The 48,785-nt window shown below is 60.6% G+C and carries 39 protein-coding genes and 6 pseudogenes; 30 read left to right on the plus strand and 15 right to left on the minus strand.

Annotated elements, in window-relative coordinates:
* Positions 1-175: 175 nt before the first annotated feature.
* Complete coding sequence (locus tag AC2YI2_RS32905) at positions 176-1,123, minus strand: DMT family transporter (protein WP_487390752.1); 948 nt, start codon at positions 1,121-1,123, stop codon at positions 176-178.
* An 81-nt stretch (positions 1,124-1,204) separates the two neighbouring features.
* On the opposite strand from AC2YI2_RS32905, the gene AC2YI2_RS32910 reads away from it, so the two are divergent.
* On the plus strand, positions 1,205-1,828 hold the full coding sequence (locus AC2YI2_RS32910; RefSeq protein WP_487390753.1) for a CGNR zinc finger domain-containing protein: 624 nt from the start codon (positions 1,205-1,207) through the stop codon (positions 1,826-1,828).
* Here AC2YI2_RS32910 and AC2YI2_RS32915 read toward each other — a convergent pair.
* Together AC2YI2_RS32915 and AC2YI2_RS32920 are read right to left on the minus strand one after the other, a co-directional pair.
* Positions 1,724-2,278, minus strand: coding sequence for an EAL domain-containing protein (locus AC2YI2_RS32915; RefSeq protein ID WP_487390754.1), 555 nt, complete (start codon positions 2,276-2,278; stop codon positions 1,724-1,726). The two genes, AC2YI2_RS32910 and AC2YI2_RS32915, sit on opposite strands and share 105 nt — an antisense overlap.
* An 824-nt stretch (positions 2,279-3,102) precedes the next feature.
* Positions 3,103-3,381, minus strand: a pseudogene (locus AC2YI2_RS32920) (IS6 family transposase); the annotation flags it as partial.
* A gap of 62 nt (positions 3,382-3,443) precedes the next feature.
* Here AC2YI2_RS32920 and AC2YI2_RS32925 point away from each other — a divergent pair.
* The gene (locus tag AC2YI2_RS32925) at positions 3,444-3,728 is read left to right on the plus strand and encodes an ABC transporter permease (RefSeq protein WP_487390755.1); all 285 of its coding nucleotides are present in this window, start codon (positions 3,444-3,446) and stop codon (positions 3,726-3,728) included.
* A 290-nt stretch (positions 3,729-4,018) separates the two neighbouring features.
* On the opposite strand, the gene AC2YI2_RS32930 is transcribed toward AC2YI2_RS32925, so the two are convergent.
* The 9 genes from AC2YI2_RS32930 to speB all read right to left on the minus strand — a co-directional run bounded on the left by AC2YI2_RS32930 (position 4,019) and on the right by speB (position 14,841).
* Positions 4,019-4,990: an acetylxylan esterase gene (locus AC2YI2_RS32930; protein ID WP_487390756.1), complete on the minus strand. Its 972-nt coding sequence runs from the start codon at positions 4,988-4,990 to the stop codon at positions 4,019-4,021.
* A 57-nt stretch (positions 4,991-5,047) separates the two neighbouring features.
* Positions 5,048-7,456 (minus strand): aspartate aminotransferase family protein, encoded by a 2,409-nt coding sequence (locus AC2YI2_RS32935; RefSeq protein WP_487390790.1) that lies wholly within the window; start codon positions 7,454-7,456, stop codon positions 5,048-5,050.
* A gap of 101 nt (positions 7,457-7,557) precedes the next feature.
* Entirely contained in the window at positions 7,558-8,355 is a 798-nt protein-coding gene (locus AC2YI2_RS32940) for an ABC transporter permease (protein ID WP_487390757.1), read from the minus strand.
* Positions 8,356-8,357: 2 nt separating this feature from the next.
* On the minus strand, positions 8,358-9,257 hold the full coding sequence (locus AC2YI2_RS32945; protein WP_487390758.1) for an ABC transporter permease: 900 nt from the start codon (positions 9,255-9,257) through the stop codon (positions 8,358-8,360).
* Positions 9,254-10,324 (minus strand): ABC transporter ATP-binding protein, encoded by a 1,071-nt coding sequence (locus tag AC2YI2_RS32950; RefSeq protein WP_487390759.1) that lies wholly within the window; start codon positions 10,322-10,324, stop codon positions 9,254-9,256. The genes AC2YI2_RS32945 and AC2YI2_RS32950 overlap by 4 nt, the downstream gene beginning before the upstream one ends.
* A gap of 26 nt (positions 10,325-10,350) precedes the next feature.
* Positions 10,351-11,454: a polyamine ABC transporter substrate-binding protein gene (locus AC2YI2_RS32955; RefSeq protein WP_487390760.1), complete on the minus strand. Its 1,104-nt coding sequence runs from the start codon at positions 11,452-11,454 to the stop codon at positions 10,351-10,353.
* Between the two features lie 182 nt (positions 11,455-11,636).
* Positions 11,637-12,584 carry a LysR family transcriptional regulator gene (locus AC2YI2_RS32960; RefSeq protein ID WP_487390761.1) on the minus strand — a complete coding sequence of 316 codons (948 nt, stop codon included), beginning with the start codon at positions 12,582-12,584 and terminating at the stop codon, positions 11,637-11,639.
* A gap of 191 nt (positions 12,585-12,775) precedes the next feature.
* Entirely contained in the window at positions 12,776-13,699 is a 924-nt protein-coding gene (locus AC2YI2_RS32965) for a LysR family transcriptional regulator (RefSeq protein WP_487390762.1), read from the minus strand.
* 95 nt (positions 13,700-13,794) lie between these two features.
* On the minus strand, positions 13,795-14,841 hold the full coding sequence (gene speB, locus AC2YI2_RS32970; protein WP_487390763.1) for an agmatinase: 1,047 nt from the start codon (positions 14,839-14,841) through the stop codon (positions 13,795-13,797).
* Positions 14,842-14,996: 155 nt separating this feature from the next.
* Between speB and AC2YI2_RS32975 the strand changes: the two genes are divergently transcribed.
* The 13 genes from AC2YI2_RS32975 to AC2YI2_RS33035 all read left to right on the plus strand — a co-directional run bounded on the left by AC2YI2_RS32975 (position 14,997) and on the right by AC2YI2_RS33035 (position 29,091).
* A complete protein-coding gene (locus AC2YI2_RS32975) occupies positions 14,997-16,103 on the plus strand; it encodes an ABC transporter substrate-binding protein (RefSeq protein ID WP_487390764.1) in 1,107 nt (368 codons plus the stop codon).
* A gap of 69 nt (positions 16,104-16,172) precedes the next feature.
* Positions 16,173-17,213, plus strand: coding sequence for an ABC transporter ATP-binding protein (locus AC2YI2_RS32980; RefSeq protein ID WP_487390765.1), 1,041 nt, complete (start codon positions 16,173-16,175; stop codon positions 17,211-17,213).
* A 4-nt stretch (positions 17,214-17,217) separates the two neighbouring features.
* The gene (locus AC2YI2_RS32985; RefSeq protein ID WP_487390766.1) at positions 17,218-18,069 is read left to right on the plus strand and encodes an ABC transporter permease; all 852 of its coding nucleotides are present in this window, start codon (positions 17,218-17,220) and stop codon (positions 18,067-18,069) included.
* Entirely contained in the window at positions 18,066-18,863 is a 798-nt protein-coding gene (locus tag AC2YI2_RS32990; protein ID WP_487390767.1) for an ABC transporter permease, read from the plus strand. The genes AC2YI2_RS32985 and AC2YI2_RS32990 overlap by 4 nt, the downstream gene beginning before the upstream one ends.
* Before the next feature lie 67 nt (positions 18,864-18,930).
* Positions 18,931-20,421 (plus strand): aldehyde dehydrogenase family protein, encoded by a 1,491-nt coding sequence (locus AC2YI2_RS32995; RefSeq protein ID WP_487390768.1) that lies wholly within the window; start codon positions 18,931-18,933, stop codon positions 20,419-20,421.
* A gap of 58 nt (positions 20,422-20,479) precedes the next feature.
* Entirely contained in the window at positions 20,480-22,150 is a 1,671-nt protein-coding gene (locus AC2YI2_RS33000; RefSeq protein ID WP_487390769.1) for an amidohydrolase, read from the plus strand.
* A 105-nt stretch (positions 22,151-22,255) separates the two neighbouring features.
* Positions 22,256-22,927, plus strand: a complete 672-nt coding sequence (locus tag AC2YI2_RS33005; RefSeq protein ID WP_487390770.1) for a GntR family transcriptional regulator — start codon at positions 22,256-22,258, stop codon at positions 22,925-22,927.
* A gap of 94 nt (positions 22,928-23,021) precedes the next feature.
* Positions 23,022-23,873, plus strand: coding sequence for a transporter substrate-binding domain-containing protein (locus AC2YI2_RS33010; protein WP_487390771.1), 852 nt, complete (start codon positions 23,022-23,024; stop codon positions 23,871-23,873).
* Positions 23,874-23,947: 74 nt separating this feature from the next.
* The gene (locus AC2YI2_RS33015) at positions 23,948-24,661 is read left to right on the plus strand and encodes an ABC transporter permease (protein ID WP_487390772.1); all 714 of its coding nucleotides are present in this window, start codon (positions 23,948-23,950) and stop codon (positions 24,659-24,661) included.
* Positions 24,658-25,350, plus strand: coding sequence for an ABC transporter permease (locus tag AC2YI2_RS33020; protein ID WP_487390773.1), 693 nt, complete (start codon positions 24,658-24,660; stop codon positions 25,348-25,350). Before AC2YI2_RS33015 ends, AC2YI2_RS33020 begins: the two co-directional genes overlap by 4 nt.
* A 38-nt stretch (positions 25,351-25,388) precedes the next feature.
* Positions 25,389-26,981, plus strand: a complete 1,593-nt coding sequence (gene ggt / locus AC2YI2_RS33025) for a gamma-glutamyltransferase (protein ID WP_487390774.1) — start codon at positions 25,389-25,391, stop codon at positions 26,979-26,981.
* Positions 26,982-27,107: 126 nt separating this feature from the next.
* A complete protein-coding gene (locus AC2YI2_RS33030; protein WP_487390775.1) occupies positions 27,108-28,049 on the plus strand; it encodes an aldo/keto reductase in 942 nt (313 codons plus the stop codon).
* Positions 28,050-28,110: 61 nt separating this feature from the next.
* Positions 28,111-29,091, plus strand: a complete 981-nt coding sequence (locus AC2YI2_RS33035) for a bile acid:sodium symporter family protein (RefSeq protein WP_487390776.1) — start codon at positions 28,111-28,113, stop codon at positions 29,089-29,091.
* A 117-nt stretch (positions 29,092-29,208) separates the two neighbouring features.
* Here the strand turns inward: AC2YI2_RS33035 and AC2YI2_RS33040 are convergent, their stop codons facing one another.
* Positions 29,209-29,586: an extracellular solute-binding protein gene (locus AC2YI2_RS33040; RefSeq protein ID WP_487390777.1), complete on the minus strand. Its 378-nt coding sequence runs from the start codon at positions 29,584-29,586 to the stop codon at positions 29,209-29,211.
* 236 nt (positions 29,587-29,822) lie between these two features.
* Here AC2YI2_RS33040 and AC2YI2_RS33045 point away from each other — a divergent pair, with 236 nt between their 5' ends.
* The 13 genes and pseudogenes from AC2YI2_RS33045 (at position 29,823) to AC2YI2_RS33105 (ending at position 44,222) form a co-directional block, all read left to right on the plus strand.
* A complete protein-coding gene (locus AC2YI2_RS33045; RefSeq protein ID WP_487390778.1) occupies positions 29,823-30,347 on the plus strand; it encodes a hypothetical protein in 525 nt (174 codons plus the stop codon).
* Positions 30,348-30,397: 50 nt separating this feature from the next.
* Positions 30,398-31,115 (plus strand): annotated as a pseudogene (locus AC2YI2_RS33050) (IS5 family transposase); the annotation flags it as partial.
* Between the two features lie 178 nt (positions 31,116-31,293).
* The gene (locus AC2YI2_RS33055; RefSeq protein WP_487390779.1) at positions 31,294-31,473 is read left to right on the plus strand and encodes a hypothetical protein; all 180 of its coding nucleotides are present in this window, start codon (positions 31,294-31,296) and stop codon (positions 31,471-31,473) included.
* 103 nt (positions 31,474-31,576) lie between these two features.
* Positions 31,577-32,758 carry an ROK family transcriptional regulator gene (locus AC2YI2_RS33060; protein WP_487390780.1) on the plus strand — a complete coding sequence of 394 codons (1,182 nt, stop codon included), beginning with the start codon at positions 31,577-31,579 and terminating at the stop codon, positions 32,756-32,758.
* A 62-nt stretch (positions 32,759-32,820) separates the two neighbouring features.
* A complete protein-coding gene (locus AC2YI2_RS33065) occupies positions 32,821-34,164 on the plus strand; it encodes an ABC transporter substrate-binding protein (protein ID WP_487390781.1) in 1,344 nt (447 codons plus the stop codon).
* Positions 34,165-34,234: 70 nt separating this feature from the next.
* A complete protein-coding gene (locus AC2YI2_RS33070) occupies positions 34,235-35,161 on the plus strand; it encodes a carbohydrate ABC transporter permease (RefSeq protein ID WP_487390782.1) in 927 nt (308 codons plus the stop codon).
* Positions 35,161-36,063: a carbohydrate ABC transporter permease gene (locus tag AC2YI2_RS33075; protein ID WP_487390783.1), complete on the plus strand. Its 903-nt coding sequence runs from the start codon at positions 35,161-35,163 to the stop codon at positions 36,061-36,063. The genes AC2YI2_RS33070 and AC2YI2_RS33075 overlap by 1 nt, the downstream gene beginning before the upstream one ends.
* Positions 36,064-36,087: 24 nt before the next feature.
* Positions 36,088-38,229, plus strand: coding sequence for a beta-galactosidase (locus tag AC2YI2_RS33080; protein ID WP_487390784.1), 2,142 nt, complete (start codon positions 36,088-36,090; stop codon positions 38,227-38,229).
* Positions 38,230-38,460: 231 nt separating this feature from the next.
* A complete protein-coding gene (locus tag AC2YI2_RS33085) occupies positions 38,461-39,468 on the plus strand; it encodes an ABC transporter ATP-binding protein (RefSeq protein WP_487390785.1) in 1,008 nt (335 codons plus the stop codon).
* Positions 39,469-39,861: 393 nt separating this feature from the next.
* Positions 39,862-40,272 (plus strand): annotated as a pseudogene (locus tag AC2YI2_RS33090) (transposase); the annotation flags it as partial.
* 325 nt (positions 40,273-40,597) lie between these two features.
* The gene (locus AC2YI2_RS33095; RefSeq protein WP_487390786.1) at positions 40,598-41,545 is read left to right on the plus strand and encodes a substrate-binding domain-containing protein; all 948 of its coding nucleotides are present in this window, start codon (positions 40,598-40,600) and stop codon (positions 41,543-41,545) included.
* An 86-nt stretch (positions 41,546-41,631) separates the two neighbouring features.
* Positions 41,632-43,206: a sugar ABC transporter ATP-binding protein gene (locus tag AC2YI2_RS33100; protein WP_487390787.1), complete on the plus strand. Its 1,575-nt coding sequence runs from the start codon at positions 41,632-41,634 to the stop codon at positions 43,204-43,206.
* Positions 43,206-44,222 carry an ABC transporter permease gene (locus AC2YI2_RS33105; RefSeq protein WP_487390788.1) on the plus strand — a complete coding sequence of 339 codons (1,017 nt, stop codon included), beginning with the start codon at positions 43,206-43,208 and terminating at the stop codon, positions 44,220-44,222. Before AC2YI2_RS33100 ends, AC2YI2_RS33105 begins: the two co-directional genes overlap by 1 nt.
* Here AC2YI2_RS33105 and AC2YI2_RS33110 read toward each other — a convergent pair.
* Positions 44,200-44,843: pseudogene (locus AC2YI2_RS33110) on the minus strand (MATE family efflux transporter); the annotation flags it as partial. The gene AC2YI2_RS33105 and the pseudogene AC2YI2_RS33110 sit on opposite strands and share 23 nt — an antisense overlap.
* Positions 44,844-45,376: 533 nt before the next feature.
* Here AC2YI2_RS33110 and AC2YI2_RS33115 point away from each other — a divergent pair.
* Both AC2YI2_RS33115 and AC2YI2_RS33120 read left to right on the plus strand, forming a co-directional pair.
* Positions 45,377-47,161 (plus strand): tetratricopeptide repeat protein, encoded by a 1,785-nt coding sequence (locus AC2YI2_RS33115; protein ID WP_487390789.1) that lies wholly within the window; start codon positions 45,377-45,379, stop codon positions 47,159-47,161.
* 597 nt (positions 47,162-47,758) lie between these two features.
* Positions 47,759-48,268, plus strand: a pseudogene (locus AC2YI2_RS33120) (nucleoside kinase).
* A 346-nt stretch (positions 48,269-48,614) separates the two neighbouring features.
* Here the strand turns inward: AC2YI2_RS33120 and AC2YI2_RS33125 are convergent.
* A pseudogene (locus AC2YI2_RS33125) lies at positions 48,615-48,785 on the minus strand (MFS transporter); the annotation flags it as partial.

Genomic DNA, 48,785 nt, shown 5'->3' on the forward strand with positions numbered 1-48,785 from the left:
TCTTCAGCAACGTCATCTAGAAGTTTCTCAACGACTGACACTGAGACAGGGCCTGGATACATATTGATCACAAACCTATGAGGGAGCTGCAGTTGCGGCCCTAGTGAACGTAGGAGTCGTTTGTTCCTATATAAACAGGGCAGTGCGAACACAGTGAGATTCATAGCCCCGACCTTCAGCCAGGTGCGATTGAGGCACAAACCTTCTTTGGGGGCGAGAAGAGGCTTGTGAGCTGGTCGGCGAACAGACACCCGCACGCGGCGGCAAGCATCAACACCATTCCAGATACGCTCTGAAGGGTGACTGTCTCATCCGCCAGCCACGCACCAACGCCGACGGCTATCGCCGGCGACACGAAGGCGAAACTCCCAGCTCTAGCGGGGCCGATGTCACGAAGCAGCTGCATGTAGATGCTGTATCCGACCAGGGAGCCGAAGATCACGAGAAAGAGCCATCCGGCGATTGCCTGCCAACTCCACATCGTCGTCAAGGCCCCTGCGGCGTTTGGCTCAATCATAAGCGATGCTGCCAAGAGGACGCTGCCGCCGATCAATGTCGTGGAACCGGAGAGAAACTGGCTGCCGTAACTAGATACCAGCGTTCGCGCGAGAACTGATCCCCACGCCGAAGAAATCGCGGCCCAGGCTACTGCGGCAAGACCGAACATTGTCGCGGAACTCATGTTAGATGCCATGATCTCCGGTGCGAAGAGGACAACCAGCCCAACGACACCAAGCGCCATAGCAGTGACACGAGCCGTGCTCCACCGCTCCTCCCCTAATGCAATTCCGAATGCCAGCAGCGCGAGCGGGGTTAGGGACATCTCTAGAACGGCGGCCGTGCCGGACGTGACAAACTTCATACCCCAGAACAGCGGCCCATAGCAAAGAGTGATCATCAACAGGCTGGCAACGATCAGGGGAGCCATATCCCTAGCCTGCGGAACGACGATACCGCCCCTGGCTGCACTCAATCCAAGCAAAATGACACCGGCGGCCATAAACCGCGTCGCTGCATATACCATCGGAGGTACCGTGCTAACACCGACCTTTACGGCGATCCAGGTCAGTCCCCAGACGAGACATAGAACGAGAAATTTTGTTAGATTGCGCGCCGATGACATGAGTCCTATCCTGTCTTGTAACGGTCTATTCGAATTATTACCGTTACAATCAAGCGACATCCAACTTGTTCCGAAGGTAACATGGCAACGTCGACATCCGACATGCCGCTGAGCGGCGGAAATCCGGCCTTGGATTTGGCCAACACGGTCGATAGCCGACGGGGGCGGTGGGGTCCTGATCTCCTGCACTCATATGATGATGTTATCGCCTTGGCACAGCGGCTCGCACTCGTTGATGAGGCACAAGCGGGCGAACTCAGTGCAATTGCCAAAGCCCAACCCGCGAGAGCCGTGGCCGCGGCGAAGGAAGCGGTGCGCCTACGCGAGGCCATTTACGCGATCTTCCTGGCCGAAGATGCTCAGCAGCCGTATCCGGCTGCGGCATTCGAAACAATTCGTAACAAAGCTAGACGGGCTCGCGGCCGGCAGGTGCTAACCGAAACTGGGGATGGCTTCCGGTGGCTGTTACCGCTGACAGACCTGACCGATCTCACCGGCATGTTCGCTGTCGCTGCAGCCGAGTTGATCACCGGTCGTGATGACCGTCGCCCAGTCCGAGAATGCAAAGGCGACAATTGCGGTTGGTTGTTTCTTGACATTTCAAAGAGCGGACGGCGTCTTTGGTGTTCCGAGGCCACCTGCGGCACGCATGCACGTGTAAAGCGCTTTCGAGGGAAACATATAAGAGATGACTCGGCTGCTTGAGCCGGGGTGACATGCTCTTCGACAAAAACCTACCAGCTGGATTTTTGCCTGCAGCGAACGCAATGGCCAGTTTGGGGCCGACGCAGGCCGTTCGGTCCTGTCACAACCAACGCTAAAGCCGACGCCTAGCAAGTGGACGAAGGTCGACATTCCGTTTTGAATATTTACACTCTCTACGCTGTCATACAGGCTCTGGTAATCACCCGATCGTTGATGGGTGCCGCGCCACGAACCACTTGTACGACGACCCCAGGTAAGGGTGGGCTGACGTTCAACCAGTGTGGGCGAGCGGTTGTTCGAATATTTCGCGGCGAACTTGTCTGCCGTTACGGGTTTGCTAAAGAGATATCCTTGCAGCTTGTCACAACCGAAAAGCCTTACCGCCGTCGCATGCTCTTCGGTTTCGATGCCCTCGGCCGTAACCGGCAACGGGAGGGCGTTCGCGAGCAAGCTGTCGCCTGAAGAACAGCGCCTCCGTTATCGTTCTGATCGAGCCCGACGACGAGCGAACGGTCAATCTTCATACTGTCGAAGTCGAATTCGCGTAGGGTTCCGATACTGGCATCGCCTTAGCATGTCCCTCACAGTTCTTTTCCATCTGCTGGTCTCGATAGCCATGTTCCAGACCACTTTCCAGCCGACAGATTTTCGCAAGCTGGTGTCTCCTGCTTTTGGCCGGTTTAGCGGGCTTGGTGGCACGCGCGCTGGCGCCGTTCCTGCACTGGCGTAAGGACCGGCGGTAGAGGGGGCACATTTCGGAGCCCTCCATCGTTGGCGCGTGGCCTCAGAAGTTCCAAGATCGCTCCTCCAATCCATCGTGCCGACCAACCCCGCAATGAATAGGTGATCGGCTTCGCGGCGAGCATGACCCTGCCGATTGATCGGTTCGCCAGCCATTTTGCGGTATGTTCCGGGCCTGTGGCTAGCGTTCGGTTCAAGGGACCTCTTTGCCCGCAACAGGTTGAACGTGATCAGAATGGAGATCACGATGACTGAGATCAAGAAAAACGTCCGCGCGACAAATACCGGCTTCGGCAGCGGCAATCAGACGGGCCCTTCAGCCGTTGATGTGGAGCGGGAGCCAATGCCCGACAAGCCTCCGAGGAGGGTTCCGATAAGAACACGATTCCGCCGGTTCGATTGGGCCAGGGCGCAGCGGTCGAGAAGCCGACCGAGGGCGATCCTGACCACGACAATCCGATCCACCATACTGGACACATGCCGCCGCCGGTGACGGCAAACCGGGATTGATCGAGGAACATGAGCGATGCACATAGCCAGCGTTTCCTGCCGGCAATGGTGATGACGACTTCGTCCAGATGCCACACGTCGTCCCCGCTGGGCTTCTTGCGGCGAAGGCGACGCGCATAATCCGGGCCGAACTTCTTTCCCCAGCGGCGGATCGTTTCATAGGAGACGGCAATGCCGCGCTCTAGGAGCAGTTCCTCGACAAGGCGCAGGCTCAGCGGAAACCGAAAGTAGAGCCAGACCGCGTGGGCGATGATCTGGGGTGGGAAGCGATGGCGCTTGTAGCTGATTGGCGAAGTGTTCATGAACGTGCGTCTATAGCAGCCGCTCCTCACAAGACGTTGACATCGCCCGCAGGGCCCTTGGCATGTCCCGCACGGCAACTATTTTCAAGATCGGCCTGCCGAGCGCCGTCCCCGATATCCTCGCGGCGATGCGTATGTCGCTCGCGGTCGCGCTGATCCTTACAACTGTCTGCGAGATGCTGAGCGGAAATACCGGCCTCGGCCAGTGGCTTATCGTTTCGTCACGCAGCTACGCTTCGGCCAATATGTTTGCCGGCGTCCTGATCTTGGGCAGCGTTGGGTATCTGACGAATGCACTGATGAATCAGGCAGAAAGGAAATTGCTGCGTCGGAAGGGTGCCCGTTGAGAGGCGAATCGACGAACACAACCGATCTCTGAAAACGGCTAGTGGTGAGCGGCGCGATGCCTCTTAGAGTTCATTACATACCGCTTGCTTCGCCTTGAAGGGCTCAGAACCGCCGGCCACGCAATTCCACGGACCGACGGGAGAGACGCTTGCCCAACGACACAGACTTGGAATAAGTGCCGCACTGGAAGCCTCCCATCGGGGCGTCAAACCATAGCAATCTTTCAAGCATCGCGAGCGTCCTGTTTGCAACGGCGCATCGTTCAACTGGCGATCACCCCGGAACACCGTCACCTTACGTTAAAGAGCTCACTGAGCCAGGCCATCTGCTGGCGCTCCTGGTAAGCCTGACCGCCTTCGTGATTATTGAAGTCGTATTCCACGATTCGTTTGTCACCCGCATAGGCATTGTAGGCAGCGTATACTGTCGAGGGCGGACAGACTTCGTCCATCATGGCGACGGAGAAGAGTGCCGGCGCTTTCGACAGGCGGGCAAAATTGACGCAGTCGAAATAGGTCAGTGTCTCGAAGACCTTTGCCTTCTTGTCACGTTGCTGAGCCAGGAACTGAGCGATCTCGGTGTAGGGTTCCCGGAAGGCCACCTGTACCGCACGCGGAAAGTCGCACAGAAAAGGCACATCCGGCATGGCGGCCTTGATGCGCGGATCAAGGCCAGCGGCGGCGATCGACATTCCGCCACCCTGGCTGTCGCCGCAGACGGCAATACGTTCGGCGTCGATGAACGGCAGATCGATCATGGCATCAACGGCGCGTACGCAGTCGGTCAGAAGCCGCCGGTAATAAAAGTCGTTCCTGTTGAGAACCCCGCGCGTCATAAAGCCGGGGAAGGCTGCGGTGGAGCCGACCGGATCTGCGGTATCGCCGACGCTCCATGCGCTGCCCTGGCCGCGTGTGTCCATGCGGAAATAAGCATAGCCGGAGGCCGCCCAGTGCAATTGCTCATGTGGGAGGCCGCGGCCGCCGCCATAGCCGATATACTGGATCACGAGTGGAAGGCTCCCTTCTCGCTGCGCCGGCATGATCAGCCAACCCTTGATCGGATGGCCGCCGAAACCGGGAAAGGTCACATCATAGGTTTCGACGACCTTCAGCGATGTCTCGGCTCTTCTCAGGTCGACAACCCCGCCGGCACTTCGCGCCTCAGCTATCGTGGACGCCCAAAACGTGATGAAGTCGTCAGGCATCAGGACCTTGCTTTCATATGCGCCCAGTTCGGGGTGTGCGAGATCGGCAATCGGCATGTTCGCCTCCGTCAGCGAATTTGAGGTGAATGGTGACAGGGATGACCGTTCGCTTTGTCAGAGCTTCGTCAAGCGAAGGTCGGCAGGCACCTCCGAGAGAGCGTTGTCCAGAGCTTCAAGACACCTTGCGACATCGGCTTCACTGAAGACAAGGGGTGGCCTGATCTTGATGATATTGCCGAGCGGTCCGGTGGATGAGACGAGAACGCCGAGCGCCTTCATTCGCTCGCGAACCCAGCGGGCGGCCAGTTTTGCAGGCGCTCTCGAGATGCGATCTGTCACGAGTTCGACGCCGAGGAAAAGGCCACGGCCCTGGATGTGGCCGACGAGCTCGTGCCGCTTCATGAGATCATCGAGACCCGCCTTCAGGGCCGCCCCGCTTCGGTGCGCGTTACCCTGCAGGTCTTCTCCCCAGAGCACATCGAGGCACGCATTGCCCACGACCGCCGACACCGTGTTGCCACCGAAGGTGTTGAAGTAGCCGCCCCTCGTTTGCAGGGCCGCGGCAATTTCGCGACGGGTCACGAGTGCTGCAATCGGATGGCCGTTGCCCATGGGCTTGCCCATGGTGACGATGTCCGGCTCCACGTCGAAGGCCTGGAAGCCCCACATGTGGGTTCCCGAGCGCGCGAAGCCCATCTGGACCTCGTCGGCGATCGTCAACGCGCCGTGACGCCTGACCTTGGCGTATGCCTGCGGCAGATAATCCGGCGGGGGGACGAGAGCGCCGTTCGCATCGAAAATGGAATCAATCAGCAGGCCCGCCATTCCCTTGCCGTTGTCGGCGAGCATGCGCGCTGCCTGATCGACATGGCCGGCATATTTTGAACCGGCGTCATTGTCCCCCTGCCTGTAGAGACCGCGGTAAAGGTTTGGCGGCGGTACCGTTTCGACCCAGGCGGGGCGATCGCTGGCGTTGTAGTCGATCAAAGACAGCGGCGCACCTATCGAGGTGTTGCCATGATAGCTGTTTTCGGTAACGACGATGCCTTCCTTGCCTGTTACCCCTCGCGCCATCCGCACGGCCAGGTCGTTTGCCTCGGAACCCGTGCAGACGAAAATCCAGGTGTCGAGATGCGGCGGCAACGTTGTGGAAAGCCGCTCGCCCAGCCTCACTATTTCACGGTGCAGGTAGCGCGAATTCGTGTTGAGTGTGCTCGCCTGCCGCGTCAGGGCAGCGACGACATAGGGATGGCAGTGTCCGAGATTTGAAACATTGTTGTAGCAGTCGAGATATTCGTTGCCCGAGGCGTCGTAGACCTTGGAGCCGCGGCCGCGTACGAGTTCGAGCGGTTCGTTGTAGAATGTATAAGTTTTGCCCAGCACGGCTTCGCGATACTCCAGCAGAGAGGGCGTGGGGACAGGCGGAATAACTGCAACGGCCGCACTCGCGGGAACAACTGACGGCAAAATTCCGGCGACAAAAGCTGCATCCGTTACCTGGGCGATGCACTCGATCGCGTCCATGTAACAGCCTTGCAGATCGTCGAGCGGCGTATCGAGGCCGTTGACTGAAGACTGATGGGACACGATGCCCACCTGAAGCAGCAGGCGGGTGAGCACGAGCCTGCGCAGAACGGCAAGATCAGCGTCCTCCAGTGGCATGAAGCGCTGGTAACCCAGCGCAAGACAGGTTGCTGCGAAGACCGGGTCCGGAGTCCAGTGGATCAGCGAGGCGATCGTGACCGCCAGGTCCTGCGCGATTGGTCCGTGAACCATGTCGCCGAAGTCGATGACACCCTTGACGCTGAAAACGGGATCGACTTCCGCGAGAATGTTGGACTCATGGAAGTCGTTGTAGATGACCTGCGCGCGCAGCTTCGGCAGGTGCTCCGATACTACCTGAGCCAGATCGGGCAACAGAGCCAGTGCAATCGGCCTGATCCGTTCGGGCATATTGACCAGAAGCCGATCGAGCACCGGGGGAGCGCTTTTCAGGTCCCATGGCATGCTCTTCGGCGCCCCGCGGCCTTGAAAGCCCTGCAGCGCGCGCGCCAGGCGGCCGCTCATCGAGCCCAACGTCATCTGTTCGGCGGCCTGCAGAGGGCGCCCGGACATCTTGATCCGGTCGAGAAGGGTTTGTCCAGGCAGGAAGGTCAAGACCCTTAGGATGTGGAGCTGGCCGCTCACATCGGCGATGCGTCCCATGGGCTCGCCTTTCATGGTCCGCACGACCCGCGGCACCGGGAAGCTCGCATCGATCGCTGCGATATGGTCGAGAGCCTCGATCTGGAACTCAAGACTCTCTGTCGGCTCATCGAGCGAGGCCACCTTGACGACGAACTGCCGTCCGTCGCCGGTGACGAGGCGAAAGTTCTGTTCCCGCTCTCCGCCCAATCGGCGCCATCTGCCCGTAAGGCCGTATGTGGTCGCAACCCCGGCCTCAACGAGAGCGAGGGGGAGGTCCGGCGCCGCGATGCTCGCAAGCAAGGCATCCGTCGCGTCCTGTTTCGACTGTGATTGCATTGTCACCGAATTACCTCGTGATCTGTACGGAACAATTCGCCCCGGGGGGAGCGTGCAAAGTTCGCGAAGCACCCCTTTCGGCCCGACGAGCAGCATTGGCATCAGGGCATGGCCCCTCCCGAGCGTCTGGTGGTAAGGGCCACGACCAGAAGACCGAAGGCGACGATGCCGAGGATCATGGTCGATACTGCATTGATTTCAGGCGTGACCCCGAACTTGATCTGAGAATAGATCTTCATCGGCAATGTCGACGCACCCGGCCCCGTCGTGAAGCTCGAAATGACGAGATCGTCCAGCGACAAAGTGAAGGAAAGCAGCCATGCCGATGTCAGTGCCGGCAGGATGTTCGGGAGGGCGACCTTCAGAAAAGCCGTCGCCGGCGGACAGCCTAGATCCCTCGCCGCTTCCTCCAACGATGGATCGAGCTCCGTCAACCGCGACTGGAGAACGACCGCTGCAAAACACATGGTGAATGTCGCATGGGCAAGCGTGATTGTCAGAGGACCGCGATCGATGCCGAGCGCCACGAACATCAGCAGCATCGACACCCCGAGCACCACCTCCGGCATGACCATGGGTGCGGCGAGCAGACCCGTGAAGAGCTGTCTTCCACGAAACCGGCGTATCCGCACCATGACGAGGGCCGCCAACAGACCCAGCAGTGTAGCGACCGTCGCCGAGACCGCCGCCACGGTGAAACTCACCCGCGCCCCATCGAGCAGTGCCGCGTTTGAAAGCGCGGATGCGTACCACTGGGTCGAAAATCCGCCCCACACGGTCACCAGCTTCGATTTGTTGAAGCTGAAGATCATGAGGATCACGATCGGCAGATACAGGAAAGCCATGACGATGACGATCGACAGGCGATTAAACCAGCTCGGTCCGGTTGAGACTGTCATCCTCAGACACTCACCTTGGAAAGCCGCGATTGCAGCAGCGTGATCGGGATGACGAGAAGCAGCACCAACAGCACCGTAACCGCTGCGGCAACTGGCCAGTCCCGGTTGTTGAAGAATTCGATCCAGATCGTCCTTCCGATCATTTGCGTATCGGCGCCACCGAGAAGGTCCGGGACCACGAACTCACCCACAACGGGGATGAAGACCAGTGCACATCCCGCCGTCACACCCGACAGGCTCAACGGAAAGGTGACACGCCAGAATGCGCCAAAGCGGCTGCATCCAAGGTCGCGCGCAGCCTCGAGGAGGATGCGATCGGCACCTGCGAGGTTGGAATAGATCGGCAGAACCATGAAGGGCAGATAGGTATAAACGATGCCGATATAGATCGCCGCCTGCGTGTTCATGATCTGCAGCGGATGATCGATCACGCCAACGCCCTGCAGTACGACATTGAGCAGGCCGTCGTTGCTGAGAATGGCCATCCAAGCGTAGACGCGGATCAGCAGGGAACTCCAGAAGGGCACGATCACCAGGAAGACCAGGATCGAACGCCAGGGGGAGTGACAGCGGGAGATGCCGTAGGCCAGCGGGTAGGCGATGAGAAGCGTGGCGATCGTGGATATCAGCGCGACCTTCAAGCTGTTCAGGTAGGCGCGTGCATAAAGCCCGTCGCGGAGCACGAATTCCAGGTTTTCGAAATTGAGCCTGATGGAAAGCTGGGCACCTTCCCAGGTAAACAGCGGCTCATAGGGAGGCATGCCGACTCGTGTGGACGATAGCGCGATCGCGAGCACCAGAAGGGTCGGCAGGAGGAACATTATCCCGAGCCAGAGAAAGGGCGGGAGGACAAGCATCCTTTGCCCCAGGCGAAAACTGTAGGACGCGATCATTCGGTTCACTCCCCGAGAAGGTGAGCGGCTTCATCCGCCCATCGTGCGGCAACGGCGTCCCCGACGGCGAAATCATCGCCGCTGCCGACATTGACTTTAAGCGCGTCGAGCGTCGCGTTCGTCGCAAGCCGCACACGGTAGCGCCGCTGCACGCCGATATAAGTGATGTCCTCGATCACACCGGGAATACCCTCGCCGCCGCGGAAGAGTTCGACCCGTTCCGGCCGCACCGAGAGCCAGAGCGGACCGTCCGGTGAAACGCCCGTCGGCAGCCGGGCCCCGAACTGACCATTAAAGCCCGCCAATATGAGCTTCGCCTGGCCGGCCTCTGCCCGGGCGCTCGCCACGTCGAAGATATTGGCCTCGCCCAGAAACTTCGCCACATAACGAGAGACAGGGGTTTCATACATCGTCTCTGGCGAGCCGACCTGAAGCACGCGGCCCGATTGCATGATAGCGATGCGCGAGGACACGGTCATTGCCTCATGCTGGTCATGCGTCACGATGACGAAGGTGAGGCCCAGTTCCTTCTGCAACCGCACGAGTTCATCCTGGGTTTCGCTTCTGAGATTCTTGTCGAGCGCCCCCATGGGCTCGTCCAGCAGAAGCACTTTCGGGCGCTTGACCAGAGCCCGCGCCAAGGCCACGCGTTGCCTCTGACCGCCCGAAAGCTGCGATGGCTTCCTGTCCAAGAGGGGCTTCAACTGCAGTTTCGCGGCGACTTCGGCCAGCCGACTGTCGATCTCGGATCTGGGCAGGCGCTCCTGAACCAAACCGAATGCAATGTTCTTCGCCACGCTGAGATGCGGAAAGAGGGCATAGGACTGAAACATCATGTTTGTCGGGCGTTTTTCCGCTGGCAGCATAGTGACATCGGATTGGTCGAGCAGCACGCGCCCCGACGTCGGGTTCTCGAAACCGGCGATCATGCGCAGCAGCGTGGATTTACCGCAGCCTGAGGGCCCCAGAAGCGAGAAGAATTCGCCCTTGCCGATATCAAGCGACACGTCGTTGACGGCAATGAAGCCCCCATACGACTTGCTCAGTCTGTCTACCGCCAAATAAGACCGCTGCATGTCCGCCACCCTCAACGATCTCATACTCAGTTGCCGGCGCGGAAAGTGGTCCAGATGCGCGTTCGCTCCCTGGTTTGACGGGGCGGCAGGGAGCGGTCGCTGAAGAGCTTCGCCCCGACTTCGTCGGAAGGGTAGATGTTAGGGTCGGTCGTGATCGAGACGTCCACGAGCGGCGTCGCCTTGGCATTCGCATTGGCGAGAAAGACGGCGTTGCTGATATCGGCGATCACCTTGGGATCAAGGATGTAATCGATAAACTGGTGTGCCTGCTCCACATTGGCCGCGTCGGCGGGAATGGCCAGCGTGTCGAACGAGACGAGCGTTCCTTCCTTGGGGAGGGAATAGCGGACATCCTGACCGGTATTCGCTTCCTTGGCGCGCGCGGCCGCGATTCCCGTGTCGCCGCTCCACATGATTGCCAGGCAGAGTTGGCCGGAAGCCATGTCGGCAATCAGCTTGCCGCTCTGCATATGCCTTATGTTCGGCCGCAACGCCATCAGCAGATCCTGGGCCTTCTGCAAATCTTCTTCCTTGGCCGAATAGGGGTCGAGGCCGAGATATTTCAGCGCGATCGGGATAATTTCATTCGGCGCATCCACGATGCCGATCCCGCAGTCCGCGAACTTGGCGGCAACCTTCGGATCGAACACCATGGCGAGGCTATCGACGGGCGCGTCGGCGAGCCTCTGCTCGATCATAGCGCGATTATAGGCGATCCCCGTCGTCAGCCACATATAGGGGACGAGATGGGCATTGCCGGCGTCATGCTCACCGAGCAGCTTGAGAAGCTCAGTATTGAGGTTGCCGTAGTTCTTGAGTTTGCTCTTGTCGATCGGTTGCAAGGCACCGGAGGCAATGAGGCGCTCTCCAACGGTCGCGCTTGGAAACACCACATCGAACCCGCTGCCGCCAGCCAGGAGGCGCGTCTCAAGTATTTCGAGGGAATCGAAGAAGTCGACCCGGGCATCGATGCGGGTTTTTTCCGCGAAGTTTCTGATCGTATTCGGTGCGAAGTAGTCGGAGAAATTGTAAATGAATAGCTGCTGCGCATGGGCACTGGCGGCCGACAAAAACAGCAGCGAACCTGCCGCCACGAAATTGCTGAAAATGTTACCCAGCGATCTTTTCACAGCACTTTCCCCCACGAAATATATTCAGACGGTCCAGGATGGACTGACGATCGATGACTGTTCTTTTAGAGTATTGATCGCGGATCTTTGTTTGTGATTTCGCGAAGTGAGGGACCGGGCTTCTTCAACTTTGTCCGCGATTAAACAAGAAAGGACGACCTCGCCTATTCCATCGGATCGACCTACGCGGCCCGTATCATCGCCTTGTTCGTCGCGCTCTTTAGGACATCGACAAAGGTCCTCACAATCGGCCGGCTTTTCCAGTCCTCAAGCGTGGCGACCTGAAACTTGGCCTTGTAGGAAAACAGGTTCGGCCGGATCACGCGCATCCGCCCGGCGCGAACGAACTGCGCGGCATAGTGCTCGGGCAGATAGCCGAGATAGGAGCCGGACAGGATCAGGAAAGCCTCTGCCTCCATGCTCGACACGGTCGCATGCGGATTGCTGATCGCAAAAATCTTGATGTCGCGCGCGCCCCAATAGTTGCGCCCGATGATCCGGTGCGTCCGCGCCTCCTCGATGCCGATGTTTTCGTCCGGCACTGAGAACAGAGGGTGACCCGCGCCGCAGTAGAAGTTCTGCGCCTCTTCGTAAAGATCGATATAGGCGAGCCCCAGCGCCATGCGCGGGAAACTTCCAACGACGAGATCGAGCTTTCGGGACACGGCATCGCGCAGCAGATCGCCCGGCGACTTGGTCTCGATGGTCAAGTGGAGCGCCGGCGCGAGTTCTGCGAATTTCTCGAACGTCCCCACCAGAGGCGACTGCACGTCCGTGATGGTATTGTCGACAAGTCCGACGGCAAGATTGCCGCTGAGGTTGGATCGCAGCCCTGAAACCTTGCGGCTGAACTGGTCAAGGGAGCCGAAAAGCCTCTGGCATTCCTCGAAAATCAGACGTCCGCTGTCGGTGAGTTCGAAGCCGCGCCGCCCCCGCTTGCAGAGCGTCACGCCCAACCTCCCCTCGAGCGCAGATATCTTGCCCGATATTGTGGAAAGGGAGAGGTTCAGTTCGGCCTGGGCCGCAGACAGACCCCCGGCCTCCACGACCCCGATGAAGATGCGAATAAGGCGGATGTCGGCATTGTCGACCGAAATCAGATTACGCGTGTTGCCTTCGCATCTCAGCATCTGCCGCCTCCATTTATCGCCGCTGCCCAACCGCCGTCGGGCTGTAGACTGGTCGCGGCGGCGATCGTGTCCCAAGGTCCAAGGAGCCAAGTGTCGAGAAGACTGTCTCGCTCGTGCTCGATCCGCTCGGGCACAGAGTAGCTCTACGGCAGCAACGAAAAATACCGATCGAAGAACTGATACATTGAGATTTACAAATGCAATTCGTGCGCTTTCGCGATCGCCTCGGCCACATGACCAACATTGGCAGCCTGCTCTCCCGCTCGCGTGGCGAGTTGGATATCGGCGAAGTAGTCCTCTTCGGTTACGGGAAGTCTGCGCAATCGGCCCTGCTGCTCGAACACGCTCGCATAATGGATCGGGAGGACACCGAGATAGGCGCCCGACAGCACCATGAGTATTTCGGCCTCTATGTCGAAGGCAACGCGATGGAGAACGGAATTGCCGAAACGCTGACCTCTGATGCCATTCCAATAACCGCGGTGAACCCAGGGATAAGCATAGCAATCTCCACTGGTGAGGACGTCATGAGCGACACGGAAGAGGGGGTGAGCGACCCCGCAAAAAACGGCATGTTCTTCGCGGTATAGGGTGCGGCACGCAATGCCTGCAACCTTAATGTCGGAACCGCCGATCCCGATGTCGACTTCACTTTCAGCGACTGCCTTCGTTATATCGTTTGGCCGCATGATCTTCAGATGCAACTCGATTTCGGGCGAAGCCCGAGAAATCTCCGCAATCGCCTCGGAGAGCTTCAGACGCGGATCGGTCGCCATACAGTCGACGACACCGACACTGACTCTTCCGGACAGGGCGCTTCGAAGGCCGGACAGACGCGCCGAGCTCGCATCCAGCATTCCGGTTACCTCAAGACTGATATCGTAGACGCGGCGTCCCTCTTGCGTCAGGGAAAACCCGCGACGTCCGCGTTCGCACAGCTTGACTCCAATGCGTTGCTCAAGCGCGGTGAGATGATTGGAGATCGTGGGCTGGCTGAGCGAAAGCTCCATCTGTGCGGCAGATATGCCGCCGTTGCGTACAACGCTTTCGAATACCCGTAGCAGGTGAAGGTCCGAGCCCGATATCTTCATGGCAACAGATTGCACCAAATGCATGGGATCGCAAACTCCCGCCTGCTGCTGATGCGCCCGGCACTCAGGGGAATGAATGCGGGCTTCACATGATTTGACCTTGCGAATGCGTCCGCGCGCTATACTCCCTGGCCGCTATTGACCATGAGGCAGAGGATCGTGTGCAAGACCTGGGCGGCTATCTGGGCTGTGTTGGTCGTCGAGTCGTACAGCGGCGCGACCTCGACCACGTCCCCACCGATGATGTTGAGACCGTTCAGGCCGCGCAGGATCTGGAGCACTTCACGCGGCTGCAGGCCACCCACCTCAGGCGTTCCGGTGCCCGGCGCAAAGCCCGGATCCACGCTGTCGATATCGAATGAGACATAGGTGGGGCCGCTGCCGACTATCTCGCGTGCCCTTTCGATCAGTCGGGGCAGGCTCGCTTGACTCACCTCTTCGGCGTGGACCACCGTCATGCCGCTCTCATAGGAGAACTCCCAGAGATATTCGGCGGGACCACGGATACCGATCTGGATCGTCCGGCGCGGATCGAGGACACCATCCAGAACTGCTAGCCTGAAAGGCCCTCCATGCTGGAACTTGGTTCCCTCGTAAGGCCCTGCTGTATCGCAATGGGCATCGATGTGAATCAGTCCCACCGGCTCACTTTCGCCGAGCGCCTTGAGGATCGACGACGTGATGGAATGATCGCCACCCACACTGAGAGGCCGCACGCCCGCAGCAACGAGGCGACGGTAGAAGGCCTCGATATCCTTATGGCACTGGGCGAGATCGAAGCGGCTGAGCAATGGCACATCGCCGATATCGGCGACTTTGGCCCTGCTCATCGGAGAGGTACGCAGGACATGGTCATAGGGACCTATCCGCTCGATGGTGCGCAGGGCCCGCGGACCAAAGCGTGTTCCGTTGCGATTGGTCACGCCTAAATCCATGGGCACGCCGACCAGAGCTATATCCAGTCCGCCGAAATCGGGACTGTCCTGAGCCTCCGGAAAATTGCGGGCGTCAAGGAGTGTCGGAATGCCGGCAAACGGCCATTTGCGCTTGTCGCCGCCGCTGAACTGCGACTCGGCTACCTCGCGAAAATGTGGTTCGAAAATGTCACCGCCGGAGGCGTTGCCGTACTTGCCGCGAAGTGCGTCGAGATGCGCTTGGTCTACCATTTCGAAGATCTCCCATGAACGCGACCGACCTTAATAGGAGGAGGCATCGAAGTACTTCGGGTTTTCCCGAAGTGATCGCGCCTATATTCTAATGTATTTACGCCGCGTGATCGGTAACCATCTCCGCTAATCAATATGAAAAGCAGGGGAACGTCATGTCCATTGAAAGCATTGCCAACGCCACTGTCCGACGTCGTACCATCCTGAAGGGTCTCTCAGGGCTCGGGCTGGCCCCCGTCATCGCCGGGTTTCCGAATATCGCCCGGTCGCAGGAGAAGAAGCTGCGTGTGGGCCTTTACGGCGGCTACTTCAAGGACACGTTCGACGCCGAGATTTTTCCCGACTTCACCGCAGCCACCGGCATCGAAATCGAGAGCGTCGGCGAGCCGACAGGTGAGGTCTGGCTGATCCAGCTCGAGCAGGCGGCCAAGGCCGGCAAGTCGCCGGTCGACATCTCGATGATGGCGGGCGTTCCCGTCATCCGCGGTGCAAATTCCGGGCTCTGGGCGCCGCTTGACCCGAAGAAGATGCCCAACATCAAATACATCAAGCCGGAACTGGTGCGCGAGAATGGCAAGGGCGAGATCGTCGCGGTCGGTGCCACGGGCTGGTACGTCACGCTGGTTTCGAACACCGAGGTCTATCCGGAAGCCCCGACGTCCTGGAAGGACATCTGGTATCCCAAGTACAAGGATAGCCTGGGGCTGCTTGCCAATGTCGGCAATTCCTACCTGCTTGAGGTGGCAGCGACGTGCTATTTCGGCGGCATCAAGCACCTCGACACCGACGATGGCATTCGCGAGGCGGCGGCCAAGGTAAGCGAGCTCAAACCGAATGTGCGCCTCTGGTATCGGGACGAGGCGCAGTTCGAGCAGGCGCTTAAATCAGGCGAAATCCCTATGGGCCAGTATTTCCATGACGTCACGAGATTGGCGGTGCGGGACGGCTTCCCCGTCCGCTCCACCATGCCGAAGGAAGGCGGCATCTACGACTACGGCACCTGGACGGTGACGAAGGCTGCGGCCTCCTCGCTCGATCTCGCCTATGTCTACATGGACTACATGTCGCAACCTTCGACCCAGGCAAAGCTCGCCCGCAAACTCGGCAGCGCGCCGGTGGTCGAGCGGTCGGCGATGGATCTGACGGACGAGGAATTCGACTCCGTCGCCTCCGACATCGATCCAATCCGGCCGCATTACGAAATGCAGGCACTGAAGACGGAATTCATCAATCAGGTCTGGACAGAGATGCAGCAGGGCTGAAGTCCGCTGCCTTTCCGCAAGCAACCATAAAGCAGGCGACGGTTTGGCGCGCCTTGCCGGAGGAACGACATGTCCGGACTGGCTATCCGCGAAATCAACAAGGCCTATGGCCCCATCACCGCCCTGAGCAATATTTCCCTCGATGTGGAGAACGGGAAATTCCTGTGCCTTCTGGGGCCGTCCGGTTGCGGAAAATCCACGCTGCTTCGGATCATCGCGGGACTTGAGGATGCGTCGCGGGGACAGATCCTCCTCGACGGGCGCGACATTACCAACGAGCCCGCCCATAAGCGCGACTTCGGCATGGTGTTCCAGTCGCTTGCGCTCTTCCCGCATCTCTCCGTCGGCGAGAACATTGCCTTTGCCGTGCGCATCCGCGGGGCGTCGAAGGACGTGCAGAAAGCGGAGGTGGAAAGGCTTCTCTCGCTCGTCCACCTGCCTGGTGTCGCCGACCGGTCGATCACCCAGCTTTCGGGCGGCCAGCGCCAGCGTGTGGCGATCGCCCGCGCCCTGGCACTCAAACCGAAACTGTTCCTCCTCGACGAGCCCATGTCGGCGCTCGATGCCAAGCTGCGCGAGGCGATGCAGGTCGAGCTGAAGCGCCTGCAGCAGGAACTCGGCATCACCACCTTTCTGGTCACGCATGACCAGAAGGAGGCGATGACCACCGCCGACTTGGTGGTGCTGATGTCCGGCGGCGTAATCCAGCAAGTCGCCCCGCCGCTTGAGATCTACCGCAACCCGGCCAACGCCTTCGTTGCGGACTTCATCGGTGCGGCAAACTTGATCCAGGGCCATGTCGTCTCGCCCGGGCGCGTCAGCGTTCCCGGCGGCACGGTCACCATCGATGATGCGCCGGCTTCGGGTGCCTTCACCTTCTCCGTCCGGCCCGAGGATCTGGAACTGCACGATGAGGCCAGCGACAGCAGCTTCTTCGGCCAGATTGCCTTTGCCCGCCACCTGGGGTCCGGCATCGAGATCAACATTGCCGTCGAGGGCATGGAAAGAGACGTTGTCGTGGCCCTCCCCTCTCGGCAGGAGAGCGGCCTGACGCTGGGCCGACCCGTCCACGTTCGCGTCAACGGCGCGACCTGCGTCGTCCTGAGGTGATCGGATGAACGCGTCTAGTCCCAGGGCAATTGCAGGATTTCTTCCGATCATCGTCCCCGCGGTGCTTCTGGTCGCGTTCTTCGTCGTGCCCTTCGGCACGATGATCCTGACCTCGTTCAATGAGAATTCAGGTTTTGGGGCCTCTGAGACCGCGTTCACGCTTGCGAACTACCGACGTCTCCTCAGCCCGTTCTTCGTGGGGTTGCTGGTCGCAACCTTCGGCTTGGCCTTCGGTGTCGCTGCCATCGCGATCGTGATTGCCTTTCCCTTCTCCTACCTGCTGGTCAATGCGCCGCGACCGACGCAGATCTGCTGGCTGATCTTCCTGCTTTCCATCCTGTCGCTGTCGGAATCGATTATCGGTTTTGCCTGGTCGACACTTCTGTCGCGCACGGCCGGGATCAGCAATCTTCTCGTCTTCGTCGGGCTTATCGATAAGCCGGCAGCCTATACGCCGGGCCTCGCCGCCCTCGTGGCAGGCGTCGTCTACACCGCTTTCCCCTATGCCGTTCTTGTGCTCTATCCCATCCTGTCGCGGGTCGATCCACATATCGAGGAAGCCGCAAGAACGCTCGGTATGTCGCCACTTCGAAGCTTCTTCGGCGTCGCGCTGCCCATGCAGCGCAACACGATCGTCACGACCTTTCTCATGCTGCTCGTCTTCACGCTGGGCACTTATCTGATGCCCCAGATCCTGGGCCGTCCCCAGCATTGGACCTTGTCGGTCGCCATCAGCGACCAGGCGCTTGTGCAGTCGAATATCCCCTTCGCCGCCGCGCTTGCGGTGTTCCTGGTGATCGTGACGTTCCTGATCGTGATCACCGTCGTGCAATTCGGTCGCAAGGAGCGCGCATGATAAGCCAGGCCCCTCTTCGCCGCATTGCCTTCAGCCTGGTCGGCGCTGTCATGGCGGCGCCGCTGCTCATCGTTCTCGGCGTCTCCGTCAATGAGAAAAAGTCGCTGACTTTTCCGCCGCAGGGCTTTAATCTCGGCTGGTATGGAGATCTCTTCCGTTCGGCCGACTGGTCGGGCGCCGTACTCAACAGCGCGATCATCGCGCTGTTTTCCGCGGCCTTCGCGGTCGCGATCGCCTTTCCGATCGCCTGGTTCAACTGGCGCTACCGGCAAAGCTGGGTAAAAGTCGTCATCACGATCGGCTTCGCTCCTTTTCTCCTGCCGCCGGTGATCACCGCGCTTGGCTTCCTGTCCTTCTGGACGCAAACTGGCTTCTACGGGCAGTATTTTACCGTCATCGTCAGTCACGGCATCTTTCTCGTGTCCCTGCCGCTGGTTTCCCTGACGCTCGGTTTCAGCACCCTCGAACCAAGCCTGCCGGAAGCAGCCGCGACCATGGGTGCCGACAACCGCGCAATTCTGCGCACCATCGTCCTCCCCTTGGTCCGACCCTACCTGATCTCCGGGTTTGCCTTCGCCTTTGTCGTCTCCCTGAACGAATATCTGATCGCCTACATGACGGTCGGTGCCGTTCTGGAGACGCTGCCGATGCGGATCTTCAACTCACTCCGCTACGGCTACACGCCCATTATGGCTTCTGCCTCGATCTTTTTCGTCGTCCTGACCGTCGTCATCTTCTCGCTTGTCGCCCGCTTTGGAGACCTCCCGAAATTGCTAGGCGCCCATCGGAGGTGACGGCGGCACAGCGGCAGACCATTGCGCGACGCACATCACATTAGACTTTGAAATGGAGACTGGAGCCGTGACCCCAACATTTTCCCGCCCGCAGCACCTGTACGTGCCGGCCGAGCTGCTGGATCGGCCCAAGGCCGTGTTCATCGATGGCCGCTGGCAGATCGGCCGCGCTGCTGCGCCGATGACAGCCATTGACCCCTCCACCGGCAAAGCCTTTTCAAGTTTCCTTCCGGCCTCTCCCGACCAGGTGGCCGAGGCGACGGAAGCGGCGGAAAGGGCCTTTGCCGACTGGCGACGGACGAGCGGCGGTGAGCGGGCCCGCTTTCTGTCGGCCATCGCGACGGAGCTCAGGGATCGGAAGGCGGACCTGGTCGCCCTGCAGATGCTCAACAACGGGAAACCACGATACGAGGCCGAAATCGATGTCCACGATGCTGCGGCGACATTCGACTATTATGCAGGTGTTGCCAAAGAACTGGACGCTGAGCAGGGCCGGTCGGTGGAACTTGGCGATGACACGCTGGCGGGCGCTACCCATTTCGAGCCGCTCGGACCGGTCGGTCTGATCGTCGCCTGGAATTTCCCACTGGTGACGACTGCCTGGAAGCTGGCGCCGGCGCTCGCGGCAGGGTGCACTGCGGTGCTCAAGCCCTCCGAATTCACGACGCTTGCCGAGCTGGTCTACGGCGATCTCGCCGGACAGATCGGCCTCCCCGCAGGGGTGCTGAACATCGTCCCCGGCGGCGGAGAGATCGGCGCGGCGCTTTGCGCCGACCGGCGCATCCGCAAGATTTCGTTCACAGGATCGAATGCGACGGGCAGTCGGGTCATGGCCGCGGCTGCCAGCCGCATCGTTCCGGTGTCGCTGGAGCTCGGCGGAAAGTCCCCGATCATCATTCTCGAAGATGCAGACATTGCCCAGGCGGTGGAGATCGCGGCTGCCGGCATCTTCTTCAATTGCGGACAGATGTGCTCGGCAACCTCAAGGCTTCTGGTAGCCCAAGGGATCGCTGAGGACTTCACCGCAGAGCTTGTCGACAAAACCAACCATCTCCTGGTGGCGGGTTACGAAGATCCGGGTGCACAAATTGGACCGCTGACAACCCGTGAACAATTTACCAAGGTCAAGGCCATTCTGGAGAAGGCGCGATCCGACGCGCTGGACTGCATCGCGGGCGGCCAAGCCATCCCTGGCCGGGACGGCTTCTTCATCAAACCCTCCATCTACCGCAACGTACCCACCGATCATCCTATGTGGCGAGAAGAGATTTTCGGGCCCGTCCTCGCCATTCGCAGTTTCACCAGCGCCGAGGAGGCCGTCACGCTGGCCAACGACAACGACTTCGGACTGGCCGCGACCGTCGTCGGAACCGACGGCGATGCTGCGGCGGCAGTGGCAAGCCGCCTCGACGCCGGCCATGTCTGGATAAACACGTCCCAGATGATCTTCCCCAACACCGCCTGGGGTGGCTTCAAGGCGAGCGGCATCGGCCGTGAGCTCGGCCCATGGGGGCTAGCGGCCTATCGCGGCGTCAAACACATCACCCGGGCGGCTTGAGCGCCCGTTGGCGATCAGGACGGCGCCGATTCTTCGCATGCCTTCAAGAGGAAACAGCATGTCCCCTTCAGCAGAGATGATTATCACCAATGGCTGCGTTCTTTCCATGAACCCGGACCAACCCGAGGCAGAGGCGGTTGCGATTGCCGGCGGCCGCATTCTGGCCGTGGGCAGCGAAATTGAGATTTCCACCTATCGCACCTCTGCAACGCATGTGATCGATGCAGGCGGTGCGACGGTCACGCCCGGCATGAACGAAAGCCATATCCACTTGTTCGGCGGATCGAGCGAACTCGACCAACTCTCGCTGTTCAACGTCAAGGGAAATGACGCCATGAAGGCAGCAATTTTGGCTTATGCGGCATCGAAGCCGACGGAGCCTCTGCTGCTCGCCAACGGGTGCGACTACACCATTCTCTCCGAGAGCCGCGGTGTCGACCGCCACGTTCTCGACTCGATCCTCGCGGACCGGCCGCTGGCCGTCATGTCGCCGGACCATCATACCATCTGGGCGAACACGATCGCGCTGACAAAGGCGGGAATTCTGGAGGGCCGCACCCTTCCACCAGGCAATGAGATCGTGATGGGTCCCGACGGCCTGGCAACAGGCGAGCTACGCGAACATTATGCGTTCGACGACGTCATCGCCCTCGGCGCCAATGGTGGCCGAGATCTGCTGGGCCTCAGCACCGGCGGCGAACCGGATCCGGCGCCGAGTGCCGCTGACCGGGCCTATGACCGCTCCCTTCTGAAGCGTGGCCTCCAGCACCTCGCTGCCCACGGCATCACCAGCTTCCAGAACATGGATGGCAACCGCTACCAGTTGGAACTGCTGTCGGAAATCCAGGCCGTGGACGGCCTGATCTGCCGGGGACGGATTCCCTTCCATTATACCGGCGGCGACATCATCACCCAGATGGATAAGGCCGCTCAGATGCAGGCCGACTTCAATGGCGAATGGCTGAATTCCGGCACCGTCAAGATGTTCATGGACGGCGTTCTCGATTCGCACACGGCGGTCATGTACGACGATTATGCCGACCGGCCCGGCTGGAAGGGCGAGCCGCGTTTCGACCAGGCGACGTTCGACCGTGTTTGTATTGAGGCCGACAAGCGCGGCCTGCAGATCGCCGTCCATGCTATCGGTGACGGCGCCGTCACCAATACGATCGACGGATATGCTGCGGCGCAGGCGAGAAACGGAAAGCGCGACAGCCGCCACCGGATCGAGCACATCGAAGTGGTGCGCGCCGGCGATCTGACCCGCATGGCGGACATGAAGATCGTCGCCTCGATGCAGCCCACTGTCCCACCCGGCCAGATGGGCCTGCCGCTCGAACCGACGCTGTCGCGCATCGGCCGCGAGAACTGGGCACGGTCCTACGCCTGGCGCGCCATTCGCGACACCGGCATCGACCTGATCTTCTCGACGGATTGGCCGGTTTCTCCGGTGTCGCCGATGCTGTCGATGCATTCGGCCATGACCCGCAAACCCTGGGCCGACGACCAGCCGGACAACCGTCAGACGCTCATGGAGGCGCTGGACGCCTATACGGTTCGGGGCGCCTATGCCGAATTCGCTGAAAGCTGGAAAGGCCAGCTGAAACCGGGCTACGTCGCCGACCTCGTCATCTGGGATCACGATCTTCAGGCCATCGAGCCTGACGAGATGGTCGATGTGACACCGCGCTACACCATCTGCGGAGGACAAATCACCTATGCAGCGTAAATCGCAGAACAGAAGGCCCAGCCCTGAACCCGGATTTGGCGACCTTGACGAATGGGACGGCCCGTGATTGGATAAGTGGATACAAAAATCCAGATTGGACCTTTGATGTCTTCCTCCACTGCCTCATTTGGAAAGCTTGCCTCTACCGCCGAGGAAGAGGCCTATCTGCATATCCAGCGAGCACTTCGGCTTGGCCGCTACAAACCGGGCGAACGATTGATTCCCGAGGACATCGCAGCCGAGATCGGCATGAGCCGCATGCCGGTGCGGGAGGCGTTTCGACGCCTCGCTGCCGACGGGCTTGTCGTTCTGCGTCCCAATCGCGGCTGCATTGTCGCCGGCCTCACGGTCGATGAACTTTATGAGATCTTCGAAATGCGGTCCGTGCTCGAAGGTCTTGCCGTCAGACTGGCGATGCCGCGCATCGACGAAGACGAACTCGATGACCTGGAACGGCTGCTTGACCGGATGGAACGCGCCGGCAAGAGCGGCAGCAGCGACTGGGTCGTTCGCCACCAGGAGTTTCACGGCCGCATTTGTGCGCTGAGTCAAAGACCCAAGCTCATCCACCAAATCTCCGCACTGCACGGGGTGATCGAGCCCTATATGCGCATCTGGTTCGACGACGTCGACAAGCCGCTCTCCGCCCGCGAAGAGCATGCGGCCGTGATTGCGGCCTTGCGTTCCGGTGACGCGGGCCATGCGGAGCAAGTGATGCAGGAGCATATTCTCGGCACGGCACCGATGCTGGCCGAGTTCGTGACTCCGAGTCGGTGAAAAACGCCGACCGGAGAGAAATGGCCTCGAACCGGCAATGAGACCAGGTGCAGGCGACGGGAACAGCTAGATCATCAACGAATGGGGAACCCACATGAAAATTCATCGATTGGCCGCGGTCGCGGCCGTACTTGGTGTGCTCGGCTTTGGCCAGACCACGCTCGCTCAGGACGCACCAAAGGCGATAACCATCGCGACCGAAGGTGCCTACGCGCCCTGGAACTTCACCAATGCCGACGGCAAGCTCGATGGTCTTGAGATCGACCTCGCCAACGACCTCTGCGCTCGGATGAAAATCCAATGCACCATCATCGCACAGGACTGGGACGGCCTTATTCCGTCGCTGAAGGTCGGCAAGTTCGACGTGATCATGGCCGGCATGTTCATCACGCCGAAACGCCTCGAAACCATTGACTTCACGCAGCCCTATGCGGTCGATCCGGGCGGGTTCGCCGTTGCGAAGGACAGCGAGCTCGGCAAGCTCGGGCTTACCGGCGAAAAGTTCAACATGGACGACGAGGCTGCATCCATGGCCGCAATCGAGAAGCTGAAGCCGCTGCTCAAGGGCAAGGTGGTTGGCGTCCAGGCGGCAACCACAATGCTCGAATTCGTGAAGAAGTATTTCGGCGACACCGTGGAAATCCGTGAATACAAGACAACAGAGCAACATGACCTCGACCTTGCGGCCGGCCGCATCGATGCGCTGTTCGCACAGCAGACAGCACTTACCGCGACGCTCTCAAAGCCTGAATTCGCCGAATACACGCTTGCCGGCCCGGGTTTCGTGGGCGGGCTCTTCGGTTTTGGAACCGGCGCGGGGCTACGCAAGGAAGACACCAAGCTCAAGGAGATGCTGAACGCGGCAATCGACGAGGCGATCGCCGACGGCACCATCAAGCGCATCTCGGAGAAATGGGTGAAGACGGATGTGACACCGGTCAAGTAGGCGCGGGCGGACCTGCCCGGCGGACTGGCTTCGGCCTTTCCGTCGGGCAGCGCGTCGAAAGGCTTTGAAATGACATGACACAGATCTCACATCTCTTGGGCTTCGGCCAAGGCGGCTGGGCGGCCGCTCTGCTTCTTGCGTCTGGCGTGACGCTTTCACTGTCGATCCTTGGCTTTCTCCTCGGTGCCATCTTCGGTGCGCTTGCCGCGGGCGGCAGGCTATGTCAGCGACTTGTTCCTGCCGGGCTCGCCAAGGCCTATGGCACGGTGTTCCGCGGCATTCCTGATCTGCTGACGATCTATCTGCTCTATTACGGCGGCAGCATTGCCTTGACCCATTTGGGCAAATCCCTCGGCAGCACCGGCTTCATCGGCTTGCCGACATTCACCACGGGCGTTCTGGCGATCGGCATCATATCCGGCGCATACCAGGCAGAAGTCTATCGCGGCGCTTACCAAGCCGTGGATTTCGGCCAATTCGACGCTTGTAAGGCGCTCGGCCTGTCCCGATACCAATCGCTGCGCCTCGTCATCGTGCCGCAACTGATGCGCCATGCCCTGCCGGGGCTTGGCAATGTCTGGCAGCTGGTGCTCAAGGACTCGGCACTGATCTCCGTGATCGGTCTCGTCGAATTGATGCGCCAGGCGCAGATCGGCGCCGGCTCCACGCGGGAGCCCTTCATCTTCTATATCGCGGCCGCCGTACTCTACTTCGTCATCGCCGCCGTCACTGCTTCGGTTTTCCGTTATGGCGAGGCCCGAGCCTGGAGAGGCATGGTCCACGCATGATCGACCTCGCCTTCTTTATCGAGATTATCCCCGCCCTGCTCGCCGGCCTGCCGATGACCCTGCAGCTTGCGGGCTTCTCGATCAGCATCGGTTTCATCATGGCGCTGCTGCTGGCACTCGCCCAGCAGGGAAATCACCGGGTCCTGATTTGGCCGATCCGGACCTTTGTCGCGGTCTTCCGCGGCACGCCACTGCTCGTGCAGATCTTCCTCATCTATTATGGCCTAGGTCAGTTCCGGCCAACGCTCCAGGCGCTGGGGCTCTGGTGGCTGTTCCGCGAACCCTACTGGTGCGCCATCCTTGCACTCAGCCTCAACACCGCCGCCTATGGAAGCGAGATCCTGCGCGGCGCCATACAGGGCGTGCCGCGCGGTCTGGCCGAGGCGGCGTCGGCCTTCGGCATGTCGCGCGTCCTAACGCTGCGCCTCGTCGTCCTGCCCCTGGCGTTGCGCCAGGCGATCCCGAGCTACAGCAACGAGATCATCCTGATGATCAAGGGCACATCCCTTGCGTCGATCATCACCCTGATGGAGGTCACCGGCATTGCACAGGGCCTGATTTCGCAAACCTATCGCGCAGTCGAGGTCTTCATAGCCGCCGGCGCCATCTACCTGACCCTCAACTTCACTATCATCTCGGCGCTGAATGCGCTTGAGACCTGGCTCACGCCCTACCGGGCGCGCGCCTGAGGCAGGCCTTGCCGCCAATGACGAGGAGAATGAACAAAATGCGCAACTTCGAGAAGCCGACGCGGTCCGTCGCGGTGTCGCGCCATGCAATGGCGGCGACATCACACCCTTCCGCGACGCTCACCGCGCTGAAAATCATAGAGGCCGGCGGCAACGCCATGGACGCCGCCATTGCCGCCTGCGCCGTGCAATGCGTTGTCGAACCGGGCTCGACGGGCATCGGCGGCGACTGTTTTGCGCTGTATGCACCCAACGGATCAGACAAGGTCATCGCCTTTAACGGCTCAGGCCGCACGCCAGCCGCCCTGACGGCCGAATGGTTCGAAGAGCGAGGCCTGACGGAGGTCCCACGCCAATCAGCCTCGGCGGTCACCATCCCCGGGGCGATCGACGCCTGGACACGACTACACGCGGATCACGGCCGGCTCCCTTTTGCTGACGTGCTGGCCCCGGCAATCCGCTTTGCCGACGAGAGCTACGCGATTACGCCGCGCGTCCATCGCGACTGGTCCATGGAGCAAGAACTGCTCGCCGCCGACGCGACGGCAGCAAGGATCTTTCTTCCCGGCGGGCGGGCGCCAAAGATCGGCGAGGTGCATAGACAGCCGGAGCTGGCGGAAACCCTGAAACGCATCGCCGCCAAGGGACGTGACGGCTTCTATATCGGTCCTGTTGCCGAGGACATCGTCGCCTATCTGCGCTCTTTGGGCGGGCTCCATACGATGGAAGACTTCGCCGAGGCGCGCGGCGAATATGTAACCCCGGTCACCACGGAGTTCCGCGGCTATACCATCCACGAATGCCCGCCGAACGGCCAGGGCATCATCGCGCTCCTCATCCTCAATATCCTGAGCCGCTTCGATGCCAAGGGCGATCCACAATCGCCGGACCGGCTGCATATCGAGATCGAGGCGACGCGGCTTGCCTATGCCGCCCGTGACGCCTGGGTCGCCGATCCGGACAAGGCGGAAGTACCCGTCGATGAGCTTCTGTCGGATGGGCTCGCTGACAAGCTCGCGGCGATGATCGACTTGACGCGGGCGCTGACCGACCTGCCGCCATTCGAAATGCCGCTTCATCGCGACACTGTCTACATCTCGGTCGTCGACCGCGACCGCAATGCCGTGAGCTTTATCAATTCGATCTTCGACAGTTTCGGCACGGGCCTCGTGTCGCCGCGCGCGGGCGTGATCCTGCACAATCGCGGCCAGAGCTTCTCGCTCGAGCCCGGCCATCCGAACCGTGTCGGTCCGTCGAAGCGTCCGTTGCATACGATCATCCCGGGCATGGTGACCCGCAACGGCCGGGTGGAGATGCCCTTCGGTGTGATGGGCGGCTATTATCAGGCGCTTGGCCATGCGCACCTGATCTCCAAGGTTCTCGATTACGGCATGGACATGCAGGAGGCGATCGACCTGCCGCGCGTGATGCCGACGTCCGATGGTACACGGGTGGAGGCCGAACATACGGTTGACGGCGCAACCAAAGCCGGACTCGAACAGCGAGGATTCACCTTTTCGCCGGCGCAGGATCCGATCGGCGGAGCGCAGGCGATCCGCATCGACTGGGAGAACGGAACCCTGATCGGCGCGTCGGAATCAAGGAAAGACGGCGTCACGCTCGGAATATGAGGGTTTCGAACCAAGGGTCATGACCACGGCCGAATGGCTCGCCAATCGAGAAATCTAACCATAAGCGGGAAATGAGGTCAGTCGGCTGCCGCCAAAATCCGCAACTCTATCCATGTCAGAGAGATCATGATCAAACGCAAACTCGGCCAATCCGGCCTTTCCATCGCTCCCCTGATATTGGGCGGCAATGTCTTCGGTTGGAACGTCGATGAGGTGACAGGATTTCGTCTCCTCGACGCCTTTGTCGACCATGGCTTCAATGCCATCGACACGGCCGACGTCTATTCCAACTGGGCGCCCGGCAATTCAGGCGGTGAATCTGAAGCCATGATCGGCCGCTGGCTCAGGGTTCGGCCCGGCATGCGCGAGCGGGTGGTGATCTTCACGAAGGTCGGTTCAGACATGGGCGGACCCGGCCAGAAGGGACTATCGCAGCGGTGGGTTCATGAAGCAGCCGAGAATTCCCTCCGCCGGCTCGGAACCGACGTCATCGATCTCTATTTCGCGCATGTGCCGGATCCTGAGACGCCGCAAGAGGAGACACTCTCGACCTTCGGCACGCTTCTTAAGGCGGGCAAGATCCGATCGATCGGCGCCTCGAATTTCGATGCGGACCAGTTGCGGGAGGCTTTGGCCTTGTCCGGGAGCGGCTTGCCCCGCTACACGGTCGTGCAGCCAGAATACAATCTTCACGACCGTTCTGGCTTCGAAGGCCCCCTGCAGGATCTCTGCATCAAAGAAGGCCTCGGCGCAGTCACCTATTTCAGCCTGGCCGCAGGCTTTCTCAGCGGAAAATATCGCGGCAAGGCGGATCTGTTGCAGTCGGTCCGCGGAGAGGATGTCGAGAAATATCTCACGCCCCGCGGCTTCGCACTTCTGGACGCGCTTCAGGCGGCTGCGGATAGGCACGGCGCAAGCCTCAGCGAAATCGCGCTGGCCTGGCTGATGGCCCAACCGGCGGTGGTTGCACCGATTGCCTCGGCAACGAAGGTTGAGCACGTCAGCGGCTTTGCCCGGGCCGCCGATCTGCGACTGACCGCCGAGGATCTTGCGCAACTCACCATCTGACGCACCGCCAGCGACGGCGACAATCATTTCCATTCGAAACGCCTGAGGTTCGGCAACCATGATGCTGAGGAAAATTGAGGCCGGGTTGAAACGCGTCGGCCTGGATCGTTACCTGATGATCCTGTTCCTGACCGTGGTGCTCGCCGCCTTCCTTCCGGCACGCGGGCAATTTGCCACGGTCCTATCTTCGGTGACCTTCTGGGCGGTGTCGCTGCTGTTCTTTCTCTACGGCGCCAAGCTGTCGCTGGCCACAACCGTTGCCGGCCTCACCAACTGGAAACTCCAATTGGGCTGCCTGCTGTGCACCTACGCCCTGTTTCCAGTGCTGGCGCTCGGATTGTTTGGCCTGTCGCAGGCCTGGTTTCCGGCAGCGATCGGCATCGGCTTTCTCTATCTCGGCTGCCTTCCCTCGACCGTGCAAAGCTCGATCGCCTTCACATCGGTGGCGGGCGGCAATGTCGCCGGCGCGATCTGCGCGGCGTCGTTGTCGAACATTATCGGCGTGGTGCTCTGCCCGCTTCTGCTTGCGGTGATCCTGCATGCCAGCAACGGCGCGGGCGATCCTCTGGCGGCAATCTGGAAGATCGCCCAGCAGATCCTCCTGCCGTTCGCGCTCGGGCAGATTGTTCGGCCCTGGCTCTCCGGATTTCTCAACCGCCACAAACAGGCGACAATGCTGGTCGATCGAGGCTCGATCCTGCTGATCGTCTATTCGGCCTTTTCGGCAGGCGTCGTTGCCGGGATCTGGCATCTGCTGTCGTGGGCGCAGTTTGGCTTGCTGATCGCGATCTGCGTCATCCTTCTCGGCGTGGCGATGGCGATCGTGGAAAGCAGCGGGCGTGCATCCGGCATGGCGCGGGAAGATCGCCTGGCGCTGCTGTTCTGCGGTTCGACAAAGAGCCTGGCGACAGGATTGCCGATGGCCGGCATCCTGTTCGACCGTGCCGAAGTCGCGCTCATCATCCTGCCGTTGATGCTCTACCACTTGATTCAGCTGACCGTACTGGCGGTGCTTTCCCAACGCAGCGCCATATACCGCTAAAGTCGGCGCACGGCTCTGGCGGCGGCATGCGGATCTCGCCGGCTGGAGTCGGAAAGGACTTGCCGCGGATCGACAGGAAGCACCCGGCGAGGCAGGTCCTGGCCGGGTGCCACGGGGCTATTTCGTCAAATCGGTCCAGATCCGGGTGTAGATCTGCTGCACGTCGGCAGGACAAGTGACCTGGAAATGGGCGACCGTCTTGAGCCCAGCCGGGATGTTCATTTCGGGCGCTTTCGGCAATTCAGGGTCAAGGAACTTCTCGGAGCCAATTATGGCATTCCCATAACGGGTGTAGTTCGAAATCAGAGCTGCATTTTCCGGATCCATGATGAAGTTCAAGAAGAGCTTGGCGTTCTCGACATTCTTGGCATCAGCGAGGATGGCGATGTTGTCCTGCCACAGCGGGAATCCTTCCTTCGGATAGCCAAAGGCAAAGCCGGGATTTTGGCCCGGATGCGCATGGCGGCACCGTTCCAAAATATGGAGGCAGACCATTCGCTTCAGTGTTTCACTAGAAGATCAGAACAAGCCAGTCGGCTACGACAAGCATGAACGGTATCGCAAGACTGTGGAACTAGATCTCTATGACGAGATGGACAAGCCGATCTGGTTCGAACTGACAGAACGAGACTACCAAGTCGACGTCGGGCTAATCCTGTTGGACGACTGGATTCCCGAGGTGAAGGCCTATGGGGGCCTCGATCATTTCAATACCGCCCAGAAATTTGAGCATGACACGTACAACAGGGGCGAACTCCATTCCCATTCGACCAGGAAAAGCTGCTCTACCTGCTTCCAGGATCCGAAGCGATGTATTCATACTGGGATTTCCCAAGTCGATCCAACTGTCGGAAGGGATGCCAATCTGGAAACGCGCGTCCATTGCCGCCGAGCCGCATGCTGCGATCATCTGGAACGGCGTCTCCAACCGCGAGATCTTCTATGCAGACGGTCTCACAAAAGGAGGAATGTCCGGCGGGCCCGTAGTTTTCATCGGTAAAGAAGACGAGCCCATGTGGACGATAGACGGCGATTTTCACAACCTTGAATCCGACAACACCCCTCGCCTGATCGGGGTATACGCGGGGCGCGACGGCTCGACATCAGATGAAAACGCGTTTGCTATGGCGCGAGTTTGGAAGGCTCAGTTGCTGGTGGAATTTTTCCAGAAATGCCTGCGGGAAAAGGGTTTGGATCGCGACCATGTGATCGATGACTACTTCGACGACGAGGGACGTTGGTGCGCGGATCGTTAATGGCGTTGGCTTAGGTGATCGGCTAACGCAATAACCGGTCTCTTGCACCTATGCCTGTCAAACACAACGCTGCCCGCCGTCATCATATCGGCAAGATGAAGTGCAAGCTGGCGAACTGGTCGGAATATGAGGCTGGCCTTCGCCGGCGCGGGAGCCTGACACTGTAGATAACGCCAGAAGCGCTATCATCCTGGCAGGCGCCGAAGCGGAAGACGCGTGGTGGCCAGCCACGCTATTACGATCTGGCGATCCAGACTGCTCTGACGCTGGGCCTGGCGTTCGGCCTGCGGCTGCGGCAAACTGAAGGCTTTCTGACATCAGTGCTGCAACTGATGGGACTGGAGCTCGCCGTCCCCGATCATACGACATTGAGCCGACGAGCACGGACATGGCGATCTGCCGGCAGGCAGGAGTGTCGCAAAATTCCGACGGAAGAGGCCATTCACGTCCTCGTCGACAGTACTGGGCTCGAAGTCTACGGCGCTGGCCAGTGGCTGGAGGAGAAGCATGGTGCCAAATCCCGCCCGGGCTGGCGCAAATTGCATCTGGCATTGGATGCTGACAGCGGCGACATCATCGCTCACGTCATGACCGGCCAACACATGGGCGACAGTTCACAAGTGGGAGCACTACTTGACCAAATCGACGGTCCGATTGGCAAGTTTACAGCCGACGGCGCCTATGACGGCGACCCGACTTATGACGCGGTCAGCCGGCACAGCGCCGATGCTGCCGTCATCATTCCACCTCGGGCCAATGGGATCAACCGCTCGGGCACAGGGATCGACAGTCAGCGTCGAGATGCAGCTCGATCAGTTCGGCAACCGTCTCGATCTTGTCCATGTGTTGTGGGCGGGCTTCTGACCCACGTCGATCTCTCGCACATTTCGACGCGCGCAATTTCGGCATCCTGCGAAGCGAGAAGATGTTGCTGAGGTAGTTGTGCTTGCAGCGGATCTGGACGCGGCCGTCGCCGCATGGCGGTAGATCGCTACAGCTCGAGCTGGGGCGTTTGCACTATCCGTTCAAGATCAGCGAAGCGATGCTGGCGCGGCTGACTCCGGAGCGGCGAACGATCATCGAACCGCAGCCGCAATCGCTCGTGCCACCCGGCGCGGCGGGGTGAGGCTGAACGACCCAGCGGCAAAAAAAGACGGACTCGCGGGCGGTTTTGGTTTATGCCGACGCCCGTTGCCGGTGAGCCGGCCTAGTAGAAACCGGCCCGTCCGATGAAGCGACAGTCAACGACATCGAGCCTTTTGCGCCGCCTGAACCGGTCGGCCGCAGTGGATCTGATCCGCACAGAAGGGGTGATCTCACCATCGAGCCTCGCCGAGCGGCTGAACATCAGCCTGCCCACGGTGATGCGCGTGATTGAGGATCTGGTCGCCGAGGATCTGGTCGCCTACGACGGCTTCGACGAGACGCCGCGGGGCCGGCCGCGGGCGCGCATCAAGTTCCGCGGTGCGGCGCATGCGATCATCGGCATCGAAGCCGGCAAGGGCGAGTTCTACGGCGCCGTGGCCAATCTCGAAGGCGTCGTGCAGACAGAAATGCATGAGACGGCTGACGATCATGGCGAGCGCAATTTCGAAAAGCTTGTCGGCCTGATCCGCCGGCTGATGGCGGCCCCCCGCCCGCCCGGCCAGACCATTCGCGGCATCGGCATTGGCCTGCCCTCGATCGTCAGGCAGCCTGAGGGCGAAGTGGTGTTGACGCTCGGGCTCGGCTGGCGCGACATGCCGTTGCGGGCGCGGCTCAGCGAACATTTTCACATGCCCATCGTGGTCGAGAACGGGCGCAACCTCGCCGCCGTAGGCGAATGGGGATTTGGGGCTGGGCGTGGCGCCGACAGCGTCGTAAGCCTCTCGATCGGGCCCGGTGCCGGAGCGGGCGTCGTGATCGACGGCAGGCTCTATGGCGGGCACTCGCATGCGGCGGGCGAGCTCGGCTGGTATCTCGATGACCCGCTCCTCACCGGGCGGCCATTCGAACATCTGGGCGACAAGCAATCGCTGCGCTTTTTCGGCATCCCCGAACGGGCGACCAAGATGCTCGAAGAGGCCAACACGCAGTACGCGGCGGGGAAGCTCAACCTGGCTGCCGTCACCGACCGGCAGGCGGGCAAAATCGCGCCAGTCGTGACCGAACTGCTCGACTATGCGACGATGGCGGTGGGCAGTGTTTCTGCCTTCATGAACCCCGAAATCATCGTATTGGCGGGCCGGATCGTCGGCGGCGGTGATCTGGTGCTCGATGTTCTGCGGCATCGCCTCGAAGGCAATGTGTACGACCCGCCGCGCCTCGTGATTGGCGCGCTGGGGCACCGCGACATCGTGCTTGGAGCGGTGCGCTTGGTGCTCGATGCGACAACGCTCAACCCTGCCGACAGCCTCGTGATGGCCGACTAAGGTTAATCGATCGCAATTGACAGACACTGGATCTTGAATTAACTTTCTAACTGAAAGAAAATATGCCGTGGGAGCGTTTCTTTCGTGGGAGGAGTTCAATGACGAAGATTTTCAATCCGCTTGGGCGGACTATGCAACGCCGTGACTTCTTGAAAGTTGCGGGTGCGAGCGCAGCGGTAGCGGCCCTGCCAGGGGCAGTTCGCGGTGCCGAGCCCGTCAAGGTGCTTTTGTGGTCGTGGGTGCCGGATCTCCAGCTTCAGGTGGACATGTTCAACGACGCGCATCCCGGAATCAAGATCGAACTCGTGAATGCCGGCCAGGGCGACCCGGAGTATCAGGCGGTCCGTGCGGGCCTGCAGGCGGGCAGCGGCCTGCCCGACGTCGTCCAAATCGAATTCCAGCACCTCGAGAGCTTCCGCCAGCTCGACGCCTTCGCAGATATTGGCCAGTGGGCAAACCCTCACAAGGCGGAGTTCCCAGAAGGCACGTGGAGCCAGCTCGGCCAGGCCGGGGTGGTCAACGCCATGCCGCAGGATACCGGTCCGATGGCGATGCTCTATCGCAAGGACATCTTCGACAAGCAGGGGATCACGCCGCCCACCACCTGGGCCGAGTTTGCCGATGCGGCTGAGAAGATCCATGCGGCAGATCCGAATGTGTTCATCACCGACGCGTTGTTCAGCTCAGGCGACTGGGTCAATGCTCTGCTGTGGCCGATGGGCTGGAAACCGGTCAGCCGCGATGGCGACAAGCTCGTGATCAACATCAACGACAAGATTGCCAAGGACTTCGCCGCCTATTGGCAGGACCTGATTACCGCGGGTGTGATCGAGACCAAGCCGGGGTTCAACAATGAGTGGTATACCGGCCTCGACACGGGCCGCTATGCCACCTGGCTCACTGCGGGCTGGGGTCCGGTGTTCCTGACCTCGTTCGCCAAGACCAGCGCGGGCCAGTGGCGTGCCGCCGATCTGCCGCAGTGGGACGCGAGCAAGTTCGCGACCGGCAATTGGGGTGGCTCAGCGCTGGCAGTGATGAAAGCGACCCAGCATCTTCCAGAGGCCGCCGAAGTCGCGATCTGGCTGTGCAGGGATCCTGAAGCCACGAAGCTCTACACCACCAAGCAATTCTTCTTCCCCACCACCAACGCGCTGCTGTCGAGCCCGGAATGGGCGGGCAACAAGATGGATTTCTACGGCGGTCAGGCAGTGAACGAAGTGTTCGCCAAGTCATCGAATGCCGTGGTGCCGTTTGAGTGGAGCCCGTTCCAGAGCTTCTTGTACCAGTCGATGTCCGATGAATTCGGCGCCTCGATCGGCGGCAAGGGCACCCTGTCGGATGCGTTCGACCGCATCCAGGACGCTGTGGTCACCTACGCGAAGGAACAAGGCTTCACCGTGGCCTGACTCTCCCGGGCAACGGCCGGGCGCGCTTGATCGGCGCGCCCGATCTCTTCATCTTGCCGGACGGGGGACCATGGCATTGTCGAATTCGCCAGCCGCAGTGCCGCGCCCAGCGCGATCTGGCGGTTTTACGTCACGAAAGCTCGCGCCATATCTGTTCCTGGCGCCCTTCGTGTTGTTGTTTATCGCCTTCATCGTCGCGCCGCTGGTTTATGCGTTCTATATAAGCCTCTACCGTGACACGCTGGTGGGCGGACGGCAATTTTCGGGTGCAGCCAGCTACATCAAGGTCATGGGAGACGCCAAATTCTGGGGCGGCGTGTGGAACCTCGTTCTGTTCGGCATCGTACAGATACCGATCATGCTGGGCCTGGCGCTGTTGTTTGCCATCGTGCTCGATCGTGGCCAGGTCTATGCCAAGGGCGTCTTCCGGCTCGGCTTCTTTCTCCCCTATGCCGTGCCGAGCGTGATCGCGACGATCATCTGGGGCTATCTCTACGGCCCCACTTTCGGCCCGTTCACGCAGTTGGCCAAAGCGTTTGACCTGCCGCCGCCGGACTTTCTGTCGCCGGGCGCGATGATCTTCTCATTGGCCAACATCGTGACGTGGGAATATGTCGGCTACAATATGGTGATCTATTACGCCGCGCTGAAGGCGATCCCGTCGGACCTCGCCGAGGCAGCCCGGGTCGAAGGCGCCTCACCCTGGCAATTTGCGCGGCTGGTTCAACTGCCACTGCTGTGGCCGGCGATCCTTCTCACCATCATCTTTTCGATCAACGGCACACTGCAGCTGTTCAATGAGCCGTATTTGATGCGCTTTCTTGCCAGAAACACCGTCAATTCGAGCTATACGCCGAACCTCTATGCCTATTCGCTGGCGACTTCGAACCAGCAGTATGGCTATGCGGCGGCCGTCTCATTCGTGCTTGGTATCGTGATCGCAACTGCCTCCTATATCTTCACCCTGATCACCAACCGCCGTCGGCCGGAGCAATGATGACTGCGACCACCGACATCGCTACTTTCGAAGCTGCCAAGCGTCGGCGCGGCGAACGGCGCCGCTCGCGGATCATGCTCACGCTGCTGCTGTCACTGTTCCTCCTCTACAGCTTCATGCCGCTGGTCTATCTGGTCCTATCGGCAACGAAGACCAATGGCGACCTGTTCACCACGTTCGGCTTCGGCTTCGGCACCGAGTTCAGCCTCTGGCAGAATCTGAGCGATCTGCTGGCGCGCGACAACGGCGTCTTCATGCGCTGGATGTTCAACAGCTTGCTCTATTCGACCGTCGCCGGGGTCGGTGCCGCGATCTTGGCTACCGCGGCAGGCTATGCGTTAGCCAAATTCACATTCGTCGGCCGCAATCTGCTGTTTGCGCTGATCTTGGGCGCTGTGATGATCCCGCAAACGGCTCTCGTCGTGCCGACATTCCTGCTGCTGGCGCTTTCGGGACTCAGCGACAATCCGCTGGGCGTGATCCTGCCTTCGATGATTTCGCCGATCGGCGTCTATCTGATGCGCGTCTATATCGAGCAGGGCCTCGACGACGAACTGCTCGACGCAGCGCGTATCGAAGGCGCCGGCGAGTTCGTGATCTTCCGTGCCATCGTGCTGCCGTTGGTGGCACCGGGCATGGTGACCGTGGCGCTGCTCTCGTTCGTCGGGACCTGGAACAATTACTTTCTGCCGCTCATCGTGCTGCGCTCTCCGGAGTATCAGCCGATCACGGTTGGCCTTGCGACCTGGTATCAGCTCGCGCAGCAGGGCGGTGGCGGAGGACAGGTGCTGTTCTCGATCATCATCACCGGCGCGCTGGTCAGCATCATCCCGGTCATCGTAGTGTTCCTGCTGCTGCAGCGCTTCTGGCAGGGCGGCCTCACCGCCGGGGCCATCAAATAGACTATCGCCTGGAGTTTTCCGACTATGACGACTGCCTCGAAATCCGCGCCGCTCTCTGTCTGGCGGCCGATCGCAACCGACACTTTCCTCGTCGGTACCCCGCATTACCCGGAGCATGTCGATGAGAGCTATTGGCAGCGCGACGCCGATCGCATGGCAGCCGCGGGTTTCAACGCGGTGCGACTTGCGGAATTCGCCTGGCATATTATCGAGCCCCGAGAAGGAACGTTCGACTTTAATTTGTTCGACCGCGCCATAGATGTGCTGGGCAAGGCAGGCATCAAGACCATCATGTGTACGCCAACGGCGACACCGCCACGCTGGCTGACGGCGCGTTATCCTGAAGTCTTGCGCGTCGATGCCAATGGCCGCGCCATGTGCCATGGCTCGCGCCAGCACGCCAATCTTGCGAGCGGCGTGTTCCGTGAACGTTCGAAGCGCATCACTGAAGCGTTGGCCCAGCATTATCGCGGCAATTCGCACATCATCGGCTGGCAGACGGACAATGAGCTCAATACCTCTGGATCGCTGTCATACGGTCCGGTGACTCTGGCCGAGTTTCAGGCCTTCCTCAAGGACAAGTACAAGACCATCGCCGCGCTCAACGATGCGTGGGGCGGGAATTTCTGGGCGACCGCCTATGACGATTTCGATCAAGTGGTGCTACCCCTCGACTACGCCCCTGCCCCGATCGGGCCGACCCATCTGGTCGACTATCACCGTTTCCTCGCTTTCGTCACGGCACGGTTCCAGCACGATCAGGTGCTGATCCTGCGCGACACCAATCCCGACTGGTTCGTCTTCCACAATCTGGGGCGGACCGACGACATCGACTTCCGCGGCGAGTTCTCCACCGATCTCGATTTTCTTGGCTTCGACGTCTACCCGCATCTCCATGACGAGATGCAGCGGGTCGGCGGCGTCGGCGAGGCGCAGGCGCTGCAGCTCGACATCTGCCGCGGCTTCACCGGCAATTTCATCGTGCCCGAACAGCAATCGGGCTTCGGTGCGCAGCCGAACTTCTCAACGCTGACTCCCGAACCCGGCGAGATGCGCCGCATGGCCTATACGTCCGTGGCGCGAGGCGCCGATGGCGTGATGTTCTTTCGCTGGCGGCCGGCGCATTTCGGCGCCGAAATCTATTGGATGGGCATCATCGATCACGATGACATCCCGCGGCGGCGCTACGACGAAGCCAAGCAGTTTGCGCACGAGATTACGGCGCTCAAGGACAAGATCCTCGGCACGCATGTTCGCATGGATTTGGGTATCGCTGGATCGGATTTCGACAATCAGGAGATGCACCGCTCTTACCCCATCGGCCTGCCGAGCCCGCACGACGATGCGACGCTACTCCACCGCTACTGCTACCGCCACAACATTGCCTGCGGCTTCATCCATCCCGAGGATGACCTCAGCAAGCTCATGGCGCTCTACGTGCCGCATTGGCTGAAATGGACCGATGCATGGACGGCGCGGATCGAGGCATTCGCCCAAGCGGGTGGAACGGTAATCCTGGGCGGCCGCACCGGATCGCGCGACGTCAACAACCACGTCATCCGCGACACCTCGCCGGGTAAGATGCTCTCGGCACTGGCCGGGATCACGGTCGAGGAGTTCGGGTTGCTGACACCGATTGGCGGCGACGGCCTTTTTGAGCATGGTGGCCGTTTCGGCGCCAACACGGTGCGCAAGAAGCTGCCGGCGACATCGGCAAGCCGCCAATACGTGCTCAGGATCGGGAATGCGCAGGTGACGGCGGCGCATCTTTATGAGCTGCTTAACGTGGCACCCGGCACGGAGGTGATCGGCAGCTGGGCCAGCCGCTTCGCCGACGGCCAAGCCGCGATGACTTCGCGCAAAGTCGGCAAGGGCAATGTGATCTACCTCGGCACGTACCTCAGTGATGCTCTTGTCGAGGTCCTGGCCGACCAGATTCTGGCGCCAGCCGGAATCGTGCCGCTTATCGCCGATATGCCGGCCGGCGTCGAAGCGACCATCCGCGAGAGCAAGGACCGCCGCCTGCTGTTCATCCTCAACACGCTGGGCGAGCCGGCAGACCTGCCAAATATTCCGAAGGGTACCGATCTACTCGGTGATGCACAGGTCGTGGCAAGCCGCATGCGGCTCCCGGCCTATGGCTGCAGTATCATAGAACTGGCTTAGTCTGCATCAGGCGACGTAAAGCATCGGACTGATCGGCGCTGAAGACTTCGTTGTCTGACATTCAGGGTTGGGTCGCATCAAGCCGCTGTGGCGATCCCGTTCGAATTGCGCGCCTGTCGTTCGATTCCGATCAAGGCGTGTCCGGACAACCGCTGTGAAAGGGCGCAGCCTGACTGCAGAGTCAAGGGTTGATGGTCGAAACGCGAACTTTGCCAATCGGAGGATATCGGCATGACTGACGTGACAATTCGTTCGCTGAACAAGACGTTCGGTGCGCTTGAGATAATTCCGGACCTCAACCTGAATGTGCCGCATGGTTCGTTCACGGTTCTCGTTGGGCCTTCGGGATGTGGAAAATCAACCCTGCTGAGAATGATCGCCGGACTTGAGCAGCCGACACGCGGCTCCATCGCGATCGGTGGCACCGACGTGACGCATGAGGAGCCCTCGAAGCGCGGGATTTCGATGGTGTTTCAGTCCTATGCACTGTTCCCGCATATGACGGTCGGCCAGAATATCGATTTCGGCATGCGTATTGCAAAGGTGCCGAAGGAGGAGCGGGAGAAGCGGGTGGCCTATGCCGCTGGGGTCTTGAAGCTCGAGAAGCTGCTCGATCGCAAGCCCTCGGCGCTGTCAGGCGGCCAGCGCCAGCGCGTGGCAATCGGCAGGTCGATCGTCCGCGATCCCGAGGTGTTTCTGTTCGACGAGCCGTTGTCGAATCTCGACGCTGCATTGCGCGGGCAAATGCGGGTCGAACTGGCCGAACTTCATCAAAGACTGAAAGCGACGATGATTTATGTCACGCACGACCAGGTCGAGGCGATGACACTGGCGGACCAGATCGTCGTCATGAATACGGGCCGCATCGAACAGATCGGCGATCCGCTGACTCTTTATGAGAAGCCGGAAACCGAATTCGTCGCGACCTTCATCGGCTCGCCGAAAATGAACCTGATCAAGGGCGCGGCCGCGCAGGCGATGGGCGTTGCGACTATCGGAGTTCGGCCGGAACATCTGGATGTCGGCGATACCGGGAAATGGAGCGCGGCCGTGAGAGTTGTGGAGAAACTTGGCAACGAAGCGATTGCATACCTGGATTCGGAAGTCGGTGATCTGACCCTTCGATTGGTCGGGACACCCGCGCTGAAGCCCGGCGATCAGTTGAAGATGTCACCGAGGGACGGCCACGTGCATTACTTCGACCAGGACGGTCGAAGGGTGGCCGGACCCTCCTCCTAGTCCGGGCGACCGCGGGCGGCCTCGTCCCGATGGCGAGGCCGCCTGTAGCCAAGCATGCTCCTGGTGTTCTGCGACGTTGCGTGCGCGGGCATTTGGAGAATGAGATTCGAGCCCATCGTTGTCATTCCTTCCGGTAAGTTCCTCCCACTCCCCACCTCCCCACAACCCCGGTCGGCACCCATTCAACGTATTGACCACGCACACTATATCCCTGCGACTTCCTTGATGGACGCGCCTGAGCGGCCGGCATCGTCCTAAACATAACGAAAAATGGAAGTGACGTCTTAGGAACCGCACAGACATGAGCCCAGTACTCTTTCGAAAACTGGGGAGCGATTGGGTCCCGGGACACTTCTCAGCGATCGCCCGCGACTTCGGATAGGTTGGCGAGTTGGCGATCAGGGTGCTGACACCCGCTTCATCGTCACTAATCTGAACGGCGGCAAGGCCAGGGCACTTTAGCAGGATGACTACTGCCGTCGCGGCGCAGCAGAGAACCACATAAAATCCCTCAAGAACCATCTTCGTGCCGACCGCACATCCTACACCAGGGCCACCGCCAATCAGTTCCGGCTGTTTCTCCATGCCGGCGCCTATTGGCTGATGTTGTGCCGGCGCGCCTCGATGCCGAAGCGCTCGACATGGCGGCGCGCTCAAATCGATACGCTGCGCCTCCATCTAATTAAGATCGCCGCGCGCGTCGTCGAGATGAAGACAAAAATTCGCCTGCACATGCCAACTTCGTATCCCTATCAGGATATCCTGCGCATTGTGTTTGCCCGAATTCCCCGCCTAATGACATAGGCGACAGGGCGCAAACGCCCTTGAGACAGAACCCCGAAACCCAGCCTCCCACCCCGACCTGCTGCGCCCATCCGCTCCCTGCGGACGAGCGATGGGCCACGTCGGCAATATCCATACGTTGAGCCGGCCATCAGCCAAAGCACCGCCGTCTGACAGTGCCGTGAATTAACCGGGCTAGCTACATTTGCACTGCGTCATAGATGTTCGGCGCTGCGCAACACTATCTGTATTGCGCTTTACAACCGCCATTCATAAGGTTCTCCCGCGCCCGGCTGCAGTGAGGAGTTGCAGCCATTCCGCGCGATTTTTGAGGAGGATGAGCTTTATGAATAGACGCGAATTTCTTATGTCGTCCGTAGCTCTCGCTACCCTTGCCGCGGCGGTTCCCGGCGCACTCGCACAGGAAAAGCTGACGATCCTGGGATCGGTCCCGAACCTCGGCTTTCCGTTCTTCGTCCATATGCTGAACCAGATCAAGGCGGAAGCCGAAGCACAGGGCGTCAACATCATCGAAAGCGACGGCCAGAATTCGGCGCCGAAGCAGACCGCCGACATCGAGTCGGCGCTGGTGCAGAAGGTCAATGCCATCGTTATCTCGCCGCTTGACGTCAACGCGCTGGCGCCTGCCATCGAGCAGGCGATCCAGGCTGGCGTGCCCGTCGTCACCATCGACCGCCGCGTCGATGGCGTCGAAGGCATCCTCGCCCATGTCGGTGCCGACAACGTCAAGGGCGGCGAAGCCGAGGCCCAGGCCATGGTCGATGCCTTCCCCAATGGCGCCAAGATCTTCCACCTGCAGGGCCAGCCCGGCGCAGGCCCGGCGATCGACCGCAACAAGGGGGTCCACAACGTCCTCGATGGCATGAAGGACAAGTACCAGATCATCTTCGAGCAGACGGCCAACTTCGCCCGCGACCAGGGCCTGTCGGTCACGGAGGCGGGACTTTCGGCCAACGGCAAGCCCGATGCGATCATCTGCGCCAATGACGACATGGCGCTCGGTGCCGTCGAAGCTTGTGCGGCCCGCGGCTTCAACGACGTGAAGATCTATGGCTTCGATGCCCTGCCGGAAGCGATTGTCGCGGTCCGTGACGGCAAGCTCGCCGGCACGGTGGAGCAGTTCCCGGGTGAGCAGTCCCGCACGGCGGTCCGCATCGCGGTCGCCTATGCCAAGGACAAGACCGAGCCCAAGGAAAAGCTCGTGCTGCTGACCCCGATCGTCATCGGCAAGGACAATCTCGACAAGGCCGAGCGTATCGGCGAAGCAAAGTAAGAGCAGCAGTTCGTCGGCCGCAAGCGCCCCTTTTTCGGGGCAGTGCGGCCGGCGTCGCCGTCATCACGCCTGAACGGGAGAAATCAATGGCCGCTTTGGCCGCCGCTTCGCCGACGGATGCGCCGCTTCTCGAAGTCCACGGCATTTCCAAGCAATTCGCCGGCGTCGCCGCGCTCAGGGACGTCTCGCTCGACGTTCGCCCCGGTGAGATCCTTGGCCTGCTCGGCGAGAATGGAGCAGGCAAGTCGACGCTTCTCAAGATCCTCTCTGGCGCCCAGCCGCCGTCGAGCGGAACGATCACCTTCGATGGCGCCGACTACCGGCCGTCGAGCCCGGATGCCGCCAAGCGCGCGGGCATCGTCACCATCTACCAGGAACTCAGTCTGATCCCGACGCTGTCGGTGGCCGAAAACATCTTCATCGGCCGCGCGCCCGTCGGCCGTCTCGGGTTGATCGACTGGCGACGGATGCGGCAGGAGACCCGCGCCCATATCGCCCGAGTCGGCGTGACGATCGATCCTGATACACCGGTCTCGGCCCTGTCCGTCGCGGAGCAGCAGCTCGTCGAGATTGCCCGGGCACTCTCCATCAAAAGCCGGCTGATCATCATGGACGAGCCGACCTCGGCGCTCACCGAGTCCGAGGTGCAGAAGCTGCTCGGCATCATGGATCGCCTGCGTCGCGACGGCGTCGCGATCATGTTCGTGACGCATCGGCTCGAGGAAGCAAGCACGATCTGCGACCGCATGACCGTATTGCGCGACGGCCGGCTTGCCGGTCATCTGCTGCGGGAGAATGGCCAGCCGGTGCCGATCCCGGCCATCATCGAGAAGATGGTGGGCCGCGCCGCGTCCGACCTCTATGCCCGCCCGACGCAACGCGAGACGGCAGGCGCTGTCCGGCTCAGTGTTCGTGGCCTCCGCACCCGGCGCGATCCCGAGGCACCGCATGCGATCGTGCTCGATGGCGTCGATCTCGATCTCAAGGCCGGTGAAATCCTCGGCGTCGCAGGCCTTGTGGGCTCCGGCCGCACCGAGCTTGCCCGTGCCATCTTCGGGGCCGACCAAATCGCCGAGGGTACAATCACGCTCGACGGTGCCAAGATCACGCCGAAGTCGCCAGCTGACGCCATGGAGCTCGGCATCGGCCATGTGCCGGAGGACCGCAAGCACCAGGCGATCTTCGCCATGCTCGGTATCCAGCAGAATTTTTCCATCGCAGCGCTTCGCAGCTACTCGAATGGCTTCGGTTTCATGTCGGAGGGACGCGAGCGCCAGGCGCTCGGCGAATACAGGAAGGCGCTTTCCATCCGCATGGCATCGCCCGACCAGGCGATCGAGGGCCTGTCCGGCGGCAATCAGCAGAAGGTGATCATCGCCCGCTGGCTCGCCCGCGATCCCAAGGTGCTGATCGTCGACGAGCCGACCCGCGGCGTCGATGTCGGCGCCAAGGCCGAAGTCCACCAGATCCTCGTCCAGCTTGCGGCGCGCGGGATCGCCGTGATGGTGATATCGTCGGAGCTTCCGGAAGTGCTGGCGGTCAGCGACCGCATCGTCACCATGCGGAAGGGCAGGATCACCGGCGAAATGCCGGCGGTGGTGGCGACGGAAGAGAAACTCATGACGCTGATGGCGCTGAACCAACGCCAGGGAGAGGCCTGATGACAGTGACGACCGATGAGGCCGAGCGCAAAGGGCCCAATATTTTCCGCATCCTCAAGCAGTTCGGCCCGCTTCTCTTCCTGATCGTCCTGATGGCGGTGTTCACGGCGCTCAAGCCGAGCTTCATCGATCCGATCAATGTCTTCAACATCATGCGCCAGATCTCGATCACTGGCTTGATCGCGCTCGGCATGACCTTCGTGATCCTGACCGCTGGCATCGACCTGAGCGTCGGGGCCCTGCTCGCGCTTTGCGGCATGGCCGCGGCAATCGTTGCCAAGGGCGGAGCGGCCAATACGCTCTCGCTCTCGGCATCCGAGGGCACCGGCTATGGCTGGTTTGCGGCGCTTCTCGCCGCCGTCATCGTCGGCTCTGCCGCGGGCTTCGTCCAGGGCCAGGCGATCACCCGGCTCAAGGTGCCGCCCTTTGTCGTGACGCTCGGTGGCCTGACGATCTTCCGCGGGCTCACGCTGATGCTTTCGAACGGCGGCCCGATCTCTGGCTTCACCGCCGACATGCGCTGGTTCGGCACCGGCCTCGTCGGCCCGGTCCCGGTCCCCGTCATCATCTTCGCGATTGCCGCCATCTTCTGCCACATCGTACTGCGGTACACGCGCTACGGCCGGGCTGTCTATGCGGTTGGCGGCAATGCCGAGGCCGCGCGCCTTTCGGGCGTCCGTGTCGACCGAATCCTCGTCTCGGTCTATGTCATCGTCGGCTTCTTCTCGGGTCTCGCTGCCTTCGTGCTGTCGGCCCGGCTCAATTCCGCAGAAGCCGTCGCCGGCTTGGGCTATGAGCTGACCGTGATCTCGGCCGTGGTGATCGGCGGCACGTCGCTTTTCGGCGGTATCGGCAGTGTGGGTGGAACAGTGGTCGGGGCGGCGCTGATCGGGGTGCTGCAGAACGGGCTACAGTTCAACAATGTCTCGTCCTACACGCAGTCAGTGGTGATCGGCCTGATCCTGATTCTCGCCGTCGCCTTCGACCGCTGGCTCAAGTCGCGGGCGAGGGTGTAAACAGGCCGGTCTTCAGGGCCGGCAGGCGCATAAGCGGGAAGACGCCGCGGAGGATGAGAATTGTGTTGAGCGACGCCCAGAGGCCGTGATTGCCGAAAGCCGGCACCAGAAGGGCGAGCGCGAGACAGTAGCCGGCGAACGCCATCAGCATGCGGTGCGCATCGCATGCGACCAGGTCGCGCCGATATAGACGCCATCCATGTGGAAGGCGAGGAAGCCCGAGAGGGCCGTCAATGCCGCCCAGGGCAGGCGGGCGTAAGCCTCGGCGCGAACTCCGGGCACTGTGTTCAGGAAATCGATCAGCGGATTGCCGATGGCGAGTAAGACGAGTGTCGTGAACGCCGCCAGCACCGCCGACCAGATTCCGGTCAGCCAGACGCCGTGCTCGAGGGCCGGACGGCATCGCGCGCCAATCGAGCGGCCGATGATCGTCTCGGCGGCGCTAGTCAAGCCGTCGAGCCAGAAGCCTGCGACCATAAAGAAGTTCATCAGCACCGCGTTCGCCCCGAGCGTCACCGGCCCGAAGCCGGCGCCAATGCGGGTCAGGATGACGAAGGCGCCGATCAGCACGAAGGTGCGGATCAGGATATCGGCGTTGAGCGCAAAGAGTGCCCTGTGACGAAGTTTGGGTTACCGCTCCGCAATTCATGTATCTTTTCATGCCGAGCAATTTCTCCTGGCGCGCGTATGGTTGGTCGTCCGTCATTGCTACTTGGAGACAAGATCGACTGACCCTGCGGTACATGCCGATAGCGCCTATGGTTCGACCGACATCCTGGGCTGGCTGGTTCAGGAGCGGGGGATAGAGCCGCGCGTCCGTCCGAGCGGCGCGACGGCACCTTCGAGAGGCGGGCAACGTGATCAGGTCATTCGCCTAGAGCAGGCGGTAGACCGCATCGTGTGACACAGAATAGTTTTCTGGACTTTAACGCCAGCTCACGCGGCGGGAGATCGGCATCGTGCGGCGCCATGCCGGCGGTGTGGTCACCTTGCATTGGATCGGCCGCCGGCGAACAAAATCGCTAATTGCTACCGCGGCAAAGCCGAGAGGATTCTTACGTCTGATTCCCCGAAAGCCTCAGCATGCTTGGGTCAAACAGCCAATGGTGATAAACAAACGCGGGTTTGTTGGCCGTAGCTAGGGAGATGGCGTTATGGGCGAGACAAGGAAGATCGCCGCTATCCTGGTTTCGGATGTCGTGGGTTATAGTCGTCTCGCTGGTGCGGACGAGGATGACATCCTCGCACGGCTTCGAACCCTCCGCAGCTCCCTCATCGACCCGACTATCGCCGCGCACAATGGCCGCGTCGTCAAGCGCACGGGAGACGGAAGCCTCGTCGAGTTTCGCAGTGTCGTCGACGCCGTTCGTTGTGCGATCGAGGTACAGAAGGCAATGATCGAACGCAATGCCGGCGTTGCGCCCGATCGTCAAATTGTGTTCCGCATCGGCATCCATCTCGGCGACGTGGTCGAGGAAAGCGACGGTGATCTAATGGGCGACGCCGTGAACATTGCAGCACGGTTGGAGGGGGTTACACAACCTGGTGCGATCTGCCTCTCGGAGGATGCTTATCGCCAGGTAAAGGCACGACTGCATCTACTTGTAACGGATCTCGGCCCGGTCCAGCTCAAGAACATCTCCGAGCCAATCCGGGTCTATGAGCTACACGTTGGGGTTGCCGGACAGGTCAAGCCGACAGAGGCAGCGGTTGCCAGTTCAGTCGAACTGCGTTCCGTCCCCTCGTCCGCTGCCGACAAGCCTTCGATTGCTGTACTTGCCTTCAACAACATGAGTGGTGACGCAGAACAGGAATATTTCTCCGACGGGATCAGCGAAGACATCATCACCGATCTCTCAAAGATCTCCGGGCTGCATGTGATCGCCCGCAACTCATCGTTCGTCTACAAGCACTCGGCCGTGTCCATTGCCGATGTAGCCACGGCGCTCGGCGTCCGCCACGTTCTCGAGGGCAGCGTCCGAAAAGTTGGCAACCGAGTTCGGGTAACCGCTCAATTGATTGATGCCATGAGCGGTGGGCATGTATGGGCCAGCCGCTTCGATCGTGATCTCACTGACATCTTTGCCGTCCAGGACGAAATCGCCCAGGAAATCGTTGCGGCGCTCAAGCTGAACCTCACGCTGGGGGAACATAACAGACTGGCTAAGATGCATGCCGTCAACCTTCAGGCGTACGAATTTTTCCTGCGCTCACGTGACCAAGCTCTAGCTTCCACGCCAGCCAGCAACATTGAGGCACGCAGCCTCGCAAAATCAGCTATCGCCAGAGAGCCGGAATATGCGGCCGCGTATGCGCTCATCGCCTTCACCCATGTGATTGATTACGTCAACGGCTGGGGCGACGATCCGGAGCAGGCGCTCCGGATAGGGCTGGAACTTGCGGAGAAAGCTGTCGCTATGGAGCCGGATCAGCCAATCGCTCACTTCGCGTTCGGTATGGCCTGTATGTGGAATCAGCAATTGGAACGCGCGCGAGCGGACATGCAGCGTGCCATCGAGCTTTCGCCCAATTCGGTAGAAATGTGGCTGTTGAAATCTCACTTGGAACTATATTCAGGGAACCCGACCGCCTCGCTTCAGGCGCTTGACGTTGCCATGAGGCTTGACCCACACTATCCGGAAGTCCTGCTTCAGTTTGTGGCCGATGCGCACTTTTCCCTCGGGCAATATGCCGAGGCAATCTCGGCGCTCGAAAGGCGGCTGGTGCGCAATCCTCAGTCTGAAACAGCTAACGCGCTGCTTGCGTCATGCTATGGCCATCTCGGCCGGTTTGAGGAAAGCCGGCGAGCGTGGGAGCGCGCGCTGCAAATCAATCCGGACTTTTCTCTCGAGCGCCGCCGCCGCGTTCTCCCGTTTAAAAACCCGGAGGACTTTGAGAGCCGCGTCGACGGACTCCGCAAGACACGACTGGTCACCTGACGTGCCTCAATCGAAGTCGGTCCGTTCTTAGGGGGACAAAAATTAAGGCACATTCGGTGACGGACGCAGGTCAGGCCGCTTGGGCATCCAGCGCCTTCGGCGCCCAGTTCGATGGAAGCAATTGTTCCAGTTGGCTCGTCGGCGTGTCAGCGATGTTGGCGAGGACATCAGAGGCCGCGTAAGTGGGCTGCTCGACTACAAAGTCGAGGAAACCTTCAAGTCGCTCGATGAGCCTCTGGAGGCCTGCAACTGGCGATGTCGCAGATGATTGCAGGATCAATCCATTCAATTTCGAACCGATACGATAGACAGACTCTTCGGCATATCGTCACGAAGCCGGCGGAACGAAGGCGTCTTCCACAGATACGTGCAACCCTCCCTGCTTCAGTCGTTTGCAGAGCCCAAATGCAAAGAGAATGGATGGCCGCTTTCGGGATCAGACGATATACCGCTCTACGACCGCTTGCAGGGCGCATTCCGGACGTGGCTGCCCCAGCGTAGCGGAAGGACAATTCACCTGGATCGGTCAAGCTGGTTGCATGAGCACTCCCAGGTAGGGGGTTCTCACCCGATTGGAAGCCATGATAAACAATGCCTATGTGCAGCAAGAACTATCTGATCGAAGGCGGTTCCGGCACTGGTAAGACGTCTGTCGCTACAGAATTGGAGCGGCGGGCATACCATGTCAGCCATGGTGATCGGGTCTTGGCTTATGTCGGCGACCCCGAGACAGGCCAGGCACTCTCAGAACCACCCAAAGGCGCAGACCGGATTGCTTGAGGATACGGGCACTGGATCTGGACCGTTGACAAGGTCCGGGCCGTTGCTGCTGACACCACCCATCCTGCCACATTCTTCTGTGGCGGCTCGCGCAATTTCCATAAATTCCTGCACCTATTCGACAAGGTATTCGTGCTCGACATCGGCGTTGAGACGTTGAACCAAAGATTGGATGGACGGCCGAATGAGCCTGGGTTCGAACCGGCCGAGCGGGCACTGATCCTCCACTATCATCATACTCGGAAATGTCTTCCCGCCGGCATCAGCATCGACACGGCGAATACTGTCGCACGCGTCGTCCACGATATCCTCGCTAACCTCACCTGAAGCCTTGCAGCGATCGTAATCGGACGGGAGCGGCCGACTATCGCGGGATAAGACCCAAACCGCTTGGAACGGCTCACTGGGCGTTGTCACTTTCGTACCCGACCGGCAGCTTTTAGAGGGACAAACTGGGTGGCCCAACAACCGTCTTGAGGGCGCACACCGGCCGCGTTACTCGCGAGCGCCGATCTTTCACGAACGTCTATTTGACGATTGTTCTCGTCGGGGTCATCAGCGATCGGACGGTGCGTCCTCGCCGGAACGAGAAAGCACCGTGGCGTCTCGGCTTAGTGTCACTCGGCACTCCGGGCACCTTGGACCTGGCGCACCGTGACCGGAGCTCGAAGATTTAGCCCCGGGGCTGCAGCAACGCCAGAATGATGGTGGATACCGCCAACACGGCCGTAAGTGTCAATGGCGCTGCCGCACCGTAGTAATCGACCACGTAGCCGCCGAACAATGCACCGATGCTGATGGCGACCTGGAACGAAGCGACCATGAGACTGCCAGCTGCCTCCAA

It is taken from the genome of Rhizobium sp. SRI_017 (assembly GCF_057586295.1).

Bases quoted from the DNA above. Each gene is read 5' to 3' on its own strand.
- AC2YI2_RS32905 (WP_487390752.1), bottom strand. From the start codon at position 1,123: ATGTCATCGGCGCGCAATCTAACAAAATTTCTCGTTCTATGTCTCGTC.
- AC2YI2_RS32910 (WP_487390753.1), top strand. From the start codon at position 1,205: ATGGCAACGTCGACATCCGACATGCCGCTGAGCGGCGGAAATCCGGCC.
- AC2YI2_RS32925 (WP_487390755.1), top strand. From the start codon at position 3,444: ATGTCCCGCACGGCAACTATTTTCAAGATCGGCCTGCCGAGCGCCGTC.
- AC2YI2_RS32930 (WP_487390756.1), bottom strand. From the start codon at position 4,990: ATGCCGATTGCCGATCTCGCACACCCCGAACTGGGCGCATATGAAAGC.
- AC2YI2_RS32935 (WP_487390790.1), bottom strand. From the start codon at position 7,456: ATGCAATCACAGTCGAAACAGGACGCGACGGATGCCTTGCTTGCGAGC.
- AC2YI2_RS32940 (WP_487390757.1), bottom strand. From the start codon at position 8,355: ATGACAGTCTCAACCGGACCGAGCTGGTTTAATCGCCTGTCGATCGTC.
- AC2YI2_RS32950 (WP_487390759.1), bottom strand. From the start codon at position 10,324: ATGCAGCGGTCTTATTTGGCGGTAGACAGACTGAGCAAGTCGTATGGG.
- AC2YI2_RS32960 (WP_487390761.1), bottom strand. From the start codon at position 12,584: ATGCTGAGATGCGAAGGCAACACGCGTAATCTGATTTCGGTCGACAAT.
- AC2YI2_RS32965 (WP_487390762.1), bottom strand. From the start codon at position 13,699: ATGCATTTGGTGCAATCTGTTGCCATGAAGATATCGGGCTCGGACCTT.
- speB (WP_487390763.1), bottom strand. From the start codon at position 14,841: ATGGTAGACCAAGCGCATCTCGACGCACTTCGCGGCAAGTACGGCAAC.
- AC2YI2_RS32975 (WP_487390764.1), top strand. From the start codon at position 14,997: ATGTCCATTGAAAGCATTGCCAACGCCACTGTCCGACGTCGTACCATC.
- AC2YI2_RS32980 (WP_487390765.1), top strand. From the start codon at position 16,173: ATGTCCGGACTGGCTATCCGCGAAATCAACAAGGCCTATGGCCCCATC.
- AC2YI2_RS32985 (WP_487390766.1), top strand. From the start codon at position 17,218: ATGAACGCGTCTAGTCCCAGGGCAATTGCAGGATTTCTTCCGATCATC.
- AC2YI2_RS32990 (WP_487390767.1), top strand. From the start codon at position 18,066: ATGATAAGCCAGGCCCCTCTTCGCCGCATTGCCTTCAGCCTGGTCGGC.
- AC2YI2_RS33000 (WP_487390769.1), top strand. From the start codon at position 20,480: ATGTCCCCTTCAGCAGAGATGATTATCACCAATGGCTGCGTTCTTTCC.
- AC2YI2_RS33005 (WP_487390770.1), top strand. From the start codon at position 22,256: ATGTCTTCCTCCACTGCCTCATTTGGAAAGCTTGCCTCTACCGCCGAG.
- AC2YI2_RS33010 (WP_487390771.1), top strand. From the start codon at position 23,022: ATGAAAATTCATCGATTGGCCGCGGTCGCGGCCGTACTTGGTGTGCTC.
- AC2YI2_RS33015 (WP_487390772.1), top strand. From the start codon at position 23,948: ATGACACAGATCTCACATCTCTTGGGCTTCGGCCAAGGCGGCTGGGCG.
- AC2YI2_RS33020 (WP_487390773.1), top strand. From the start codon at position 24,658: ATGATCGACCTCGCCTTCTTTATCGAGATTATCCCCGCCCTGCTCGCC.
- ggt (WP_487390774.1), top strand. From the start codon at position 25,389: ATGCGCAACTTCGAGAAGCCGACGCGGTCCGTCGCGGTGTCGCGCCAT.
- AC2YI2_RS33030 (WP_487390775.1), top strand. From the start codon at position 27,108: ATGATCAAACGCAAACTCGGCCAATCCGGCCTTTCCATCGCTCCCCTG.
- AC2YI2_RS33035 (WP_487390776.1), top strand. From the start codon at position 28,111: ATGCTGAGGAAAATTGAGGCCGGGTTGAAACGCGTCGGCCTGGATCGT.
- AC2YI2_RS33040 (WP_487390777.1), bottom strand. From the start codon at position 29,586: ATGGTCTGCCTCCATATTTTGGAACGGTGCCGCCATGCGCATCCGGGC.
- AC2YI2_RS33045 (WP_487390778.1), top strand. From the start codon at position 29,823: ATGACACGTACAACAGGGGCGAACTCCATTCCCATTCGACCAGGAAAA.
- AC2YI2_RS33060 (WP_487390780.1), top strand. From the start codon at position 31,577: ATGAAGCGACAGTCAACGACATCGAGCCTTTTGCGCCGCCTGAACCGG.
- AC2YI2_RS33065 (WP_487390781.1), top strand. From the start codon at position 32,821: ATGCCGTGGGAGCGTTTCTTTCGTGGGAGGAGTTCAATGACGAAGATT.
- AC2YI2_RS33070 (WP_487390782.1), top strand. From the start codon at position 34,235: ATGGCATTGTCGAATTCGCCAGCCGCAGTGCCGCGCCCAGCGCGATCT.
- AC2YI2_RS33075 (WP_487390783.1), top strand. From the start codon at position 35,161: ATGACTGCGACCACCGACATCGCTACTTTCGAAGCTGCCAAGCGTCGG.
- AC2YI2_RS33080 (WP_487390784.1), top strand. From the start codon at position 36,088: ATGACGACTGCCTCGAAATCCGCGCCGCTCTCTGTCTGGCGGCCGATC.
- AC2YI2_RS33085 (WP_487390785.1), top strand. From the start codon at position 38,461: ATGACTGACGTGACAATTCGTTCGCTGAACAAGACGTTCGGTGCGCTT.
- AC2YI2_RS33095 (WP_487390786.1), top strand. From the start codon at position 40,598: ATGAATAGACGCGAATTTCTTATGTCGTCCGTAGCTCTCGCTACCCTT.
- AC2YI2_RS33100 (WP_487390787.1), top strand. From the start codon at position 41,632: ATGGCCGCTTTGGCCGCCGCTTCGCCGACGGATGCGCCGCTTCTCGAA.
- AC2YI2_RS33105 (WP_487390788.1), top strand. From the start codon at position 43,206: ATGACAGTGACGACCGATGAGGCCGAGCGCAAAGGGCCCAATATTTTC.
- AC2YI2_RS33115 (WP_487390789.1), top strand. From the start codon at position 45,377: ATGGGCGAGACAAGGAAGATCGCCGCTATCCTGGTTTCGGATGTCGTG.